The sequence below is a fragment of the Streptomyces sp. ME02-8801-2C genome (genome assembly GCF_033793965.1).
GTDB lineage: Bacteria > Actinomycetota > Actinomycetes > Streptomycetales > Streptomycetaceae > Streptomyces.
Genome location: NZ_JARAXP010000005.1, coordinates 410,246 through 467,916 on the forward strand (window position 1 = coordinate 410,246; position 57,671 = coordinate 467,916).

The following is a 57,671-nucleotide window of genomic DNA, read 5'->3' on the forward strand; positions in this document are numbered from 1 at the left end:
CGAGGCACCCGAGGCACCCGACGACCCTCGCAGCCCCGAGGCCCCGGACGACCCAGACAGACCGGGCGCCCCCAACGACCCCGACGGATCCGAGGAACCCGACGCACCCGAGGAACCCCACGACCCTCGCAGCCCCGAGAGACCCAGCGGACCCAACGCCCCCGATGCCTCCAACGTCCCCGACGTCCCCGACGTCCCCGATGGACCCGACGCCCCCAATGACCCCATCGACCCCGACGGACCCGACGACCCTCGCAGCCCCGAGAGACCCGGCAACCCTGACGACCCCGGCGACCCCGGCGACCCCGACGACCCCGCCGGGCTCACGGCGAAGGCGCTGCCCGGGGTGACGGCGATCCCGTGGGCCGCCGCTGCGGCCGTGAAGGTGTCCGCCCGCCAGGACGTGGGCAGCTCCCACCAGACGTAGTAGGCGTACGGGTCCGATCGCACCGTTCCCCCGGCCGCCGCCAACTCCTCCGCCACCAGCCGCTGTCGACGCGCCGCGTCCCCCCGCTTGGCGGCCACGAGCCGTGCCACGGTCCCGTCCCTCACCCACCGCACCCCGGCCTCCAGCGCGAACCGCCCCGCGTTCCACCCACCCGACCGCACCGCCGCCGCCACGGCCTCCGCCCGGCCCGGCGGTACGACGAGAAAGCCCACGGTGAGTCCGGGCGCGACCCGCTTCGACAACCCGTCGACGACATGGACCAGTTCGGGAACGTACGCGGCGAGCGGGTCTCCCCAGCCGGTCCCCTCCGGATCCGAACCGGCCCTCTCCGGGTCCGCGAGGAACGACCAGATCCGGTCCTCCACCACCGGCAGGCCCAACTCCCGCACCACTCGCGCGAGTTCGACTCTCCTCGCCCGGCCCATCGTCACCGACGTCGGGTTGTGCAGCGTCGGCTGGACGTACAGCGCGGCCAGGGGAGCGGAGCGGTGGGCGGCGGCGAGGGCATCGGGACGCATGCCCTCCTCGTCCATGGCCAGCGGGACGAGGGTGATGCCGAGGCGGCCCGCGATCTCCTTGACCAGCGGATACGTCAGCGCCTCGACGCCGACCCGGCCACCCGGCCGGGCCAGGGAGGCGAGGGCGGCGGCGATCGCCTGCCGGGCGTTGCCCGTGAAGAGGACGCCGTCGGGGTCGGGCCGCCAGCCCGGGGTGGCGAGCAGCCCGGCGACCACCGACCTGGCCTCGGCGGTACCCGTGGCGGGCGCCGGACGCAGCGCCTCGGTGAGCACATCGGGCCGCAGCAGGGGCGCGAGCGCGGGGGCGAGCAGCTCCGACTGGCCCGGCATCGAAGGGTAGTTGAGCTCCAGATTGACCGTCGCGGCCTCACCGCTCACCGTCGGTTCGGCGAGCGCGCGCCCGCCCGGCTCGGAGGGCGCGGCCCGGACGAACGTGCCGCGTCCGACCTCGCCGACGACCAGTCCTCGCCGCACGAGTTCGCCGTACACCCGCCCGGCCGTCGACCCGGCGATCCCGCGCCGCCGGGCGAACGCCCGCTGCGGAGGCAGACGTTCGCCGGGGCGGAGCCGCCCGGTGGCGATGTCGTCGGCTATGCGGTCGGCGAGGCGCCGATAGTCGTCGTCCATATATCCCCCGTACCCGTACCCGTACCCGTACCCGTACCCGTACCCGTACCCCGTTCTCGGACATTGCACCGAGTGCAAAGATCTTATTGCACCGAGGAGTTGAATCGATCTAGGGTCGTTCACATGCCCCCTCGAACACGTAATACCCCTTCTGTCCCCCTTGTTCTTGTGCACGGCCACCCCTTCGACCACACGATGTGGAACCCCCAGATCGAGGCGTTCTCGGCCACCCGCCGGGTCATCGCCCCGGACCTGCGCGGCTACGGCCCCTCCCCGGCCGTCCTCCCCGCGGACCTCGACACCGCCACCCCGCTCTCCCAATTCGCCCAGGACATCGAGGAGCTGCTCGACGAGGCGGAGATCGAGTCGTGCGTGCTCGTCGGGCTGTCGATGGGCGGCCAGATCGTCATGGAGTGCTGCGAACGCTTCCCCGAGCGCGTCCGGGGCGTCGTCCTCGCCGACACCTTCCCCTCCCCCGAGACACCCGAGGGCCACCTCGCCCGCAACGCGATGGCGGACCGGCTGCTCGCCGAGGGCATGCGCGGGTACGCCGACGAGGTGCTGGAGAAGATGGTGGCCCCGTTCGCCGACGCGAACGTCAAGGACCATGTCCACCGCATGATGACGGCCACGAACCCCCGGGGCGCGGCGGCGGCACTCCGGGGCCGTGCCCAGCGCCCCGACTACCGCCCCCTACTGACCCGCCTCACCGTCCCGGCCCTGGTCGTCGTGGGCGCCGACGACGAGTTCACGCCGGTCTCCGACGCCGAGGCCATGCACGCGGCCCTCCCCGACTCCACGCTCCAGGTGATCGAGGGCGCGGCGCACATGCCCAACCTGGAACGCCCGGCGGAGTTCAACAAGGCCCTCGCCGACTTCCTGGAGACGCGGATCGACCCGGCCTCCTGAAGAGGGCATGGCGATAATGGGGCCATGTCCCGCGAGTTCCCCATCGGCCTCACACCTCCCGACTGGCTGGTGCGGAACCTTCGGCCCCAGCCGGCCCCGCCCGTCAACCGGCCGGCCGTGGCCCGCGCCGCCGTCGCCATGTCGCTGCCCCTGGCCGTCGGCCTCGCCACCGGCCACGCCTCCTACGGCGCCCTCGCCTCCATGGGCGCCCTCTCGGGTGTCATCGGGGACACCGCCGACGCGTACCGGATGCGCATCCTCAACATCGCGATCCCCCAGCTCTTCGGCGCGCTCGGCGTCACCCTCGGCTCGCTGGTGTACGGGCAGGGCTGGACCGCCGTCGCCGCCATCACCTGTGTGGCCCTCGTCTCCGGGATGATCTCGACGATCGGCGCGGTGGCCTCCGTGTCCGGGCTGCTGCTGCTCCTCAACTCGGTGATCGGCGCGGGGCTGCCGCTGCCGGGAGCCTGGTGGCTGGCGCCGGCGCTGATGTCCGGGGGCGGGCTGCTCGTCCTCGCGCTGGCCCTGCTCGCCTGGCCACTGCGGTCGGGGGTGCCGGAGCGGGCGGCGGTCGGGCGGACCTACCGCAGGGTCGCCGAACTGCTCGCCGCCTGCGCCACCGACGGCTACGAGGATGCCCGGTACGCCGTCACCCAGTCCCTCAACCAGTCCTACGACCTCGTCCTCGCCCGACGCGCCCGCCATCACGGCCGCAGCCCCGAACTCGTGCGTCTGCTCGCCCAGTTGAACGCCATCACCCCGGTCGTCGAGGCCGCGCCCGCCGCCCACCAGGCCGGACGCCCACTGCCGCCCGAGGTCCCGGAGGCGGTCCTGCACCTCGCCGACGCCGTCGAGACGGGCTACAGCGGTCCCATCGGGCTGAACATCCCCGCCCCGGCCGACCACACCTCCCGGGCCGTCGAACAGTCGCTGCGCCACACCGCCGAGGTGGTCGGCAGCCGCTCCCCCGACCTGCGCACCACCGGTGTCGCCGGCTCCACGGACGACCGGCTCGGCAAGCCGGCCGCCCTGCGCGTACGCGCCGCCGGCGCCGCCCGCGACGTCGTCCTGTCCGGCGGCTCCTGGCGCTACGGCCTGCGCCTCGCCCTGTGCATCGGCCTCGCGCAGGTCCTGGTCTCGACCGTCCCGGTGCCACGGTCGTACTGGGTCGCGCTGACCATCACCTTCGTCCTGAAGCCCGACTTCGGTTCCGTCTTCTCCCGGGCCCTGCTGCGCGCCCTCGGCACGGTCGCGGGGCTGGTCGTCGCGGCGGGGGTGCTCGTCCAGGTGCCGCGCGGCTGGTGGGACGTACCCGTGATCCTGCTGCTCGCCACGCTGATCCCGGCGCTCACCCCGCGCGGGTACGGCTACCAGACGGCCGCCATCACGCCGGTGATCCTCCTTCTCTCCGACGTCCTCAACCACCAGGGCACGGCACTGCTGCTGCCCCGGCTCCTCGACTCCCTCATGGGGTGCGCGATCGCCCTTGTCGCCGGGTACCTCCTGTGGCCGGAGAGCTGGCACACCCGCGTCGGCGACCGGCTCGCCAACGCCGTGTCGGACACCGCCCGTTATGTGGAATCGGCGTTCCGCCCGGACACCGAGGGCGCGGCCCGGGCGCGTATGCGACGACGCCTGTACCGCGATCTGTCCGTCGTCCGTACGGAGTTCCAGCGCGCCCTGACCGAACCGCCGCCCACCGGACGACGGGCGGCGGCCTGGTGGCCCCTGGTCGTCGCGGTGGAACGCATCGTCGACGCGACGACCGCGGCCCGGGTCCACGTCAAGCACGGCGCCGAGCCGCCGTCCGAGGCCGAGATCACTCATATCGCCGCCCAGCTGCGGGAGTTGTCGGACGGCCTGCGCCGGGTCGAGACGCTGTACGCGGTCCGTACGGACCTCAGCGGACCGGCGGACAGCGTCCTGGAGCCGCTCCGGCAGGAGGTCGCGGCGGCGAGGGCGATCACCTCGCCCAAGTGACCGCCCCCGGCGGCGAAGGAACGCGCGGGCCGTCCCTGTGCAGAGGGACGACCCGCGCCTGTGGGGGGTGGGGCTACTGGGGTCAATGGAGTTACTGGAGTTACTGGAGTTACTGGAATCACTGGACTGGAGTTACTGGAGTTACTGGAGTTACTGGGCCTGACTAACGCATGGCCGCCGCGAGACCGTTGGCCCACAGCTGGTTGACGCGGGAGCGCTCGGCCGCGTTCGGGTTGGCGTTGGTGCAGGACGTGCCGGGACCGCCGCCCGACATCAGCTCGCTGCACGGGCCGGAGTAGTGGTCGGGCAGCCCGAGCACATGGCCGGTCTCGTGGGCGGTGATACGGGTCGGGTTGTACTGCCGGCTCTGCGCGAAGTCGATGAAGATGTACCCGCTGCCGTGACCGTCCGTGGAGGCGTACGAGCCCTGCGAGCTGTTGCCCTCGCGGTAGGTGAAGTCGGCGGCGGCCGCGGTGCCCGCCTGGAGCTTCACGTTCGTCACCGAGCTGTTCCAGATCGAGGTGGAGCGGGCTATCTCGGCGCTGAACGAGGGTGCGCGGGACGCGTTGTAGATGACGGTGACCGCGGCGGCCGAGCGCGGGTTCGCGGCGCGCTTCTCGGCGACGGACTTCAGTACGGCCTCGAAGAACGCCTTGTTGGCGGCGGCCTCCTCGGCCGACCCGGCGTACGCGGCCTTCGTGACCTTCGCGGCGGGCGCGGACGTGGGTGCGGGCGTGGGTGCGGGTGCGGCGGACGCGGGAACTGCCGTACCCAGGGCGAGAGTTGCCAGGCTGAGGCCTAACGCCGCAGCCACGACACCGGAGATGGGCTTTCTCATCGATGACTCCTTGGGTGGGGGATGAGTCAGTCGGTCGTACGGTGAGTGTCGGCGTCCGTGCGGCGGCTGTGATGATGGCAAGTCCTGATAGCCCGGCCCTATCACCAGGGGGAACGTCCGGATTTGCACACCTGTGTGCGTCTGTCGGAAGGCGGGGTTCCCGCCTAGGGTGCGATGGCATGGACATGTGCATGCGCATGATTCGCGACGCGGAGCCGGCCGTATGGAGCTAGAGGTGAGGCACCTACGGGCGCTCTGCGCCATAGCCGACACCGGCAGCCTGCATCGGGCGGCCCGCCAACTGGGCGTGGCCCAGCCCTCGTTGAGCACCCAGTTGCGCCGGATCGAACTGGAACTGGGCGGCGAGCTGTTCACCCGCACCCAGGCGGGCTGCCGCCCGACCCCGCTCGGCCGGGTCGTACTGAGCCGGGCCCGTCCCCTGGTCGCGGAGATGCGCTCGCTGGTCACGGAGGCGAGGGCAGCCGCGGTCGAGGGCCCCCAGCTGCGCATCGGCTCGACGGCCAGCCGGGCCCTCTCGGGCTGGCTGCGCCGACTGCGCCGACGCCAGCAGGAACCCACGCTCCGCATGGACGTCTCCGCGAACGCGCTGCTGCGCATGGTCGCCGACGGGCAGCTGGACGTGGCGTTCGTCCACGAGGTCGAAGGGTGCCCGCTCAGGGTCCCCGAGGGCCTGCGCCTGCGCGTACTGGTCGACAGGGAACCCCAGTTCGTGTCCCTGCCCGCCGACCATCCCGCCACCGCGAGACCGGTGGTCCACCTCTCCGAGCTGGCCGACGACCGCTGGATGGTGGACGAGACGGTCGACGGCGAGTACGACGCCGTACTGCGCGTGCTGCGCGCGGCCGGCCTCAACCCCCCTGTCCTGCACGGCGATTACCACACCACGGCCGCGCTGGTGGCGACCGGCGAGGTCGTCACCGTCTGCCAGGCGACCTGCCAGCCACGCCCCGAAATGGCGGTACGCCGCCTGCACGGCGACCCCCTCGGCGTACGCCTCCTACTGGCGGCCCGCACGGAAACGGACCTCGACGGAGTGCACCCGGCACTGGCGGAAGCGTACGAGGAGGTGGCACTACAGGCCCCGGCGTACCGGGAGTGGCTGGCACAGAGGGGTAAGAAACCCTCGGTGCCGGCCCTCCCGTAGGACGGTAGGACGGTAGGACGGTAGGACACCGACCGAGCCGACCGGCTCAGACGCCGATGTCGCACCCGTCCGTACGCCACACCGCGACGACCGCCGGGCGGACGATCCTGCCCGGGCCGTCGGGCCAGGTGCTGGCGGGCTTCTCCACCGTGGCGCCGTCGATCTCGCCCGGGTGCTGCACGGCGACGAGCACCTGGCGCTCGCCGATGACCGGGCCGCAGGTCTCGGCGCCGGTCGGTACCGTCAGGAACTGCTTGAGCTCACCGCGCCTGGCGCCCTTGGTCGCGACGCCGAACAGACCGTCGTGCGAGCCGAGCTGGTTGCCGTCGGTGGAGATCCACAGGTTGCCGTGGCGGTCGAAGGCGACGTTGTCCGGGCAGGAGATCGGGCTGACGTGCTCCTTCGGGAACCCCGCGAAGTAGGTGGCGGGGTCGTTCGGGTCACCGGCCACGAGGAAGAGCGACCAGGCGAACGAGGTGCTCTCGGCCCGGTTCCACCGCTCGGTCAGCTCCAGCACCTGCCCGTGCTTGTTGGCGTTGCGCGGGTTGGCCTCGTCGGCGGCGGCGAGGCCGGCCTTGCCCCGGTTGGTGTTGTTGGTGAGGGCGACATAGACCTTGCCGGTGACCGGGTTGGGCTCGATGTCCTCGGGCCGGTCCATCTTGGTGGCGCCGACCTTGTCACCGGCGAGCCGCGTGAAGACGAACACCTCCTCGGCGGTCATGCCGTCCACGTGCGAGACGGCGCCCTTGGCGGTGGCGGTCGCCAGCGGGATCCACGTACCGCTGCCGTCGAACTCACCGTCGGCGGGCAGCTTCCCGCTCCCGTCGATCTCGATGGCGGGGGAGTCACCGGTCAGCTTGGCGACGTAGAGCGTGCCTTCGTCGAGAAGCGACAGATTGTGCTCCCGAACGGCCCGCGAGTCCCCGTCCCGCATCCGCTTACTACCGACGAACTTGTAGAAGTAGTCGAAGCGCTCGTCGTCACCGGTGTAGACGACGGGACGCCCGTCGGAGGTGAGCCGGATGGTGGCGGCCTCGTGCTTGAAGCGGCCGAGGGCGGTGTGCTTGCGGGGCGTGGAGGAGGGATCGTACGGATCGAACTCGACGACATACCCGAACCGGTGGACCTCGTTGGGCTCCTGCGCGACATCGAACCGCTTGTCGAACCGCTCCCACTTGCGCTCGGTGGCGCCGGTGCCGATGCCGTACCGCTTGTCGGTGTCACGGGAGGCATTGGCGAAGTACTGGTTGAAGTTCTCCTCGCCGTGCAGGGTCGTCCCCCACGGCGTGGTGCCCCCGGAGCAGTTGTTGAGCGTGCCGAGAACCTTCCGCCCGGTCGGGTCGGTGGAGGTCTTGAGAAGATCCGACCCGGCCGCCGGCCCCGTGACCCGGAACTCGGTGGTGGCGGTGACCCGCCGGTTCAGCGGATGGCGGAGGACAGGCGTGAGCTTCCCGGTCCTCCGGTCCCCCTCCACCACGACGGCGGACAGCCCGTGCGCGGCCCAGGCGATCTCGACCTGCTCGCGGGTGGGGTTGGCGGCGTCGTAGCCGCGGAACATCAGGATCTCGTCGGTGTACTCGTGGTTGGCGACCAGGAGCTGCTGGTTCCCGTGCAGGGGGAGCAGGGCGAGGAAGTCGTTGTTGTACCCGAACTGGCCGGCCTGCGCGGCGGCCGTCTGCTTCTCGGGGTCGAAGGCGGGGGCGCCCCGCAGAATGGGCTCGCCCCAGCGGATGACGACGTTCTGGCCATACCCGCCGGGGACGGTCACGGCGTCGGCGGTGTTGGGCGCGACAGGACTGAACCGCAGCCCACGCGGCACGGAGGAGTGGTGCGGGTGGCGCGGGTGGTGCCGAGTGGCCGCTTCGGCACTCTCCGCACCGACGACGTTCGCGACGGTACCGGTCGCGGTGGCCACGGTGACGACGGCGGCGGCACGCATCACGGAACGGCGGCTGAGGGCGCCGGCGATCACATCGCCGACGTATTCGTTGGCGCTGGTGTTGGGAACCTCGTGAAAGCAGGCGTTACCACACCGGAAACGGCAGGTCATCGCGGACCGCCCGCCCGGATGCGATCCGGACGACGATCCGATCAACGGCAGCAGCTTGCGCACTTTACTCTCCCCTGGACGTCCCTATACGTGCCTTTGGTGTCAGCGCGACGCTAGGGGGGTGGGGGTGCGAGGGTGGGGCCGCCGGGTGAACGACGAGTGAACCCGTGGGAGCGGTAAGGGGGTTGTGGGTGCGAGAAGGATGCACGAGGGGTGGGGTGCGAGGTTGGCGGAGTGGCACCCTTGACGACCGTCGGGTTACGTGAAAGACCCTGCCCAAGATCGCCAGTACGGCCCGCTAACCTTACGTGTCCGTCCTGGCCAGGGATTGACGGCTACAACTCACGTGAAGGGTTGCGCACATGGGCATTCTCACTCTCCTGCGGAACGCGTTCGGCAAGTCACGCAAGGGGCGTGACGCCGAGGCGGCGCCCGAAACGCGGGAGGCGGAGTCGACTCCTCAGCCGGAGGCCACCGAGCCGAAGATCCCGGCACCGTCTCCGGAACCGACCCTGACCCAGCCCCCCGCAGCAGCACCCAAGGAGACCCCCTCGGTCGTAGACGACCTGGTCTCAGCAGCCTTCGACAACGTGACGGTCCCCAAGCCGTCAAGGCCGATCGACGAACCGACACCTCCGGCGGAGCCGGCGGCAGAGGCGCCGCCGGTAAGCGCTCCGGCGAAGCCGGCAGACACTCCGGCTGCGCCGGTAGGCGCTGCGGCGGAGCCGGTGACAGAGGCGGAGACGCCGGTTGCCGAGCCGGAGAGGCCTGCGGCCGAATCGGCGGAGCCGGTGGCACAGACGGAGACGCCGGTTGCCGAGCCGGTAGCCGAGGTCGAGGTCGAGGCCCAGGAGGAGACCACGCCGGAGCCGGTGACCACGGCAGAGGTCGAGACCGAGGCCCAGCCGGAGCCGGCGGCCGAGGCGGAGGCCAAGGTCGAGGCGGCGGCCAAGGTCGAGGCGGAAGCCAAGCCCGAGCCGACAGCCGAGGTCGAGGCGGAAGCCAAGCCGGAGGCGGCGGCCGAGGCAGAGGTCGAGACCGAGGCCCAGCCCGAACCGACACCCGAGGCGGAAGCCAAGCCCGAGCCCGCGGCTGAAGCCGAGGCAGAAGCAGAACCCGTGGCCGAGACCACACCGGAGGCCGAACCGCAGCCTGAGGCGGCACCGGAACCGGAGCCGGTTGCCGAGACAGCGCCGGAAGCCGAACCGGTCGCCGAGCAGGCCCCGGAGCCCGAGCCGGAAGCGGAGCCGGTCGCCCAGGCGACCCCGGAACCCGAGCCTGCGGCCGAGGTCTCCCCGGAGCCCGAGCCCGTCACCGAGGAGCCGACCGCGGAACCCGAGGCGGCGGCCGAGGCGACCCCCGAGCCGGAGTCGGAGTCCGCGCCCGAGACTCAGGCTGAGGGCGAAGCCGAAGCCCCGGCCCCGGAACCGGCAGCCGCCGACGCACAGGAAGCCCCACAGGGGCCACCCGCACCGGAGGACGAAGGCGTCACGGGTGGTGCGGGTGGGAAAACAAGCCCGGCCGAAGGCGGAGCCGAGGCCGTACCCCCCACCCTCCTCACCGCGTACAACTCCGCCACCACCACCCTCACCACCCTCAACCTCACCAACACCCCCGCCAAGGTCTACCTCGTCCTGGACCGCTCCGCGTCCATGCGCCCGTACTACAAGGACGGCTCAGCCCAGGCCCTCGGCGAGCAGACCCTCGCCCTCGCCGCCCACCTCGACCCGGAGGCGACCGTCCACGTCGTCTTCTTCTCCACGGAACTGGACGGCACCGGCGAGCTCACCCTCACCGACCACGAGAACAAGATCGACGAACTCCACGCCTCCCTCGGCCGCATGGGCCGTACGAGCTACCACGCGGCCGTGGAGGAGATCGTCACGCACTACGAGAAGTCCGGCACCAAGCTCCCCGCCCTCGTCGTCTTCCAGACGGACGGCGCCCCGGACGCGAAAACCCCCGCGACCCAGTCCCTCACGGACGCCGCAGCGAAGCACCCGGACATCTTCTTCTCGTTCGTCGCGTTCGGCGACCCGGAGAACAAGGCCTTCGACTACCTCCGCAAGCTGAAGACGGACAACACGTCCTTCTTCCACGCGGGCCCGACCCCCCGAGAGCTGACGGACACGGAGCTGTACGAGGGCGTACTGGCGAACTGGCGCCCGTAACACCGCCCATAACAAAAGGGAACCAACGCCCGCCTCCCCCAGCAAAAACGGGAGGCGGGCGCCCCATACCGGTCGGCTACGATTTCAAGGTTCGTAGACGGTCCAGACACACCACCACCGTCACTCCATGTAGCGACTTGGGAGCAGCCCGCAATGGCTCGACACCTCATCACCAGCGCCCTTCCGTACATCAACGGGATCAAGCACCTGGGCAACATGGTGGGGTCCATGCTCCCGGCGGACGTCTACTCCCGCTATCTCCGCCAGCGCGGCCACGACGTCCTCTACATCTGTGCGACGGACGAACACGGCACCCCGGCCGAGCTGGCCGCGAAGGAGCAGGGCATCCCCGTAGCGGAGTTCTGCGCACAGGCGCACGACGCGCAGAAGGCGGTCTACGACGGCTTCGCGCTGGCCTTCGACTACTTCGGGCGGAGTTCCTCCCCGCAGAACCACGAGATCACGCAGGAGATCGCGCGCGAGCTCAAGTCGAACGGGTTCATCGAGGAGCGGGCCATCCGCCAGGTGTACTCGAACGCCGACGGCCGCTTCCTCCCCGACCGCTACATCATCGGCACCTGCCCCCACTGCGGCTACGACAAGGCCCGCGGCGACCAGTGCGAGAACTGCACCCGCGTGCTGGACCCGACCGACCTGATCGAGCCGCGTTCGGCGATCAGCGGGAGCAGCGACCTGGAGGTCCGCGAGACCAAGCATCTCTTCCTCCTCCAGTCCGCGCTGGCCGGCGAGGTCGAGTCCTGGGTCGACGAGCGCGCCGACAACTGGCCGGTCCTCGCCTCCTCCATCGCCCGCAAGTGGCTCACCGAGGGCCTGCACGACCGCGCGATCACCCGTGACCTCGACTGGGGCGTCCCGGTCCCGGCCGACACCTGGCCGGAGCTGGCCGCCGAGGGCAAGGTCTTCTACGTCTGGTTCGACGCCCCGATCGAGTACATCGGCTCGACGAAGGAGTGGGCGGACCAGGACCCGGAGAACCGCGACTGGCGCTCCTGGTGGTGGGAGTCGGACGCGGACGTCCACTACACGCAGTTCATGGGCAAGGACAACGTCCCCTTCCACAGCGTGATGTTCCCGGCGACCCTGCTGGGCACCCGCGCCCCGTGGAAGAAGGTCGACGTCATCAAGGCCTTCAACTGGCTGAACTACTACGGCGGCAAGTTCTCCACCTCCCAGAAGCGCGGTGTCTTCACGCACGACGCGCTGGAGATCCTGCCCGCCGACTACTGGCGTTACTTCATGATCGCCAACGCCCCCGAGTCCGACGACTCCTCCTTCACCTGGGAGCACTTCACCGCCACGGTGAACAAGGACCTGGCGGACACCCTGGGCAACTTCGTCAACCGCGTCCTCTCCTTCTCGAAGAAGCGCTTCGGCGACGAGGTCCCGGCGGGCGCGGCGGCCGGCGAGGCGGAGGCGAAGCTGGGCGGGCAGATCGCCGAGCTCCTCGCGGAGTACGAGAGCCAGATGGAGGCGCTCCAGTTCCGCAAGGCGGCGGCGGCGCTGCGCGCACTCTGGTCGGCGGGCAACTCCTACCTGGAGGAGAAGGCGCCCTGGCTGGAAATCAAGACCGACCAGGACGGCGCGGCCCTGACCCTCCGTACGGCGATGAACCTCATCCACCTCTACTCGGTGGTCTCGGAACCCTTCATCCCGACGACGGCGGCCACGATGCGCGCGGCGTTCGCACTGCCCGCCGACACGACGACATGGGTCACGGCCGACGAGGCGAAGTCCCTGACCGCCGTCCCCGCGGGCACCCCGTTCACGGTCCCGCCGGTCCTGTTCGCGAAGCTGACGGACGACGACCTGGAGGCGTACAAGGAGCGCTTCGGCGGCGCGTCCGAGTAGCCACTTCTGCCGTCCACGGCATCGGCACCGGGCTCGGGAACGCACTCGAGCCCGAGCGCACTGCGGGCGGCACTGACGTACTGCAGCCCCTCCGCAGCGGTCTGCCTCACGAGCGCGTACTCGGCGGGGGTGCGGGCGTCGGCCAGTTGGCCCCGGGCGGTGCGATGCCGCCCGGCGGCCAGCGCCAGCGCCCGCGCGGCGGCTTCGTCGCCCCCCGGCCGAAGACCGGCCAGACTCCCCCCGAGCCGCACCACCCACCGATTGGCCTCGACCTCGGCGTCCAGCCCGGACAGACCGGACGGAACCGTGGACACCCCCGCCCGCCTGCGCAGCAGGGCGAACGAGACGGAACCCACCGCTCCGACGATCAACAGCAGCATGAGCGGAACGGCGATTCCCATGACGTCCTCCGGTCCTCCGGCGAGAGCGAGCGCGACAGTGCCCATGAGGCCATGAGACGCCCCGTCACTGTGCGCCCCCGACGAGAACCCTGTGCCCCACCTGCGAACTTCCGGTGTCCGAGGCCGAAGATCATGTGAACGCGAAACGCCGAGGCGCCCGGGGTGAACGCACCCCGGGCGCCTCCCTGCTCTAGGACAGGACTCCCGTGCCCACCGTGGCCGTCAGCTCCGTCACCAGGTTCTTCGCCGAGGTCTCCAGGCCGGCCGTGAGGGTCGGCTTCCAGTTGACCGTCGTCTTCAGCTTCTTCGAGTTCGCGGCGTTGTACGTGGCGACGAGGTCGGTCACCTTGCCGTTGACGAGGTTGCCGCCGCCGGCGACCGAACCCGTACCGTCACCGCTCAGCAGCTTCGCGACCTTCGCGCCGGCCGGCACGATCCAGGAGTTGTTCTCCGCGACGACCTGGGCCTTCGCGCGGGAGTCGATGCTGTACTTGGCCTCGTACCCGTTGAGGGGCGCCGTCTCGTAGACGTTGTTGTAGATGTGGATCTGGCCGATACGGGCCAGCGGGGCCCGCTGGGTGATGCCCTTCCACACGTTGTGGTGGATGGAGACGCGCAGCTTGCCGACGCTGTCGGTGTCGCTGCTGCCGATCAGCATCGTCTTGTCGTGGTTGGTGAACTGGTTGCGCTCCACGGTCACCAGGTCGGAGCCGTTGGTGATGTCGAGGGCGCCGTCGTGGATCTGGTACTCGCGGCCGAAGTACGTCTTCTCGGCCTTGTCGAAGAACGGCGAGTCGCTGAACGTGTTGTGGTCGGCCCACACATGGGTCGCCCCGCGCAGGGTGACGGAGTCGTACGCGGAGTTCCAGTTGCCGGTGGAACCGTCCTTCGGGTCCCACTGCGGGAAGCAGTCCTCGGTGGCGGAGAAGGCCAGGTTGCGGATGATGACGTTGTCGACGTCCTTCACCTGGAGGCTGCCGCCGGTGATCCCGGCCTTGGTGCCGGGCACGCCCACGATGGTGGTGTTCGCCGGCACCCTGAAGACGATGTTCTTCGACTGCTTCTGCTTCGCGGCGTCCCGGGCCTTCTCCTGCGTGCCGGCGGGCGCCTTCTTGCCGTAGGTGGCCGGGTCGTACGCCTTGAGGTAGGCGGCCAGCGAGTATCCCGTACCGGCGGCGTAGTCGGCGCAGGTCAGCTTCTTGCCGGTGTCGTCCGTGTTGGCGTCGATGGTGCCCTTGATCTTGATGATCTTCGCCGTGGAGTTGGTGGCGCTGCCCAGCGCCTTCACCAGCTGGGCACGGGTGCTGACGGTGAAGACGTGCGCGGAGTCGGCCTTCGCGCCACCGGTCGTACCGGTACCGGAGGCCGCCCAGCCGTCCTTGGCAGGCAGCACCTGGTGGGCCAGGTCGACGACGGGGTTCGCGTTCGCGTTCATGGCCAGTACGGCGGCGCCGAGCCCGGCGGCGGCCACGGCCGCGGTGGAGACGAGAACTGTGCGCCGCTTGCGAAGGGACCGGCGGTGAGAGCGGGATGCCACGGATGAGTCCTTACGTGGTTGTGGATCACGTGTGGTTCGTGAAGCTCCGGTGGGGACGGGGCTTACGGCTCATCAGTTGTCGCTGGGCACAGGAAAGTTGCCGAGTACCAACAGAAATATTTTTCCGTCGCGCGAAGCGTCCGGAATCCGGCACAGACAGGGGAATGGCCCGGAATCACCACCGATTCCGAGCCATCCCTACGCCAGATACTTATGTACTGCCTTACTTCGGCTGCGGCTTCCGCACCGAGATGTGCAGCTCACGAAGCCGCGTCTCCTCCAGCTCCGTCGGCGCGCCCATCATCAGGTCCTGGGCGTTGCCGTTGAGCGGGAAGGCGATCGTCTCGCGGATGTTCGGCTCGTCGGCGAGCAGCATGACGATGCGGTCGACGCCGGGGGCGATGCCACCGTGGGGAGGGGCGCCGAAGCGGAGCGCGCGGAGCATACCGGCGAACTCGCGCTCGACCGTCTCCTCCTCGTAGCCCGCGATCCCGAACGCCTTCAGCATGATGTCGGGCTCGTGGTTACGGATCGCGCCGGAGGACAGCTCGATGCCGTTGCAGACGATGTCGTACTGCCAGGCCAGGATGTCCAGCGGGTCCTGGGTCTCCAGGGCCTCCATGCCGCCCTGGGGCATCGAGAACGGGTTGTGCGAGAAGTCGATCTTGCCGGTGTCCTCGTCCTTCTCGAACATCGGGAAGTCGACGATCCAACAGAACCGGAAGACGTTCTCCTCGAAGTGCCCGGCGCGCTTGGCGGCCTCGACCCGCACCGCGCCCATGATCTTCGAGACCTCGTCGAACTCACCCGCGCCGAAGAACACGGCGTGGCCGGCCGACAGCGACAGCCGCTTGGTCAGCTCGGCGACGTTGTCCTCGGTGAGGAACTTCGCGATCGGCCCGGACAGCGAACCGTCCTCCGTGACCCGCACCCAGGCCAGACCCTTCGCGCCCAGTGTGACGGCGAAGTCGCCGAGCTGGTCGAAGAACTTCCGGGGCTGCGACGACACGTCCGGCACCGGCAGGGCGCGTACGTGCTTGCCGGCGAAGGCCTTGAACTCCGAGCCCTCGAAGACGTCGGTGATGTCGACCAGCTCCAGCTGGGCGCGCAGGTCCGGCTTGTCGGAGCCGTACTTCAGCATCGACTCGCGGAACGGGATGCGCGGGAAGGGCGAGGTGACCTCACGGCCCTTGCCGAACTCGGTGAACAGCTCGGTCATGAGCCGCTCGATCGGCTGGAAGACGTCCTCCTGCTCGACGAAGCTCATCTCGACGTCGAGCTGGTAGAACTCGCCCGGCGAACGGTCCGCGCGCGCGTCCTCGTCACGGAAACAGGGCGCGATCTGGAAGTAGCGGTCGAAGCCGGAGATCATCAGCAGCTGCTTGAACTGCTGCGGGGCCTGCGGCAGCGCGTAGAACTTGCCCGGGTTGAGACGGGACGGCACGACGAAGTCACGGGCGCCCTCCGGCGAGGTGGCCGTGAGGATCGGGGTGGCCATCTCGTTGAAGCCGAGCCCGGTCATCTTGTGACGGATCGCCGAGATGACGGCCGTACGCAGCATGATGTTGCGGTGCATGCGCTCGCGCCGCAGGTCGAGGAAGCGGTACTCCAGGCGCCGCTCCTCGTTGACCCCGTCCTCGGTGTTGATCGTGAAGGGCAGCGGCTGGGCGGCGCCGAGCAGCTCCACCTCGCCGACCTCGACCTCGACCTCACCGGTGGGCAGCTCGGAGTTGATGTTCTCCGCGCCACGCGAGACGACCTTGCCGTCGACACGGACCGTCGACTCTTTGGAGACCTTGTCGAGGGCCTCGTAGGCGGGCGTCCCGGGACGGGCGACGAGCTGCGTGATGCCGTAGTGATCACGCAGGTCGATGAAGAGGATGCCGCCCAGGTCGCGCCGATTGTGCAGCCAGCCGCTCAGCCGGACGTCGCTGCCGACGTCAGAGGCGCGGAGCTCGCCGCAGGTGTGGGACCTGTACCGATGCATCGTCGTTCATCCAGCCTTCGCGGATCGGGGATCGGGGTCTGTGTTTCACGTGAAACACAGACCCAGAGTACCGGCCGCCCCGAGACCGCTTCCCCGCAATTGTTCGCACGCGTAGCCCGTGGAGCTCCCTTCACAGCATGCCCCGTACAGCTTGGGTGGCACGCTGCGATCACCTCTCCATAAAGTAGGTCAATGCGCACTGGTGAGCCCCTGCCCGCCGTGGGGGACGTTCTGGTCGCCCTCGCAACCGGCCTGTGGCATTGGGACACAGCAACGAAACTGGTCACGCTCGACGCCGAGGCGGCCCGCCTGCTCGGCCTGCCCGCCGAGCCGGCCACCCTCACGGAGGCCGCCGCCCGGGCCCGGCTCCACCCGGTCGACTGGAACGAGATCGTCGGCGTCATCCAGCTCGCCGTCGCCGAGGACAGCATCGCCGAGGTCCGGGTCCGGGTCATGGACGAACAGGGCCGGGTGATCCGTACCGCCCGCAGCCGCGCGAAGCCCACCTTCGACCTCGACCGCAAGGCGTACGACGTGACAGGCACCCTGCAGGAGGTCACCGAGCCCCCGCCGGGCACCGCCGCGCGCACCCCCGTCACCGGTGACTGGCGCCGCTCCCGCGAGGCGTTCCTGCTGGACGCGGGCCGGGCACTGGCCGAGGCACGGTCCACGGAGGAGGTGCTGCGGGTCGCGGCCGGTCTGTCGATGCCGGGCTTCTCACCGGACGGCCTCGCCGTCTTCGGCGTCCAGGGCGACCGTCTCACCGTCATCGGCCACCACGGCCAGCGCCCCGGCGACGAGCGGCCCTTCTCCCACATGCCCCTGGAGACCGACTACCCGGCCGCCGAGGTGGTCCGCACCGGCCGGGCCGTCTACCTCTCCTCGCCCGATGCCTACCGCGACCGCTACCCCACCGCCTGGCCGCTCGCCCAGGTGTTCGACCGCCAGTCCTGGGCGTTCCTGCCGCTGACCGTCGCGGGCCGCACCATGGGCGCCTGGATGGCGGGCTTCGCCTACCCCGTCACCTTCACCCCCGACGAACGCTCCGTCCTGACGACGGTCGCCCGCATGCTCGCCCAGGCCCTCTCCCGGGCCGGCGTGGCCGAGTCCGAACGCGAACTGACCGACGGACTGCAACGCTCCATGCTGCCCACCCTCGGCCCCGAGATACCCGGCATGGAGGTCGCCGCCCGCTACATACCGACCGGCGGCGGCCTCCAGGTCGGCGGCGACTGGTACGACATGATCCCGCTGCCCGGTGGCCGACGCTTCGCCCTGGTCATCGGCGACGTCCAGGGCCACGACGTCCGCGCCGCCGGCCTGATGGGCCAGCTCCGCATAGCGCTGCGCGCCTACGCCTCCGAGGGCCACCGCCCCGACGCCGTCCTCTCCCGCGCCTCCCGCTTCCTGCACGGCATCACCCATTCGGCGGACCACACGGGCGGCGGCGACCTGCGCTTCGCGACCTGCCTGTACGTCGAGGTCGACCCGGCGACCGGGGTCCTGGAGATAGCCCGCGCCGGCCATCCCGACCCGGCGATCCGGATGGCGGACGGCACCGTACTGACCCGCCCGACCGCGGGCGGCCTGCCCCTGGGCATCGACCCGGACGCCGACTACCCCACCACCCTCCTCGCCCTCGAACCGGACGAGACCATGCTCCTGTGCACCGACGGCCTGATCGAGACGGGCGGCCACGACCTGGAAACGGGCTGGCAGCGCATCCGCGCGACCCTGGAGGAACACAAGGGAGACATCAAGGGCGACGGCCTGGAGGAACTGGCCGACGCCCTGGTCCAGGCAGTGCACGGCCCCTCCTCCCACCACACCACGGGCACGCTGGCCGACCGCCGCGAGGACGACATAGCGCTGCTGCTCCTGAGCCGGCCGGCCGACCGCGCCACCGACGGCACACTGCCGCCCGCCGCCCGCCCCACGGTCCGCCGCACCATGCTGACGATCGCCCAGGCGGAACCCGAGCGCGTCTCCGTGGCCCGCCGGCAACTCCGCGAACAGCTCCACGACTGGCCCTGCCCCGACCAGGTCGACTCGGCGGTCCTCCTGATCTCCGAGACGGCCACCAACGTCCTGGTCCACACGGACGCCGACGCCCTGGTCGTCGCCGAGGTCACGGGCGACCCCGGCGCGCGCCGCATCCGCGTCGAGGTCACGGACGTCAGCGACGACCTCCCGCACAAACGCCGCCCGGGCGAACTGGCCTCGTCGGGCCGGGGGTTGATGCTGATCGAGATGCTCGCCGACGCATGGGGAGTCGACCCAAGGGGCGAAGGCAAGAGCATCTGGTTCGAGCTGTACGAGAGGGAGCGGGAAGAAGGGGAGCTGGGAGAAACCGCGCCCCCGGACACCGCGAAAAGCGGATGATACGAAGATGGCTGTCACGCGCACCTCACGCAGGACCGCACGCACAACCACCTCCCCGGGGACGACATCCGCTGCCCCTCCCGCCCCCGGCCCCACCGGCCACCCCCTCCTCGGCTCGGCCCTCGACCTCCGCAGGGACCCCCTCGGCACCTTCGTCCGCGCCCAACGGGAGTACGGCGACGTGGTCCGCGTGGCGGCGGGTCCGCCAGGACTCCGTACGGTCATGTACTGCGTCTTCTCCCCCGAGGGCGCCCAGCAGGTCCTGGCCACTCAGGCCACCAACTTCCGCAAGGACAACGTCTTCTACGAGGAGATACGCCAGACCGCCGGCAACGGCCTCCTCACCAGCCAGGACGACGACTACCTCCGCCAACGCCGCCTGATCCAGCCCCTGTTCACCAAAAAACGGGTCGACAGTTACGCCACGGCGATCACCCAGGAGGCCGAGGCGATGGCGGAACGCTGGCGCGACCGCCCCGAGGTGGACGTCGTACAGGAGACCGACCGCCTGGCGCTGCGCACGGTCGCCCGTGTCCTGTTCGGAACGGACGTCGAGGCCGCGGTGGACGTCGTCCGGGCCAACTTCCCCGTCGTCAGCGCGTACATCACAGGCCGGGCCTACTCCCCGCTCAGACTCCCGCGCACCTGGCCCACCCCCTCCAACAGACGCGCGCAGGCGGCGACCCGGGAGGTGTACGAGGTCTGCGACCGGATCATCGCGACGCGCAGGAGCAACGGAACCGGGACCGAGCACGAGGGCGAGGACCTTCTCTCCCTCCTCTCCTGGGCACGGAACGACGAGGACGGCAGCCTCGACGCCACCGAACTCCGCGACCAGGTCCTCGTGTTCCTCCTCGCCGGCCACGAGACGACGGCGACATCACTGACCTTCGCCCTCCACCTCCTGGCCTGCCACCCCGAGGCACAGGCAAGGGCCCACAAGGAAGTCGCCGCGCTCCCACCAGACGAGCCATACACGGCAACGACCATGGACCAACTCCCGTACCTGACCATGGTCTTGAAGGAAACGATGCGCCTGTATCCGGCCGCCCCGCTGATGGGCAGACGGGCGGTGGCGGAAACAGAGATCGACGGCCACATCATCCCGGCGGGCGCGGACGTCCTGATCTCACCCTGGGTCACCCACCGCCACCCGGCCCACTGGGACACCCCCGACCGCTTCGACCCGGACCGCTTCACCCCCGCCCGCGAATCCGCCCGCCACCGCTACGCCTGGCTCCCGTTCGGCGGCGGCCCGCGCGCATGCATCGGCCGCCACTTCTCGATGCTGGAGTCGGTCCTCGCCCTGGCGGTACTCCTGCGCGAGTACAACCTCGAAACACCGGACAAGGACATCCCGGTGACAGCGGCGGTGACCCTGCAGGCGGCGGGGGAGGCACGGGTGAGACTGCGGGCGCGAAGGTGACCCGTCAGCAAGATGAGTGAACATCATTGCTTCGAACACGAGTAGCGCTCCCACCTCCCTACTTTCGCAGACGGAGGTGATGCTCGATGTACGAGCAGAACAACAACCCGCCGTCGAACGACTCGACGGCACAGCGGCAGGACGCGATCGACATCAGTGACTTCGTGTACGCGGCCACAGGGGCGCGGGTACGGAGGCTGACCCTGCCGGACGGGACGCACTGGTTTCCCGCGGCGGACGTACTCAACAAGCTGGGGTACAGGAACCCCAGTAAGACTCTGGCGGACCATGTCCCCACAGAGCACCGAGAGACTCTCGAGAACGTAACTGGAGGGTATGGTCTCAGCGTTCCCGCAGGTCGGGAGTGGCGTCGAGACATGAACCTCGTGGACCTCCAGGGTCTGATCCGGTTGGTCAACGGCTGTACCAAACCGTCGGCACAGCCCTTCAAGGCCTGGGTCTCCGAAGTCATCGCCACCATCCAGCGCGACGGTTCCTACTCCCTGGAACCGGCTCCCCTGCAGCCCGCTCCCACCGGCGCCACCGCCTACGTCATGCCGCAACAGGTGGCCGACGCCCTCGTCGCACTCGAACAGCGCAGCATCCGTACGGACGAGCTACTGCGCCAGATCAACGACAGCCAGAAGGTAATGGTCGACGTACTGCGGGACATCGCCCAGACCCTCCGACGTCCCAACGACCGCACCCGAACCGTCCAGGCACCGGAGTTGACGCCCGAGCAGCTCCTGTCCAACTGGAAGTCCAGGAACCTCACCGTCACCGAGGACGTCCACACGGTGGCCGCCCACCTGGCCCCGGCCCTGCTGCACGGCGGCGCCGACTACAGGGTGGAGGAGATCGCGGTCCACACCGGGCTGACACCCGACCGCGTCAGCAACGCCCTGGAGTTGCTGTCCGAGCACGGGTGTGTGCGACAGGTGGGCCGCGCTCCGGACGGCGCACCGTTCTACGTCCTGCCGTAGCCCACTAGCCCCAAAGAAAGACAGGCCCGAAGTCGCAAAACGTAGTTGCGACTTCGGGCCCGGTCGTACAGTACTGAACTTTTCAGGGTTTACAGACCACCCTCGGACAGAAGTTGACGGAGAAGCCATGAGCGCCGAACTTCCCTCTTGTCAGGAATGGGCGGTAGCTTCCCCCCTCCCGGACCTTCGCACCGCACTCCGCGCGTCTGCCTTCCGGGGCAGTTCCCGTGACGCCGCCGCCACGTGATCGCGTGAGACCCGCCCCTAGGATGACCGTATGACGACGGAGGATGTGACGGCCGAGGGTGCTCCGCAGGCTCCCGACGTGGTGGAGGACGTGTTCGAGGGCATCGCCACAGATGTGGAGGTGGAGTCCGCCGAGGAGGACACGACACAGATCGAGCGACCCTGGAATCCGGAGCAGATCCGGGTGAGCACCAACCAGTTCTCCCTGCGCAACATCCTTGACCAGATCGACGAGGACTCGATCGAGCTGGCGCCGGACTTCCAGCGCCTGAAGGTGTGGCGCCGCGACCAGAAGTCCCTGCTGATCGAGTCGCTCCTGTTGCAGATCCCGTTGCCCGCCTTCTACTTCGCCGAGGACCAGGACGGCAGTTACCGCGTGGTCGACGGCCTTCAGCGGCTGTCCACGTTGCACGCGTTCGTCAGGGGCGGAGCAGCAGGGTTCTCGCTCAGCAAGCTGGAGCACCTGCACGACTTGAAGGATCTACGCTTCACCGACCTGCCGGTGCCGTTCCAACGCCGTATCCACAATACCCAGTTGATCGTCAACGTGATCGACCCGACGACACCGCGCGGGGTCACCTACGAGATCTTCAAACGGATCAACACCGGCGGCACCCCGCTGAACGCCCAGGAGATCCGCCACTGCATGAGCAAGAAGCGCAGCCGCGACATCCTCAAACGCATGACCCACACGGACGCCTTTGAAAAGGCCACCGGGGGACGTCTCACCGACCACATCCGTATGAACGACCGGGAGATGGCCCTGCGCTTTGCGGCCTTCTGGTTGAAGGGAGTGGAGGAGTACCGGAAGCGTCCGGTAATGGAGGACTTCCTGATGGACACCACGGTGATGCTCGACGAGCAGAACTCGGTACCGGACGAGCGGGTGGCAGAACTGGAGTCCGCTTTCGAGCGGGCGATGTCGCACGCCTACCTGGTCTTCGGCGAGCACGCGTTCCGTAAGTGGCCCACGTACGCGGACTGGCGCAGCCCGATCAACCGCGCCCTGTTCGAGACGTGGTCCATCGCCCTGTCCGACCCCTCGTTCACCACGGCCGACCTGCGCGCACGCCGCACGGCGATCCAGAATGCCGCACGCAAGCGCATGACCGTGGATGTCCAGTACCTCAACGCCATCACTTCCTCCACCGCTGACAGACACCGCGTCGACTACCGGTTCAAGGCCTCGCGCGAAGACGTGAGGGCCGGCCTGTGATCGGCACCCTGGAGATCGAACGCTTCAAGTGTTTCTCCTCGGCGTCCTTCGAGATGCGCCCTCTCACCGTCCTGACCGGCGTCAACGGCGGTGGCAAGAGTTCGCTGATCCAGGCGCTCCTGCTGGCCAGGATCGCCGCCACGAGCCCAGACAGTGGCAGTGTCCAGCTGAACGGACCGATGGGACTGGCGCTGGGCGAGGTCCGGGACGTGCTGCACTGGGACGCCACCGACCTGAACACCGTCGTAGTACGGCCGCGTCCCCGGGACGCCGACGCATGGGCGTACGTGTTCGGCGTTCCCGACGATGAGCGGGCACTCCACCTGAACGTCATGGAAAGGCCGTCCTCCGACATCTCCGGAATCGGCGCCCGCCCCCCGGGCTTCACCTACCTCTGCGCCGAACGCCTCGGCCCCCGCGACATGCTGGAGGTCTCCGCCGACGACCCCGACAGCATCGGAGTGGGCGTCAGAGGCGAGTACACGGCCCAGGTTTTGGCCCTGCGGGAGACCCGGTCGGTGAGCCGACGCAGGACGGTCCGCCCCGAACTCCACCACCCCGGCCTCGCCGTGTCCCAGCCCCGCCTTCAGTCCGAGGCCTGGGCCTCGGACATCATCCGCCCGGTGCAGATCACCGCCCAGCTCGCGGTCGGCGTGATGGCAAGCACGATCCGCTTCGCCGAGACCCGGCTCAAGGGCGAGGAGGTCCTCCGCCCCGCCAACACCGGCTTCGGCGTCTCCTACGCCCTGCCGATCATCGTCGCCGGTCTGCTGACCGAACCCGGAGACCTGCTGATCGTCGAGAACCCGGAGGCCCACCTGCACCCGGCGGGGCAGTCGAAGCTGGGCCGGTTCCTGGCCCGGGTCGCGGGCAGCGGAGTACAGGTCGTGGTGGAGACCCACAGCGACCACGTCCTCAACGGGGCCCGCCTGGCCGTGGCCCAGGATCGCTCCATCGACGCGTCGGACATGATCACGCACTACTTCGACCACGACCGGTCCCTGCCCATCGGCATCAACGACAAGGGCGAACTCGACCGGTGGCCCGACGGATTCTTCGACCAGATCGAAACGGACCTGGGACGGCTGGCCCGCGCCCGGCGCGGCAGGTGACGTAGGGCCGGGCGATCCGGATGAAAAAAAGGGGGGTATCCGGTGAACGACCGGGAGGACAGCCACGGTGAGGACGACTACCGCGTCGTCATCGGCGAGGAGTGCTTCGACTGGCGTGCGCTGACCGACACAGAGCGCCGCGACGCCCTCGACGCGCTCGCCGAGGTACTGGAACCGCTGGCCGACGGCCGCAGGACCGCGTTCCTGGAACCGGCGTACGACACCGAATGCCTGCCGTCCGTCACCCTGACCGACGCGCTGTACACGAAGGACGGCGGCCTTCCCCCCGACGAGCGCCGTCTCCTGGGAAGCCTCCTCGACAAGTGCCGAATGGTGGAACCGGAGGAGTCGGACCTGCCCCAGCCCGTCAGGGTCGTGGAGGGGCCATGGCAGGAGCCCTCCTGGGGTGTCACCCACGCCCTGTCCCGCGCGGCGGCCGGCCGGGCGACGACCTGCCTGCTGACCTGGCACGCCCCGGGGCGCGAGGACTGGCCGTCCGGCTGGATCACGGTGGAACGGGAACCGGTGGACAGCCACGACGGGGTCCAGGTGCACCTGCTGCGCGCTCCTGAGGACACTCCCGGTTTCTGGCGCGGTGTCTACACCCACGAGACCCACGAGCCCGTCTCCGCCGACCGCTTCTTCACCCTCACCGAGGACGCCTTCCCCGGCCTGCTCTTCGCCGAATCCCTGAGTCTGAGCCGCTTCAAGGGCTCCTACGCCGAGGTCCTGCCCTGGCTGGTGCAGTTGCTGGGCGCCCTGAGCGACCACTTCGCCCATACCCTCGCCGCATGCTCCGGTGACCAGAACCAGGTGATGGCCAGGTTCTCCGCGATGGACCTCGACATCTCCCCCGAGAGCGCCAACACGAAGAAGAACGCGAAGGCCTGGGCGGAGCGCAACGTCACCTACCGCGGCAGCACCTACCGCTGCGAGTGGCACGGCAAGCGCCTGTGGGACCGGGATCGTGTGCACTTCTCACTCCCGATCCCCGCGTACGACGACCGGGTCCTGGTCGGCGTCTTCAGGGACCATCTGAGCTGACCGGCCCGTACGCTCACACCCTCCACCAGGCCCGCCAAGGCCGGCCCGCCGAAGTCGACCTCGGCCGCCGAGGACTCCTCGCACACGGCGCACTGCATCGCGTACGTCGCGGTTCGGCATCCGTGAAACGTCGGCCCTCCCCGCCTGGCGCAAGTCCAACCACAGCGGCAGCAACAACGGCGACTGCCTGGAGGTGTCCGACGCCCACCCGGCCCACACCCCGGTCCGCGGCAGCAAGAATCCCACCGGCCCGGCTCTCCTCTTCGGCACGGCTACTTGGTCGACCTTCGTCGCGTCCATCCGAATGAACGTCATCCAACCCACCCCGACCACCGTCACCGGCTACGCAGTCCCCCAGCAACTCGCCAACGCCCTCGTCCGTCTCGGAAAACGCCTCGACCGGCAGGAGGACGCCCTGCGTCAGATCGACACCAAGCAGAAGGTGATGGTCGACGTACTGCGGGACATCGCCCAGACCCTCCGACGTCCCAACGACCGCACCCGAACCGTCCAGGCACCGGAGTTGACGCCCGAGCAGCTCCTGTCCAACTGGAAGTCCAGGAACCTCACCGTCACCGAGGACGTCCACACGGTGGCCGCCCACCTGGCCCCGGCCCTGCTGCACGGCGGCGCCGACTACAGGGTGGAGGAGATCGCGGTCCACACCGGGCTGACACCCGACCGCGTCAGCAACGCCCTGGAGTTGCTGTCCGAGCACGGGTGTGTGCGACAGGTGGGCCGCGCTCCGGACGGCGCACCGTTCTACGTCCTGCCGTAGCCCACTAGCCCCAAAGAAAGACAGGCCCGAAGTCGCAAAACGTAGTTGCGACTTCGGGCCTGGTCGTACAGTACTGAACTTTCCAGGGTTTTACAGACCACCCTCGGACATTCCGTGAACCGCCGGGATCGTCCCCAGCCGGCCCTTCTGGAAGTCCTCGAACGCCTGCTCAAGCTCCGCCCTCGTGTTCATCACGAACGGGCCGTAGTGCGCCATCGGCTCACGGATCGGCTGGCCGCCGAGGAGCAGGACCTCCAGGTCCGGGGAGTTCGCGTCCTGCAGTTCGTCCGCGCGGATCGTCAGGGACGAGCCGGCCCCGAACACCGCGGTCTGGCCCTTGTGGACCGGACGCCGGTCCACCCCCACACTGCCGCGCCCCGCGAGAACGTACGCCAGCCCGTTGAAGTCCTCCCGCCACGGCAGGGTGACCTCCGCGCCCGGCGCCAGCGTGGCGTGGACCAGGCTGATCGGGGTGTGCGTGATACCGGGACCCTGGTGACCGTCCAGCTCACCGGCGATGACGCGCAGGAGGGCGCCGCCGTCGTGGGACGTGAGGAGCTGGACCTGACCGCCACGGATGTCCTGGTAGCGCGGGGCCATCATCTTGTCCTTGGCCGGGAGGTTCACCCACAGCTGGATGCCGTGGAAGAGGCCGCCGGACATGACGAGGGACTCCGGGGGCGCCTCGATGTGCAGGAGGCCCGAGCCGGCCGTCATCCACTGGGTGTCGCCGTTGGTGATGGTGCCGCCGCCACCCTGCGAGTCCTGGTGGTCGAAGATCCCGTCCATGATGTAGGTGACGGTCTCGAAGCCGCGGTGGGGATGCCAGGGGGTGCCCTTGGGCTCGCCCGGCGCGTACTCCACCTCACCCATCTGGTCCATCATGATGAACGGGTCGAGGTGACGGTAGGCGATTCCGGCGAACGCTCGGCGCACCGGGAATCCCTCACCCTCGAAACCGCTCGGCGCGGTCGTCACGGTGAGCACGGGACGCGCCACGGCCTCGGCCGGAGCGGCCACACGGGGCAGGATCAGCGTGTTCTCGACGGTCACTGCAGGCATGTCGGGACCTCCTTGTGCGGCCAGTTTAGTTGACTGTTGAACTTTCTGCTACCCCTAACGGCGAAGGCCCGGAGGACATTCCCTCCGGGCCTTCGCCGCCTACTGGTTACGACTAGTTGCTGAAGTACAGGTACTTCCACGCACCGACCGTCGTCGTGTTCACGTTGTCGCCCGAGGAACCGTCGACGTAGACCGACCGCATCCGGGCCCGGATGCCCGACTCACCCGGCGCCGGCAGCTCGACCGCCGACTTGCCGTTCGTGCCGATCCCGAAGTACTGCGACTCGGCGGAGTACCACGTGCCCTCGAAGAAGACCTGCAGGTCGAAGCGCTGCTCGCGGTTCGGGTAGTACGGCATCGAGGTCGTCAGCAGCGGGGAGGTGTTCTTGTGGAACCAGTAGTACGAGGTCGAGCCGATCTTGGCCGTCTTGTAGTGCCGGGACACGGCCGTGGAGATCCGCACCCGCGCGTACGCCGTGACCTTGGCCGACTTGGGCGCGAAGCGGGCGTCACCCTTGTAGACCGCGATGACGGCCGTGTCGCGGGTCATGTCCAGGGTCACCGTGAGGTTCCCCGCGGAGTTGACCCGGGCAGACTTGATCAGCTTCTTCGGCTTGTCGGTGCCGTACGGGTCGGCCCAGATCTCGACCGTACGGTTCTTGTACGTGGAGCCCAGGTGCGCGGTGAAGCGGACGTCGGCGCCGTAGTTGTAGATCTTCTTGTTGTTGTTCAGGGTCAGCGTCGGCGCCGTACGGGACACCGTGACCTTGTCGGAGGCGCTCGCCGCGAGGTGCGCGGCGTCACCCAGGTACGCCACCTTGTAGGTGACGGTGCCACCGGCGGGCGGGGTGTCCGTGAACGAGTAGGTGCCGTTCGACTTCACCGGGACCGGCGGCAGGGTCTTGCCGCTGGGGGACTCCAGGTCGGTCCGGGTGACCTTCAGCTTGACGCCGGCCGGCAGCGCGACCGACGCCGACAGCTTGCCGGTGACCGTGAGCTTCCTGGCCCGGGTTGCCGTCGACGGCGCGTTCACCGTCAGGGTCGGCGCGTTCTTCGTCGGGTCGGTGAGCGCCTTGAGGGTGTAACCGTCGGCGGTCCCGACCAGGGCGAAGACCCGGGAGGCGTCGGGCGCCCAGGCCAGGTCGGCGGTGGCGTACGTGCCGGCCGTGTAGGTGCGCAGCGGCCTCGTCGCGTTCGGCCGGAAGATGGCCACCTTGTTGCCGTTGGCCTGGGCGACCAGGCCGTTGGGGGCGATGTCGGCGCGCTGGCCGGCCGGGTAGGCGCCCGTCTTCTTGAAGGTGCCGTTCGCGTAGGTGTCCCGGTCCGTACCGTCGGCCAGCACCTGTGCGGCGCCGGGGACGATGTCGATGTCACCGAGGCCGTAGTTGAGCTCGTAGCTGGTGTCGTGGTACGCGACCAGCCGGGGCTTCGCTCCGGAGACGTCCAGGACGGCGAGCGTCGAGGAGGAGTCGCCGGTCTCGGCGAGGGCCAGCAGACCGGGCGCCGACGTGCTCGAGTCGAGCAGCGCCTGGCCCCAGATGCCGTGGGTGCCCTCGGGGAGCTGTCCCATCGACACCTGACCGACCGCGGCCGCGGCCCGGTTCGCCAGAGTCCTGGTGGAGGTCTCGGTGGGCGGGTCGAGCGTCGGCTCCGTCGTGGGCTCGGCCGACGGCTCCGTGGACGGCTCCGCGGAGGGGTCCTCGCTCGGGTCGGTGGGGTCCGGCGCGGGCGGTGTCGTCGGCGGTTCGGACGGCGGCGCCGTCGGATCCGGCGTCGGCTCGGTCGGTTCGGGAGCCGGGTCGGTCGGTTCCGGAGCCGGGTCCTCGGTCACCGTCGGGTCGATGGAGCCCAGGTTGCCGTCCCACTGGTCGCCGTAGCTGAACCAGAGCTTGCCGCCGGCGAAGGCGAGGTGGCGCGGGCCGGTGTCGGTGGGAATGTCGTAGCGGGCCTTGGCGTCGAGGGTGGCCGGGTCGAGGGCCACGATCTGTCCCCGCGTGGGCAGGGACGCGTACAGGGTGCGGCCGTCGTCGGACAGCGCCAGGTCGGCGACCGGGCCGAGACCGTTGGCGGTGTCGACGACGGTCCCCGAGTAGTTCGTCGCGAGTACACGGCCGAGGCCGCTGTCACCGACGAACACCCGCTTCAAAGTCCCGTCCGCCACGATCCCCCCGGGCGAGCGGACGTTGGCGACGGCCGCCGAGGCCGTGCCGGTGGCGACGACACTGAGCGCCGCCGAGCTGAAGAGGACGGCGAGTGCCGTCGCGGTCGAAGTGCTGCGCATGCGCACAGTAATGAACCCCCACAGAAGAACCCGGCACCGCCGGGAGCTGAGAGCGCCGCGCGACACCCAGAAGCGACCGCCTGAGCGGTAACCAGTGGGGCGCGGCTGCCAGAAGGAACCCTATGGCATGCCTGTGACAAACGCAGTGGAGATTTTCGAACAGGTGGGGGAAATGTGGAGAGAGTGGAGAGAAGCGACCGTCCGTCAGCCGTACATCCTGCGCATCGCGAACTCCACCATCTGCTCGACCGCCTTCGCGTCGAACACCATGCGGTGCTCGCCCTCCATGTCCACGACGAAGCCGTAGCCGGTGGGCAGCAGGTCGATGACCTCGGCGCCGGTGATCACGAAGTACTTGGACTCCTTGCCGGCGTAGCGGCGCAGCTCCTTCAGCGAGGTGAACATCGGGATCACGGGCTGCTGGGTGTTGTGCAGCGCGAGGAAGCCGGGATTGTCGCCGCGCGGGCAGTACACCTTCGACGTGGCGAAGACCTGCTGGAAGTCCTCGGCCGACATCGAGCCCGTCGTGAAGGCGCGCACCGCGTCCGCGAGGGACGGCGGGGACGGCTCGGGGTACAGCGGCGGCTGCTGGCCGTACCCGCCCGGCATCTGCTGCTGCGGCTGGGCGTACTGCTGCTGCGCTCCAGCGTTCTGGTCATAGCCGTACATGGCCGCAAGAGTACCGAGAGCGCGGTGGCCCCGGGGCGGGCCGGTGCCACAGACCGCCCCATCGGGAGCTCACAGGCCCGGTCCCGGTTTCCCACAGGTGGCACTCATATCGTCGGCCTCGACAAAGAAACCGTCGGGCAGCGGCAAAAGCCGGGCAATAACCGGCAGGTACGGGCCGGCGACGCGGACAGAGGGAGACGGACGACCATGAGCGGACACGGACACCACGACCACGGCAACCACGCGCATCACGGGCACCACGGGGCCGACGAGGACCACGAGCACGACAGGGGTCTGTCCTACGACCTCCCTGTCCTCGCCCGCCGCCGGATGATCCGGCTGCTCGCCGGCGCGAGCCTGGTGCCGCTTGCGGCCTGCACCACCGACGACGCCCCCACGTCCTCCTCCGCCACAGCCGGAACCTCCTCGTCCGCATCCTCGAGTTCGTCCTCGTCCTCGTCCGCCGAGTGCGCGACCATCCCGGACGAGACCGCCGGCCCCTACCCGGCCGACGGCTCGAACGGGGTGAACGTGCTCAAGGAGAGCGGGGTCGTGCGGAGCGACATCAGGTCCAGCTTCGGGAACTCCGCGGGCGGTACGGCCGAGGGGGTGCCGCTGACCGTCACGCTCACCGTCGTCGACGCGGCCTCCGGCTGCGGGACCCCCAAGACGGGCGCCGCCGTCTACCTGTGGCACTGCGACCGCGCGGGCGACTACTCCCTCTATACGGAGGGAGTCACCGACGAGAACTACCTCCGGGGCGTCCAGGAGACGGACGACAAGGGCCAGGTCACCTTCACCAGCATCTTCCCTGGCTGCTACAAGGGCCGCTGGCCGCACATCCACTTCGAGGTCTACGGCAGCCTTGCGGACGCGACCGCGGCCACGTCGACAACGAACACCTCGCAGCTCGCGTTCCCGAAGGACGTCTGCGACACGGTGTACGCGACGGACGGCTACGGCGACAGCGTGGGGAACCTCGCCGAGCTCTCCCTCGACACCGACATGATCTTCAGGGACGGCTACGACCACCAGCTGGCCGCCACGGAGGGCAGCGCGGACAAGGGCTACACGGCCACCCTCACCGTCCCGGTCTAGACCATTCGGCACCAACCATCGACCCCGGGGGCGTTACGCGTCACACATGACCTGATTGGGGTTGCGCCTTATTACCGACGGGTAGCATCATCGTGGAAGGTAGCTACTAGTTGGTATGTGAATTAGGCGCGAGGAGCCAGTGCCTCGCCGATCTCTCTACGGAGCCGTCGCCATGGGGCACTACAAGTCGAATCTCCGCGACATCGAGTTCAACCTCTTCGAGGTCCTCGGGCGCGACAAGCTGTACGGCACGGGTCCGTTCGCGGAGATGGACGCGGACACCGCCAGGAGCATCCTCGAGGAGATGACGCGCCTCGCGGAGAACGAGCTGGCGGAGTCCTTCGCCGACGGCGACCGCACCCCGCCGGTCTTCGACCCCACGACGAACACCGCGCCCGTCCCGGCGTCCTTCAAGAAGAGCTACAAGGCCTTCATGGAGTCGGAGTACTGGCGCCTCGGCCTGCCCGAGGAGATCGGCGGCACCACCGCGCCGCGCTCCCTGATCTGGTCCTACGCGGAGCTGCTGCTCGGCGCGAACCCGGCCGTGTGGATGTACGCCTCCGGTCCTGCGTTCGCCGGCATCCTCTTCGACGAGGGCAACGACGTACAGAAGAAGATCGCCCAGATCGCGGTCGACCGGACCTGGGGCTCCACCATGGTCCTCACCGAGCCGGACGCCGGCTCGGACGTGGGCGCCGGCCGCACCAAGGCGGTCCAGCAGGAGGACGGCTCCTGGCACATCGAGGGTGTGAAGCGGTTCATCACCTCGGGTGAGCACGACATGGAGGAGAACATCCTCCACTACGTCCTCGCGCGCCCTGAGGGCCACGGCCCCGGCACCAAGGGCCTGTCCCTCTTCCTCGTACCGAAGTTCCTCTTCGACTTCGAGACGGGCGAGCTCGGCGAGCGCAACGGCGTGTACGCGACGAACGTCGAGCACAAGATGGGCCTCAAGGCCTCCAACACCTGCGAGATGACCTTCGGCGACCGCCACCCGGCCAAGGGCTGGCTGATCGGCGACAAGCACGACGGCATCCGCCAGATGTTCCGGATCATCGAGTTCGCCCGCATGATGGTCGGCACGAAGGCCATCTCGACGCTATCGACCGGCTACCTCAACGCCCTCGAGTACGCCAAGGAGCGCGTCCAGGGTCCGGATCTGGCCAACTTCATGGACAAGACGGCGCCCAAGGTCACCATCACGCACCACCCGGACGTCCGCCGCTCGCTGATCACGCAGAAGGCGTACGCCGAGGGCATGCGCGCCCTGGTGCTCTACACGGCCTCCGTGCAGGACGAGATCCAGGTCAAGGAGGCGGCCGGCGAGGACACCGCCGCCCTGGAGGCCCTGAACGACCTGCTCCTGCCGATCGTCAAGGGCTACGGCTCCGAGAAGGGCTACGAGCAGCTCGCCCAGTCGCTCCAGACCTTCGGCGGCTCCGGGTTCCTGCAGGAGTACCCGATCGAGCAGTACATCCGCGACGCCAAGATCGACACCCTGTACGAGGGCACGACCGCGATCCAGGGCCAGGACTTCTTCTTCCGGAAGATCGTCCGCAACCAGGGCGCGGCCCTCAACTCCCTCGCCGAGGAGATCAAGAAGTTCCTGGCGCCGGGCACGGGCGGCGAGGACCTGGCGGTGGCGCGCGAGCACCTCGCCAAGGCGGCCGTCGAGCTGGAGGCGATCGTCGGCCTGATGCTGACGGACCTCGCGGCGACCGAGCAGGACGTCAAGAACATCTACAAGGTGGGCCTCAACACCACCCGCCTGCTGATGGCCTCGGGTGACGTCGTCGTCGGCTACCTGCTCCTCAAGGGTGCCGCCGTGGCCGCCGAGAAGCTGGCGACCGCGTCCGCGAAGGACGTCCCGTTCTACTCGGGCAAGATCGCGGCGGCGAAGTTCTTCGCGGCCAACGTCCTGCCGGGCGTCACCGGCGCCCGCAAGCTGGCGGCCGGCGTCGACCTCGACGTGATGGACCTGGACGAGGCGGCCTTCTGAGCCACCGGTCGGTCACAGGCCAGTGACCGCACAAGTACGGCGGTCCGTACCCGGGTCCACTCTCGGGGGCGGGCCGCCGTCGTCGGTCTCCCGGCTGAACCAGGACACATCCCCACGGTCCGTCCGCTGTCCGAAACCTGACTCCCGAGCCAGTTGTCCCGCCTTCACACCCCCGTTACGAGAGCCCGCTCGCCATCCCAGGGAGCGGGCGCCGTTACGTCGTTAAGGTGAACCCCATGAGCGCACCCCACCGCTTCGACCGCGGCCTCACCGACGACCTGATGTCCTTCCTGGCGGCGAGTCCGTCGCCGTACCACGCCGTGGCGAACACCGCCCAGCGGCTGGAGAAGGCCGGCTTCCGCCAGGTCGCCGAGACGGACGCCTGGGACGCGGAGACCGCCGCGTCCTCCACCGCGGTCAGCGGCGGCAAGTACGTGCTGCGTGGCGGCGCGATCGTGGCCTGGTACGTCCCCGAGGGCGCCGCGCCGCACACCCCCTTCCGGATCGTCGGCGCCCACACCGACTCCCCCAACCTGCGCGTCAAGCCGGTGCCGGACCTCGGCGGACACGGCTGGCGCCAGGTCGCCGTGGAGATCTACGGCGGACCGCTGCTCAACTCCTGGCTCGACCGCGACCTGGGCCTGGCCGGCCGCCTCACCCTGCGGGACGGCACCTCGCGCCTGGTGAACATCGACCGGCCCCTGCTGCGAGTCCCCCAGCTCGCCATCCACCTCGACCGCGCGGTGAACACCGACGGGCTGAAGCTCGACAAGCAGCGCAACATGCAGCCGATCTGGGGCATGTCGGACGACGTCCGAGAGGGCGACCTGATCGCCTACCTCGAACAGGAGTCCGGACTCGCGCCGGGCGAGGTCACCGGCTGGGACCTGATGACCCACTCCGTCGAACCGCCCGCGTACCTGGGCCGCGACCGGGAGCTGGTCGCAGGACCGCGCATGGACAACCTGCTGTCAGTACACGCCGCCACAGCCGCCCTGGCAGCCGTGTCCGCGAGCTCCGCCGAACTCCCGTACATCCCGGTCCTCGCGGCCTTCGACCACGAGGAGAACGGCTCGCAGAGCGACACGGGCGCGGACGGCCCGCTGCTCGGCGGCGTGCTGGAGCGTTCGGTGTTCGCGCGGGGCGGATCGTACGAGGACCGGGCAAGGGCGTTCGCGGGCACCGTGTGCCTCTCCTCCGACACGGGCCACGCCGTCCACCCCAACTACGCGGAGCGCCACGACCCGACGCACCACCCGCGTGTCAACGGCGGCCCGATCCTCAAGGTCAACGTCAACAACCGCTATGCCACGGACGGTTCGGGCCGCGCGATCTGGGCCGCTGCCTGTGACAGGGCCGGCGTCCCGTTCCAGAACTTCGTCTCCAACAACTCCATGCCCTGCGGCACGACGATCGGTCCGATCACCGCCGCGAGGCACGGCATCAAGACGGTCGACATCGGTGTGGCGATCCTGTCGATGCACAGCGCGCGGGAGTTGTGCGGCGCCGACGACCCGCACCTGCTCGCCAACGCCCTGGTGGCTTTCCTGGAAGGGTAGTCACGCCGCCGCGCATACCTGTCCCAGGGCCGGGCACCCGAATGCCACCGGAACAACCGGATCCACCGGACCGACCGGCAACGACCGGACCCGGACAGGGAGGCAACACTCATGAGCCTCGGCGGATGCATCATCCTCATCGCCGTGGGAGCCATCCTCACGTTCGCGACCGACTGGGAGATGGAGGGGGTCAACCTCGACCTGGTCGGGGTCATCCTGATGATCGTCGGGCTGATCGGCGCCCTGGCGTTCCGCAGCGTGGCCAGGCGCAGGCGGGTCCTGATCCCGCCCTCGACGACGGTGATCGACGACGACCGGCACCACGGCTGAGCCAGCTCAACTCTGCTGAACCATGCGCCCATCGGCGTACCCGTGGCGCCCCGGCGGCGTCGGGGACGCGGTGGCGGGGAAGCGGTGAGGACATGAGATTCCTCGTACGCGACCGGCTGCTCGGCATCGGCGACGACTACTGGATCGAGGACCGGCACGGCACCAAGGTGTACCTGGTCGACGGCAAGGCGATGCGGCTGCGGGACACCTTCGAGCTGAAGGACACCGAGGGCCGGGTCCTGATCGACATCCACCGCAAGATGTTCGCCCTGCGGGACACGATGGTGATCGAACGGGACGGCGCCCCGCTGGCGACGATCAGACGCAAACGCCTGTCCCTGCTGCGCAACCACTACCGGGTGACGCTGGTGGACGGCACGGAACTGGACGTCAGCGGCAAGATCCTGGACCGGGAGTTCGCGGTCGAGTACGACGGCGAACTCCTGGCCCAGATCTCCCGCCGCTGGCTGCACATCCGCGAAACCTACGGAGTGGACGTGGTCCGCGAGGACGCGGACCCGGCACTACTGATCGCGGTGACGATCTGCGTGATCCACCTGGCAGAGAAGGAACGCGCGGACACCTGAGGCCACGTCACTTCACCCCGGCCCGCACCCTCAGCCCGTCCGGCGTTTGAGGACAAGGCCCGTTCAGGGCCGTAGGGGGTCTGGGGGCGCAGCCCCCAGGAACGGGATGGGACGGGTAGGGGCGGCGGGGGCGAAAAACCCCACGTCACCGCAGCCGCGTCGGCACCGCAACCCCCAACACCCGGTCCTTCAACGCCGGAAACTGCTCCCGAGTCTCCCCGACCTTCCCCGGCTCGAACTCCACCCGGAGAACCTCCTCACCCCCACCGGCCTCCCCCAACACGTCACCCCACGGATCAACCACGATCGAGTGACCGGCCTGCGGAACCCCCGCATGGGTCCCAGCCGTTCCACAAGCAAGGACGAACGCCTGGTTCTCGACCGCCCGCGCCTGCGCCAGCAACGTCCAGTGGGCCCGCCGCCGCTCCGGCCACCCCGCCGAGACCACAAGCGTCTCGGCACCCGCGTCGACGAGACCACGGAAGAGCTCGGGGAAACGGAGGTCGTAGCAGGTGGCGATGCCAACAGTCGTCTCGGGGAGGGAAACGGTGACCAGTTCGGCGCCCGCGCCCATCAGCACGGCCTCACCCTTGTCGAAGCCGAACCGATGAATCTTGCGGTAGGCGGCGGCCAGCTCACCGGCGGGGGAGAAGACGAGGGAGGTGTTGTACAGCGGTCCTTCGGGGTCCCGCTCCGGAATCGAGCCGGCATGCAGCCACACGCCCGCGTCGCTCGCCGCCTTGGCCATCGCCTCGTACGTCGGCCCGTCCAGCGGCTCGGCCTCCGTCGCGAACAGCTCGTAGGCGAAGGCCCCTGTCGTCCACAGCTCGGGCAGTACGACGAGGTCGGCGCCGGACTCTTCCCGCACCAGCGAGGCCACACGCCTTCGGCGCGATTCGACCGATTCGCCCTCTTCTACACCGATCTGGATGAGCGAGGCGCGCACACTACCACCGTCCTGACATTCGAGCCGTTCACACGGGCCTACGATCGTCACACGAAAGCACTGCCGGGGTGCCTCACAGCAGCGTAACTTAACGTTCCAAGACACCCGCCGACAGCCGTCCCGCCCGCGCCTTCGTACCGCCGACAACGCCGTCGACACCCGCCGTCATCCGCCGTCACCACTGCCCGCGTACCGACCGCCCGAGGGGTCCCGTTCCGTGAGTCTGCATCCCACTCTCCAGCCCTACGCCGACGCCTGGACCCACTCCATCGAAGCGATATCCGAGCTGGTGTCACCGCTCGTGGAGAGCGAGTGGAACCGCAGGACGCCATGCCCTGGCTGGTCGGTCCGTGACGTGGTCTCCCATGTCATCGGCATGGAGACGGAGATGCTCGGCGACCCGCGTCCCATCCACACCCTCCCGCGCGACCTCTACCACGTCACCAACGAGCAGCAGCGCTACACGGAGATGCAGGTCGACGTACGGCGGCACCACACGGCCCCCGAGATGACGTCCGAGCTGGAGTACACGGTCATCCGCCGCAACCGCCAGCTGCGCAACGAGTCACGGGAACCGGGCGCGATGATCCGGGGCCTGCACGGCCAGGAGACCGCCCTCGTGGACGCCATGCGCAACCGCGCGTTCGACGTGTGGGTGCACGAGCAGGACCTGCGCACCGCCCTCGGCCGGCCCGGCAACCTCGACTCGCCCGGCGCGCACGTCGCGCGGGACGTGCTGCTGGCCCGGCTGCCGAAGGTCGTCGCCAAGGACGCGGGGGCCCCGCGCAGTTCGGCGGTCGTGTTCGACGTGCACGGTCCGATCGAGTTCCTGCGCACGATCCGCGTCGACATCAACGGCCGCGGCACCCTGGAAACGGCCCCGGCCCTGGGCCCCGCCGCCAGCTTCGCCCTTGACTGGGAGACCTACTTCCGCCTGGCCTGCGGCAGGGTGACCCCGGAGGCCGTGGCCGACCGCATCAAGGCGGAGGGCGACCCGAGCCTGACGCGGGCGATCCTGAGCCACTTCGCGGTCACGCCCTGAGACGGTCACATTCCAGCGCCGACCGGCACCCTCAGCCCGTCCGGCGTTTGAGGACGAGGCCCCTTCAGGGCCGATAGCGGGGGCCTGGGGGCGGCAGCCCCCAGAGACGCCCACACCAACACCCCGCACCTACACAGGAACGTGCACCGTCGACACCCTGCTAACAACCAACCGCTCACGTTCCCGCCGCGCCGCCCGCTTCCGCAACCGCAGGATCTGGCTGACGCCGACCCCCTGCAACAGGAACACGAACGAGAACGCGGCGGTGTAGTTGCCGCCGGTCGCGTCCAGTAGCACACCGACCGCGAACAGCGTGGTCATCGAGGCGACGAAACCGCCCATGTTGGTGATCCCGGACGCCGTCCCCTGACGCTCGGGCGGATTGGCCGGCCGGGCGAAATCGAACCCGAGCATCGACGCGGGCCCGCAGGCCCCGAGCACCGCGCACAGCACCACCAGCAGCCACATCGGGGCGTGTTCGGTTCCGGCCACCGCCGGGTAGGCGAGCGTCACCGCCCACATCACCGCCGTGGCCCCCACCGTGCCCAGTGCCAGCGGCAGCCGCGCGGTGTGGTGCCGGGCGACGATCTGGCCGTACACCAGTCCGATGACCATGTTGGAGAGCACGACGAGCGTCAGCAGCTCTCCCGCAGTCGCCCGCGTGAGCCCCTGGGCCTCGACGAGGAACGGCAGGCCCCACAGCAGCAGGAACACCATCGCCGGGAACTGGGTGGTGAAGTGCACCCACAGCCCGAGTCGCGTCCCGGGCTCACGCCACGAGGCGGCGATCTGCCGACGTACGTACGTGGCTCCCTGGTGCGGGAACGGCTCCGGCTCGTGCCCCTCCGGGTGATCCCGGAGGAAGGCGACCAGCAGAACCAGCACCACCACGCCCGCGACCGCGCTGCCCGCGAAGGCCGCCGTCCATCCGACGCCGTGCAGCAGCCGCGCGATGACGAGCGTCGAGACGAGGTTGCCGGCCATCCCGGCCAGCCCCGCCAACTGCGCGATCATCGGCCCGCGCCGCGCCGGGAACCACCGGGACCCCAGCCGCAGCACGCTGATGAACGTCATCGCGTCGCCGCACCCGAGCAGCGCGCGGGAGGCGAGAGCGGTGCCGAACGACGGGGAGAACGCGAACCCCAGCTGCCCGGCGGTGAACAGCACCACCCCGATGGTCAGCACCTTCTTCGTGCCGAGCCGGTCGACGAGGAGCCCCACCGGGATCTGCATGCCCGAGTACACGAGGAGCTGGAGGATCGAGAAGGTGGACAGGGCGGACGCGTTGACATGGAAGCGGTCGGCGGCGTCGAGCCCCGCCACCCCCAGGGACGTACGGAAGATGACGGCGACGAAGTAGACGCAGACGCCGACGGACCAGACCAGGACGGCACGGCGCCCGCCGGGAGGGTCACCGGGCAGCGAACCGGCACCGGCGGCGGCAAGAGGCCTGGAGCTCATCGCACATCGCCCCGCGCCAGGTTGGAGAACCAGCTGACATGCCGGTGCACGATCGCGACCGCCGCCTCCGGATCGCCCGAGCGCAGCGCGTCGAGGATCTCCCGGTGCTCGGTGAGCGTCTTGGTGATGCGGTCGGGGTGCGCGTGCATGAACGCGACGCCCATCCTCAGCTGCCGGTCGCGCAGTTGGTCGTACAGCCGGGAGAGGATCTCGTTGCCCCCGCTGCGGACGATCTCGGCGTGGAAGCAGCGGTCGGTCACGGCCGCGCCCGCGAGGTCTCCAGCGGCCGCCTGTTCGCGCTGCCGTTCGAGGAGTTCCGTGAGCCGGGCGATGAGCTGCGGCGAGGCGGGCACGGCCTTGCGGATGGCGTGCTCCTCGACCAGTTGCCGGGTCTCGACGACGTCCGCGATCTCCTGCGCGGAGACGGGCAGGACCAGCGCGCCCTTCTTCGGGTAGAGCTTGATCAGCCCCTCGGCCTCCAGCCGCAGCAGCGCCTCGCGCACCGGTGTGCGCGACACCCCGACGGCCTCGGCGAGTTCGCCTTCGGTGAGCAGGGTCCCGCCTTCGTAACGGCGGTCCAGGACACCCTCTTTGACGTGTGCGTAGACGCGGTCGGCGGCGGGAGGTTGCTTCACGTGCTGGACGGCCGGGCTGCTCATGGCGACAGCATAGATACATCACGTACCCATAAGGGCGCCCGTCCGCCATATGGACCGATCCCGTGAACCGATCCCCGTTCGAGGCGTGACGTCGCCGCACGGACAGCGGTTCAACTTCCTGAAGGGTCGCGGGAACCACGCAGAGCCGTACGGCGTCCCTCGGAAAGGGAAAATCGGGGAACCCGCCTCAGTACGCGCACAACCAACTGTGCTAGTTACGAGTCACACGAGAGCGGCGGTACGCCGACTCGGCTCGGCCAGTTCGGCCGCTCTCCAGTGGCATTCGGACGATTCATACGTAATCGGGGTATTGAAGTTGATAACCGGCATCCAGGGCATCCGCTTTCGCAGAGCCGCAGCCGTCGTGGTCACCACCGGCGCCGTGCTCGCGACCGGAGCGCTCACCGCGGCGCCCGCACAAGCCGCTGTGGCCGTTCCGACGATCGTCGCCAAGGGCGGCTATCTGATGAACAACGCCAACGGCTCGACCCTGTACGGCAAGGCCGCTGACACCAAACTGTCCACCGGTTCCACCACGAAGATCATGACCGCGAAGGTCGTGCTGGCGCAGCCGAACCTGAACCTCAACGCCAAGGTGAAGATCCAGAAGGCGTACAGCGACTACATCGTCGCCAACAACGCCTCGTCGGCCCGGCTGATCGTCGGCGACATGGTCACCGTCCGCCAGCTGCTGTACGGGCTGATGCTGCCGTCGGGCTGCGACGCGGCGTACGCGCTGGCGGACAAGTTCGGCACCGGCTCGACGCGTGCCCTCCGGGTGAAGTCGTTCATCGGCAAGATGAACGCCACTGCCAGGAGCCTCGGCATGACGAACACCAAGTTCGACAGCTTCGACGGCATCGGCAACGGGTCGAACTACTCGACCCCGCGCGACCTGACGAAGCTCGCCAGCAACGCCATGAAGACCGGCGCCTTCCGCGCGATCGTGCGGACGCAGAACTTCAAGGAGAAGGTCACCACGGCCAACGGCGGCACCCGCTGGATGGCGTGGGAGAACACCAACAAGCCGCTGATGACCAGCTACGCGGGCACCATCGGCATCAAGACCGGCTCCGGCCCGCAGGCCAAGTACTGCCTGGTCTTCGCCGCGACCCGCAACGGCAAGACGGTCATCGGCACGGTCCTCGCCTCCTCGTCGATCGCCAACCGTACGGCGGACGCGAAGAAGCTGATGAACTACGGCTTCGCGCGCCTGGGCTGACACCCGGCACGCACGCATGCATGACAGAGGGGGCCCACCACGGTGGGCCCCCTTCGTCATGCCGTTGCCTCGCGCGCCTACGCCCAGGTGATGAGCTTCTTCGGCTGTTCCAGGATCGCCGCCACGTCCGCCAGCACCTTGGACCCCAACTCCCCGTCCACCAGCCGGTGGTCGAAGGAGAGCGCCAGGGTCGTCACCTGGCGGGGCTTGACCTTGCCCTTGTGGACCCACGGCTGCAGCCTGATCGCGCCGACCGCGAGGATCGCGGACTCGCCGGGCGGCAGGATCGGCGTGCCCGTGTCGACGCCGAAGACGCCGACGTTCGTGATCGTCACCGTGCCGCCCTGCATGGCCGCCGGCGACGTCCTGCCGTCCCGGGCCGTGGACACCAAATCGCCGAGCGCCTCCGCCAGTTGCGGAAGCGTCTTGTCGTGGGCGTCCTTGATGTTCGGGACGATCAGACCGCGCGGCGTGGCCGCCGCGATACCCAGGTTGACGTAGTGCTTGAGCACGATCTCCTGGTTCGCCTCGTCCCAGGACGCGTTGACGTCCGGATGGCGCTTGATGGCGACCAGGAAGGCCTTGGCGATCAGCAGCAGCGGGTTCACCCGCAGACCCTGCATCCCGTACGACTCGGGGGCCTTCTTGAGCTCCTCGACCAGCTTCAGCGTGCGCGTCACGTCCACCGTCACGAACTCGGTGACATGCGGCGCGGTGAACGCCGAACCGACCATCGCCGTCGCGGTCGCCTTCCGTACGCCCCTGACCGGGACGCGTGTCTCCCGCGTGCCGTCGTACGTGGCCACCGGCGCGGGTACGGCGGGAGCCGCGGCCGGTGTGGTGGGCACCGGCTCGGGTGCCGCCGGGGCCACCGCCGCGTGCACGTCCTCGCGCGTGATGACGCCGTCGGGGCCCGACGGGGTCACCGTCGCGAGGTCGACGCCGAGATCCTTGGCGAGCTTGCGCACCGGCGGCTTCGCCAGCGGACGGGCGGAGGCGACCGCGGCCCCGCCGGCGAGAGCCGTGAGGTCACTGTGGCCGTTCAGCTCCTGCTGGACCGCGGCGGCGACCTCACGGACCGGGACCTCGGCGCCCTTGCGGGGCCGACGCTTGGTCGAGGAGGCGGCCACGCCGTAGCCGACGAGGACCGGCTGGCGGGCCTGCGGCTTCTCCTCCCCGGCTGCGGCCGGTGCGGAGGCCGGCGCCGGAACCGTCGCCTTCGCGGCCTGTGCCGGAGCCGTGTCACCGGCGCCGCCGGTGACGTCCACCGCGATGATCGACGTACCCACGTCGACCGTCGTGCCCTCGGGGAAGTGCAGTGAGCGCACGACCCCGTCGTACGGGATGGGCAGTTCGACGGCCGCCTTGGCGGTCTCGACCTCGCACACCACCTGTCCGTCGGTGACGGTGTCGCCCGGCTGGACGTACCACTTGAGGATCTCGGCCTCGGTGAGTCCCTCGCCCACGTCGGGCATGGTGAACTCGCGAACGGACGCGTCAGTCATCGTCGTCACGTCCCTCTCCTCAGTACGCCAGCGAGCGGTCGACGGCGTCGAGCACCCGGTCCAGGCTCGGTAGGTACTCCTCCTCGAGGCGCGCCGGCGGGTACGGGGCGTGGTAGCCGCCGACCCTGAGCACCGGGGCCTCCAGGTGGTAGAAGCAGCGCTCCGTGATCCGGGCGGCGATCTCCGCGCCCGAGCCGAAGAACACCGGTGCCTCGTGCACCACGACCAGACGGCGGGTCTTCTCGACCGAGGCCTGCACGGAGTCGAAGTCGAGCGGGGAGACCGACCGGAGGTCGAGGACCTCCAGGGACCTGCCCTCCTCGGCCGCCGCGTTCGCGACCTCCAGGCACAGCTTCACCATCGGGCCGTAGGCGGCGAGGGTGAGATCGGTGCCCGCCCGGACCACCTGGGCCTTGTGGAGCGGGCCGGGAATGGCCTCGACATCGACCTCGGCCTTGTCCCAGTAGCGCCGCTTCGGCTCGAAGAAGATCACCGGGTCGTCGCTCTGAATGGCCTGCTGCATCATCCAGTAGGCGTCCGAGGCGTTGGCCGGGGACACCACCTTGAGGCCCGCCACATGCGCGAAGAGCGCCTCCGGGGACTCCGAGTGGTGCTCGACCGCGCCGATGCCCCCGCCGTACGGGATGCGGATGACGACCGGGAGCTTGATCTTGCCCAACGCGCGTGCGTGCATCTTCGCGAGCTGCGTGACGATCTGGTCGTACGCCGGGAAGACGAAGCCGTCGAACTGGATCTCCACCACGGGGCGGTAGCCACGCAGGGCGAGGCCGATGGCCGTGCCGACGATGCCCGACTCGGCGAGCGGGGTGTCGATGACCCGGTCTTCGCCGAAGTCCTTCTGCAGCCCGTCGGTGACCCGGAAGACACCGCCCAGCTTGCCGACGTCCTCACCCATGATCAGGACCTTGGGGTCCGTCTCCAGAGCCTTGCGCAGCGACTCGTTGATCGCCTTGGCCAGGGCCATGCTCTTCGACGTCACGGTTTTCTCCGCCATGGTCATGCCCCCTCCACATCTGCGAACGACGCCTGGTAGGCGGCGAACTGGGCCCTTTCCTCGTCCACGAGCGCGTGCCCGTCGGCGTAGGTGTGCTCGAACATCGCGAAGTGGTCCGGGTCCGGCATGGCACGGACCACTTCGCGTACTCGCCTGCCCAACGACTCGCTCTCGGCCTCCAGTTCCGCGAAAAATCCCTCGTCCGCGTGGTTTGAGGCCTCGAGGTAGGTGCGCAGGCGCGCGATCGGGTCCTTTGCCGCCCAGGCCGCCCGCTCGTCGTCATGGCGGTAGCGGCTCGCGTCGTCGGAGGTGGTGTGGTCGCCCATGCGGTAGGTGTAGGCCTCGACCAGCGTCGGCCCCTCGCCGTTGCGGGCCCGCTCCAGGGCCCACTTCGTCACCGCGAGGACGGCCAGCACGTCGTTGCCGTCCACGCGTACGCCCGGGAAGCCGTAGCCCTGCGCGCGCTGGTAGAGCGGGACGCGGGTCTGGCGCTCGGTCGGCTCGGAGATGGCCCACTGGTTGTTCTGGCAGAAGAACACCACGGGGGCGTTGTAGACCGAGGCGAAGGTGAAGGACTCGGCGACGTCGCCCTGGCTGGAGGCGCCGTCCCCGAAGTAGGCGATGACCGCCGAGTCGGCGCCGTCCTTGGCCACGCCCATCGCGTAGCCGGTGGCGTGCAGGGTCTGCGAGCCGATGACGATCGTGTAGAGGTGGAAGTTGTTGGTGTTGGGGTCCCAGCCACCGTGGTTGACCCCGCGGAACATGCCGAGCAGGTTGGTCGGGTCGATGTCCCGGCACCAGGCGACGCCGTGCTCACGGTAGGTCGGAAAGACGTAGTCGTCGGGCCGGGTGGCGCGGCCGGAGCCGATCTGGGCGGCCTCCTGGCCGAGCAGCGAGGCCCACAGACCCAGCTCGCCCTGGCGCTGGAGGGCGGTGGCCTCGGCGTCGAAGCGGCGGGTCAGCACCATGTCCCGGTACAGGCCGCGCAGGTCGTCGGAGGTGAGGGTGGCGACGTACGGGTCGTAGGCGGCGTTCTTGACGCGCCTGCCCGCGGGGGTCAGCAGCTGGACGAGGTCCGGGTCGGCGACCGCCCCGGCCGTCTTCGCGGGTTTCGCCGCCGGCTTCTTGGCGACGGCGCGTTTACCGGTACCGGTAGCAGTACCGGTACCAGTGCGGGTGCGGCTGGTGGTGGTGCGCTTCGCGGCCGTGGCCCTGGTCGGGGCGGCAGGGGCAGTGGCGGGCTGCGCGGCCGTGGCTGATGCGTCGGCGGCCGGTGCGTCGGCGCTCTGCGCGGTGGTGCGGGTGGTACCGGTCTTGCTTCCGGCGCTGCGTCGCGGTTTGCGCGCGGCAGTGCTCTCCACGGTCACGTGTACTCCTCCGTCGGTCCGGCCCCGGGGTTGCCGGGTAACCAGTGCGGTCACCTGTTCCCGAGACCCGTGCACGGGGTGGGTGCCACTCGGCCGGGAACAGGCGTGACAGGTGCCCCGGCGAGCGTCCCGCAAAGCTCACGTTACCCAGTGCGCCATATTTCTATGAAACCCCCCTGACCTGCGTTTTTGCTTGGAAATCCAAGTAAATTGAGCAAGTGGGGAAGGGGCCCTGGTCACAGCCTTGCAGGGGGCCGGAACAACGGCACGTTATCCCGCGCACCCGGCCCACGGGAAGAGCCGGTATGTGAGACTGTCCCCGTGCCCGAAGACGGAAAAATCACCGTATTTCTCCTCGATGACCATGAAGTCGTCCGCCGGGGAGTCCACGAACTGCTCTCGGTCGAGGACGACATCGAGGTGGTCGGCGAGGCCGGCACGGCGGCCGAGGCCCTGGCACGGATTCCGGCCACCCGCCCGGACGTGGCCGTCCTGGACGTACGGCTCCCGGACGGCAGCGGTGTCGAGGTGTGCCGCGAGATCCGCTCCCAGGACACGGGTGTCAAGTGCCTGATGCTGACCTCGTTCGCCGACGACGAGGCCCTCTTCGACGCGATCATGGCGGGCGCCTCCGGGTACGTCCTGAAGGCCATCCGCGGACATGAACTACTGGCGGCCGTACGGGACGTGGCCGCGGGCAGATCGCTGCTCGACCCGGTCGCGACCGCCCGGGTCCTGGAGCGGCTGCGGAGCGGCGGCGGCGCCGACACGGGCGCGCAGGGTGACGAGCGGCTCGCCAACCTCAGCGAACAGGAGCGTCGGATCCTCGATCTGATCGGCGAGGGACTCACCAACCGGGCGATCGGCGAGCGGCTGCATCTGGCCGAGAAGACGATCAAGAACTATGTGTCCGGCCTGCTGTCGAAGCTGGGTATGCAGAGGCGCGCACAGGCGGCGGCGTACGTCGCCCGGATGCAGGGGGAGCGCCGGGGGCAGCCGGGGCCGGGGGACAGCAGGGACAGCAGGGACAGCGGGGGCAGCGGGGGCAGCGGGGGCAGCGGCGGGGGGTTTTGAGGGGTGAATCCCCGAATCGGGACTTAGGGCCTTTCTTCTCGGGGCGAGCGCCCCTGGTGTGCCCCTCCGCGCGGTGCGCACTGTGGGTACATGCCGACCGACGAACAGCGCGCCGCCGATCTCCTCGGCCGCGTCGAACACGGCCGGGTCGCGACCAGCATGCGCGCACTGCCCTGCCTGGCGTCCGCCCGGCACATCGTCGTGGACGGACGGCTCCTGCTGCGGCTGCACGGGGGCCACGGGTATCACAGGGCGTGCGTGGGCGGTGTGGTCGCGTACGGCGCGGATGTTCCGTCCGCCCGGAGTCGCGGATCGTGGTCCGTGCAGATCGTCGGGGAGTGCGCCGCCGTCGAACCGACCGCCGCCGAGCTCGACCGGTTCGGGCCCGCGCCCCGTTCTGTGGACGGCGTTCCCTTCGATCCCGTCTATCTGAAAATCGAACCCCAGTTCGTCACAGTGCACTCCGTGATCGAACCCGACCGCCCGTGACTGTACGCGGTCACCTGTGACTGCCTGTGACAAGCGCCCCGCGCGCACGCCCGGCTCGTGCCCTACCATCTGGCGCGTGCCGCGCTCATCTGTACCACCTTTTGCGTCCCACGCGCCCCCTCTGGGCGCCCTTCTCCGCCAGTACTCCGCCGGGTCCGCGCTGACCTGCCACCCCGTCGAACAGGGCCTGTTGAACCGCGGATACCGGCTCGCCACCACCCGCGGCGACTACTTCCTGAAGCACCACTTCGACCCCGAGACCGCCGACCCCGCCGCGATCGCCCGCCAGCACCGGGCAACCCAGCGCCTCGCGGATCTCGGCGTCCCGGTGGCCCCACCGCTGCCCGGCCGCGACGGCCGTACGGTCGCCGTCGTCGGCGGCCACGCCTACGCCCTGCACCCCTGGATCGACGGCCGCCACCGCCACGGCGGCCAGCTCACGACCGTCCAGTGCGACCGGCTGGGCGCGTTGCTGGGCGTGGTCCACGCAAGCCTGGAACGGGTGATGCCGAGGCGGGGCCGGGCACTGGGCGAGCAGGGCGAGGGCGGGGCCTGGGCTGGGGTTGGGCCTGTGAACGGGGCTGGGGCTGGTCCTGGGAACGGAACTTGGGCTGGGGCCGGTCCCAGGAACGCAGCTTGGGCTGCAGTTGGCCCGGGGAACGGGGCTTGGGCTAGCGCTGGGGCTGGGGCTGGGCCAAGGAACGCAGCTTGGGCTGCAACTGGCCCGGGGAACGAGGCTTGGGCTGGAGCCGAGCCCGGAAACGGGGCCTGGGCCGGAACCGGGCCCAGGAACGGGGCTTGGGCTGCAGCCGAGCCCGGAAACGGCACTCGGGCCGGAACCGGGCCCGCGAACGCAGCTTGGGCCGGAACCGGGGCTGAGAACGGAGTCTGGGCCGGAACCGGGGCTGAGAACGGAGTCTGGGCCGGAACCGGGCCCGCGAACGCAGCCTCGGCCGGAACCGGACCTGGAAACGGGGCCAAGCCCGGGAACGGCTCTTGGGCCGGATGCGAGGACGAGGCCGCAGGACAGGCCCTGCCCGGCCCGAGGGCAGCGACCGCCGGTCTGCCCCAGCCCCCGGAACGGGGCGGCGTCGCCGAGGTCGCCCCGCGACGAGACGCCGGCCGAGGGGGAGTGGCGAGCCGCCCTGGCAGAGTCGCCCACCACCGCTCCACCGCCCGCAGGATCGGCTCCGCCGACGGCCGGAACCGAGGCGTCACCCATGCCGAACCTGCCGAAGATGCCTTCGGTACGGCCCACGCCCCCGGTACGCCCGTCGAGCCCCCGTCCACAGCCGACAGGCACCGTTTACGCCACCCCCACAGCCCCGACCGCCCCCGCGACCCCGCCGAAACGCACCGCCCGACCGGTCCCGACCACTCCTACCGCTCCGACCACTCCGCAGACCCCGCCGACACCCAACCCTCCCCCTCCGCCGACCCCAGCGACACCTTCGCCCTCATCGACGATCTCCTGGCCCACGTCCGCCGCCACCGCCCCACCGACGCCTTCGACGAGCTGGCCCGCCACCGTCTCCTGGAACGGCGGGCACTGTTGGAGCGGCACGCGGACCGGCGGCCCCCGCCGGGCGGCTCGGTGGGCTGGGTGCACGGGGACTTCCACCCGTTCAACGTGCTCTACAAGGGAGACTCCCCGGCGGCGATCGTCGACTGGGACCGGCTCGGTGTGCGCCCCCGCGCGGAGGAGGCCGTACGCGCCGCCGCGATCTTCTTCGTGCAGCCCGCGGGCACGCTCGACCTGCCCAAGATCCGGGCCTACGCGCGCGCGTACCGGCGTACGGCGGGAGCCACGCCCTCCGAGCTCGCCGCCGCCGTGCACCGGGTGTGGTGGGAGCGGCTGAACGACTTCTGGATGCTCCGCTGGCACTACGAGCGGGGCGACACCCGCGCCGACTCCCAGTTCCCGGCCGCCTCCGCGCTCGCGGTGTGGTGGACGCGCGAGTACGACACGGTGTGCGAGGCGTTCGTGGCCTGACGCCACCCAGGGCGGTTTCGGCTGCCCGTAACCTCCGGACCCGTCAAAGCACAACGCGCGCGTGGAGCCCTCTTCGGGCCGCACGCGCGCGTGGAGGCTGGTTTCCGTCAACCGACCGGGGGTTCGTGCACCCGGAGGGATGGTCGGCGGCTCAGGGGGTGGTGCCTCCGCCGCCCTCCGTCGTACCGCCGTCCGCCTCGCCGCCACCGTCGGCGCCGGCACTGTCACCCGTCGGATCCGACGACGGCGTCGGATCCGACGACGGCGCCGACGCGGTTTCCGAGGGCACCGGGGTCGACGCCACGTCCGACGGTGTGCTCGACGGCTGAGTCGAGGGGGTCGGGGACGTGGTGAAGGACGGTGTGGACGACGGCGTCCACTGGGAGGATCCCGAGCCCGAACCAGTGCCGTCGTCCGTGGTGGTGTTCGACGGCTCCTCGGAGGGCTCCTCGCTCGGAGTAGGCGTGGGGTTCTCGCTCGTCGCGGACGGCGAGGCGGACGGCGTCTTCGTGGTGTCCGACTTCTCGCCGGTGCCCTTGCCGCCCTGGAGGGCGAGGGCGACGCCCGCCGCGACGGCGATCACGGCGAAGAACGCCAGTATCCACAGCTTGCCCCGGCCGCTTCCCCGGTTGCCGTGGCCCTCGAAGCCGCCGTCGTCCCCGCCGCCGTATCCGGTGGGCAGGATCTGCTGGGGGATCTGGGTGGTGCCGGACTGGTCGCCGGGGTGGTTCATCACCGCGGTACCGGCGAAACCCGCCGAGGGGGTGTGCCGGCCGTCGTGCATGTCGACGGGCCCGGTGTTCCAGGTGCCGGTGTGGCTGCCCTGGTCGTACAGCATCTGCAGGCCGTACTGGATCAGCCCGCGCATCTCCTCGGCGGTCTGGAAGCGGTCGTCCGGCTCCTTGGCGAGGGAACGCATGACGAGCCCGTCGAGTTCCGGCGGCGCGCCGTCCGAGACCTGGGACGGCGGCACCGGGATGTCCTGGACGTGCTGGTAGACCACGGACAGCGGGGTCTCGCCGGTGAACGGGGGCCGCAGCGCGAGGAGTTCGTACAGCAGACAGCCGGTGGCGTACAGGTCGGAGCGGTGGTCGACGGCCTTGCCGAGGGCCTGCTCCGGCGAGAGGTACTGGGGCGTGCCCATGACCATGCCGGTCTGCGTCATCGTCGTCGACGCGCCGTGCAGCGCGCGGGCGATACCGAAGTCCATCACCTTGACGGCGCCACCGTGCGTGATGATCACGTTGGCGGGCTTGATGTCGCGGTGCACGATGCCGTGCTGGTGCGAATAGGCAAGCGCTTCCAGCACCCCGGAGACGATGATCAGGGCCTGCTCGGGCCCCGGCGCCTCGGCGTTGATGAGGAGGTCACGAATCGTGCGCCCCTCGACGATCTCCATCACGATGTACGGGACGGACTGGCCGCCCACGAAGTCCTCGCCCGAGTCGTACACGGCGACGATCGCGTGGTGGTTGAGCCCGGCCACGGACTGCGCCTCGCGCGTGAAGCGGGCCTTGGAGATGGGGTCCTCGGCGAGGTCGGCGCGGAGCAGTTTGACCGCGACGGTCCGTCCGAGACGCACGTCCTCGGCGGCGAACACCTCCGCCATGCCGCCCCGGCCGAGTCTGTGGGTGAGCCGGTACCGGCCGTCCCCGACAAGTCCGCCGTTGCCCCACAACTCAGGCGCGTCTGACATACCGCCGCCCGCCGCCTCGGGGTCGGACGGGCCCTGAGCGCGCTGCTGTGCCATCAGTCCTCGCCGTCGTTTCTGCCCGCGGTGCGCGCGGTGTTGTTACGGTCTCCGTCGGCCACGCTACAGCCTCCACGCAAGCCTCCGGTCCGGGAGGCGGTCCGGGAGGAGCTCCGCGAGGAGCCCTGGAACGGGTCCCGGGCGGACCGGCCATCAAACCCGTTGCGGGTATCGTCGTGCAAATTCCGCACCCGGCCCGCGCAACCCCTGTAACGCTTCCGCGACGCTTCCTTCCCGTACGGTCACGGAACGGGCACCGAACTTGACGTGCCAGTGGCCTCCGGCAGACTTGGCCCGGAATCAGCCAATCGATCACGTGCGGCTGCGGAGAAGCCCCGGGGGACGCTGACACATGAGCCAGGACGGCGCACACGGCCGGTACGCGGGGCAGTCGCTCGCCGGCGGGCGCTACCAGTTGCGCGACCTCCTCGGCGAGGGCGGCATGGCCTCGGTGCACCTCGCCTACGACTCGGTCCTGGACCGACAGGTCGCGATCAAGACACTGCACACGGAACTGGGCCGTGAACAGGCGTTCCGCGAGCGCTTCCGCCGCGAGGCCCAGGCCGTGGCCAAGCTCACGCACACGAACATCGTCTCGGTCTTCGACACCGGCGAGGACGACGTGGCGGGGACGACGACCCCGTACATCGTCATGGAGTACGTGGAGGGGCAGCCGCTCGGCTCCGTTCTGGACGCGGACGTACGGCAGTTCGGGGCGATGCCCGCCGACAAGGCGCTGAAGATCACCGCGGACGTGCTGGCGGCGCTGGAGATCAGCCACGAGATGGGCCTGGTCCACCGGGACATCAAGCCGGGCAACGTGATGACGACCAAACGCGGCGTCGTCAAGGTCATGGACTTCGGCATCGCCCGCGCCATGCAGTCGGGCGTCACCTCGATGACCCAGACCGGCATGGTCGTCGGCACCCCGCAGTACCTCTCCCCCGAACAGGCGCTCGGCCGGGGCGTGGACGCCCGCTCCGATCTCTACTCGGTCGGCATCATGCTGTTCCAGCTGGTCACCGGACGGCTGCCGTTCAACGCCGACTCAGCCCTTGCGATCGCGTACGCGCACGTCCAGGAGCAGCCTGTCGCCCCCTCCTCGGTCAACCGCGCGCTGCCGCCGGCGGTGGACGCGCTGGTCGCCCGTGCCCTGAAGAAGAACCCGAACGAGCGTTTCCCGAGCGCCGTCGCCATGCGCGACGAGTGCCTGCGCGTCGCCGCTTCCCTCCAACCGGCCGCCCCGAACATCGTGCCGGGCGCCCCCTCGGCGAGCGGCGCGGGCGTGGCCTCCGCGGTGTTCCCCCCGGTCGACCAGGCAACTCCGCCGACACCGGGCCCCGTTCAGACCCCGTACCAGCCGACCCCGCACCCGCAGTCGCATCCGCAGCACGCGAATCCGTACGCCGCCACCCCGCCCCCGGCGTACGCGACCCCGCAGACACCGGCTCCAGCTCCGACTCCGGTTCCGGCGTACGGCTATCCGCAGCAGGCCGCGTACCAGGCGCCCGGCGCGTACGCCGCGCAGCACACGCCCCCGGTCGGCGGCTCCGGAGGCGGACGGAAGAGCAACACGCCGGTGATCGTGGGTTCGATCGTCGTCTCGCTCGTCGCCATCAGCGGGCTGCTCCTCGCCCTGAAGTTCGGCGGAAACAGCACCGACAACGGGGGCGGCAGCGTCCCGAGCGCCTCGGCCTCGCAGACCTCGGGGTCGCAAGCGGGTACGGATACGGGATCGGGGGCGGATTCCGGGTACAAGGGGCCGGACCCGGCGAAGACGATCGACGCGGAGGAATGCTCGGAGGCGCCGGAGTCGTACACCGACCCGGACAAGATCCGGCTGCCCGACTTCCGCTTCAAGAACCTGGCCTCGGTCAAGTCCTGTTTCCAGGCGGCGGGCTGGCGGATGAAGGTCACCCGGGTCGCGGAGAACACGTTCGGCAAGGACATGATCACGGACCAGTTCCCCTCCGCGGGCACGGACGCCGACCCGGAGGACATGCCGGTGATCGAGCTGAACGTGTCGACGGGCTACCCGTCCTGATCGGACGGTTGTTCATGGAGCGGGGCCCGGCAGCCGGTCGGTCGGCGGCCGGGCCCCGCTCCATGAGATCAGGGGACGGCTAGAGGTACGGGCCGCCCGTACGTCCGCCCGTGCGCGGGTCCTCGTCGCCCTCGTGGCCGCCGACTCCCGGCGGCAGCGCGCGGCGCATCTGCTCCAACTGGGCCCGCGCGGCCATCTGCTGGGCGAACAGGGCGGTCTGGATCCCGTGGAAGAGGCCTTCCAGCCAGCCCACCAACTGGGCCTGCGCGATCCGCAGTTCGGCGTCACTGGGGATCGCCTCGTCGGTGAACGGCAGGGACAGCCGCTCCAGCTCGTCGACCAGCTCGGGCGCCAGACCGTCCTCCAGCTCCTTCACCGAGCTGGCGTGGATCTCCTTGAGCCGGACCCGGCTCGCCTCGTCGAGAGGAGCCGCGCGCACCTCCTCCAGCAACTGCTTGATCATGCTGCCGATCCTCATGACCTTGGCGGGCTGCTCCACCATGTCCGTCACCGGGATCTCTCGGGAGTCGTCGTCACCGCCACCACCGAGAGCCATCCCGTCCTGGCCAACGACCAGGATCTGGGGGTTCTCCGGCGACCTTTCGTTCCTCGGCATCTCCATGCGGACATTCTCTCGCACCGGACGGTGACGGTGGCCGGTGGGTCCGGCCGACCCCCCGCCCGACGTGCCGGACGGGCGACCGCGTGTGAGGCTGGTCCCGTCGAACCCCGGTGACGGGTGACCGTCGACCGGCGACTCCGCGGCGGGAGGAGGCCACCGACATGACTCCATGGCTCCGCACCCTGCGTACCTGCGGCACCCTGCTGGCCCTGGCGGCACCCACGCTCGCCGCCCACCCCCACGGCACGACAACCCCGTACGACGCCACCCGGGCCGTCCGGCCCGCCCCCGACGTCTCCCGGGCCGGCAGCCTGGCGGGCGAGGGACGGGAGCGTCCCGGGCGGCGGGAGTCCGCGCCGCCCGACGAGGCGACGGACGGCGCGGCCGAGCCCGTCCCGGCGCCGACCTCCGTCCCGGACGAGCCGGGAGACTCCGCCGCCCTGCCCGGCGCGGTCTCCGGGCCGGTGCTGCGGATACTGCCGCTCGGCAGCGGTCTGGTCCTCATCGGTCTCGGCCTGGGCCTCGCCTTCCTGGCGCTGCGCCTGCGCGCCCGTAGGACGTGACCCCGGGGGCGTCGTCCTACGGGACCACCAGCAGCACCTTCCCCACGTGCGTGCTCTCCTCCACCAGCCGGTGCGCCGCCGCCGCGTCACTCATCGGGAACTCGCGGTCGACGACCGGCCGAACCTGACCGGCCTCGATCAGCGGCCACACGTGTTCGCGTACGGCGGCCACGATCGCCGCCTTCTCGGCCGACGGGCGGGCGCGCAGCGAGGTCGCGGTGACCGCGGCCCGCTTGGTGAGGAGCGCGCCGATGTTCAGTTCGGCCTTGACGCCGCCCTGCATACCGATGATCGCGAGCCGCCCGTTGACGGCGAGGGCACGGATGTTGCGGTCCAGGTACTTGGCGCCCATGTTGTCGAGGATGACGTCGGCGCCGGTCCCGCCGGTGGCCTGCCCGAGCTCCTCGACGAAGTCCTGCTCCCGGTAGTTGACGAGGATGTCGGCGCCCAGCTCGGCGCACTGGTCGAGCTTCTCCTTCGTCCCCGCAGTCACCGCGACCCTGGCACCGACCGCCTTGGCGAGCTGGATGGCCATGGTGCCGATGCCGCTGGAGCCGCCGTGCACGAGGAGGGTCTCGCCGGGGCGGAGGTGGGAGATCATGAAGACGTTCGACCAGACCGTGCAGGCCACCTCGGGCAGCGCCGCCGCCCGCTTCAGGTCGATGCCCCGGGGAACGGGCAGCAGCTGGCCGGCCGGCACGGCGACCTTCTGGGCGTAGCCGCCGCCCGCGAGCAGCGCGCACACCTCGTCGCCGACGGACCAGCCGGAGACTCCGGGCCCGATCCCGGCGATCCGGCCGGCGCATTCGAGGCCGGGGTACGGGGAGGCGCCGGGCGGTGGGTTGTAGAAGCCCTGGCGTTGCAGGAGATCGGCGCGGTTGACGGCGCCGGCCACCACCTCGACCAGCACCTCGCCCTCGCCGGGAACGGGATCGGGGACCTCGGCCCACACCAGCGCCTCGGGCCCTCCGGGTTCGGGAATCGTGATCGCACGCATGAGTGGACGCTACTCCCCGCCCCGGGGAAATCGGGGTGCGGTACCGGTCCGGGGGAGAGACCGTGGAGAAACGTGCGGCCGCGCGAGCGATGAGTTCTCGGCCGGCCGGCGGTCTCCCTCTGCGTCACCCCGTACGCGCAAGGACTCCGGAAGGACCCGAGACATGAGCCCACAGGCAGCCAGGGCGGGCCGGGCGGCCGAGGTGCCCGACCTCGCGATCGAGACCGCGGGTCTGGTGAAGACCTTCGGTGACACCCGGGCCGTCGACGGCGTCGACCTCGCCGTGCCCACCGGCACGGTCTACGGGGTCCTCGGTCCGAACGGCGCAGGCAAGACGACCACCGTGAAGATGCTGGCCACCCTGCTCAGGCCGGACGGCGGCGAGGCACACGTCTTCGGCCACGACGTGGTGCGCGAGGCGGACACGGTACGCGGCAGGGTCAGCCTCACCGGCCAGTACGCGTCCGTGGACGAGGACCTCACCGGCACCGAGAACCTCGTGCTGCTCGGCCGGCTCCTCGGCCATCACAAGCGGACCTCCCGCGAGCGCGCGGCCCAGCTGCTGGAGGCCTTCGGGCTCACGGACGCGGCGGCGAAGCAGGTCAAGCACTACTCCGGGGGTATGCGGCGGCGGATCGACATCGCCGCGTCCATCCTCAACACTCCCGACCTGCTCTTTCTCGACGAACCGACGACCGGACTCGACCCGCGCAGCCGCAACCAGGTGTGGGACATCGTGCGCGCGGTGGTCGCGCAGGGCACGACGGTGCTGCTGACCACGCAATATCTGGACGAGGCCGACCAGCTGGCGTCCCGGATCGCCGTGATCGACCGGGGCAAGGTGATCGCGGAGGGCACGAAGGGCGAGCTGAAGGCGTCCGTCGGCGCCGGGTCCGTCCATCTGCGGCTGCGCGACCAGGCCCAGCGGCCACAGGCGGAGGAGGTGCTGCGGCGGACCCTCGACGCGTCCGTGCAGCGCGAGCCCGATCCGGTGGCGCTGACGGCCCGGGTCGGTACGTCGGTCGGCGACAGCGCGGCCGAGCAGGCGGCCCGCGCCCTCGCCGAACTGGCCCGGCTCGGCATCACCGTCGACAACTTCTCCTTGGGCCAGCCCAGCCTGGACGAGGTCTTCCTCGCCCTCACCGGCCACGACACCCAGGCCGACTCCACGACCGGCCCCACCACCGGCTCCACGGCAGACTCCACCGAAGGCGAGGCGGCGGCATGAGCACCGCGACCACGACCACCGAGAACAGGGAACTCGCCCCCGTCAGCGCCGAGTCGCTCGCCGCGCTGCTCGTCGCCAAGGACCGGCCGCCGCGCCCCAGCGCGCTCTCGGCGTCCCTGACCTTCGGCTGGCGCGCGATCCTCAAGATCAAGCACGTCCCGGAGCAGCTCTTCGACGTGACCGCGTTCCCGATCATGATGGTGCTGATGTACACGTACCTGTTCGGGGGCGCGCTGGCGGGCTCCCCGCGCGAGTACATCCAGTTCCTGCTGCCGGGCATCCTGGTGATGTCGGTCGTGATGATCACGATGTACACGGGTGTCTCGGTCAACACGGACATCGAGAAGGGCGTCTTCGACCGCTTCCGTACGCTGCCGATCTGGCGGCCCGCGGTGATGGTCGGCTATCTCCTCGGCGACGCCCTGCGCTACGCCATGGCGTCCGTGGTGATGCTGACGGTCGGCGTCATCCTGGGCTACCGCCCCGACGGCGGAGTGGTCGGCGTGGTCGCCGGCATCGCCCTGCTCCTCGTCTTCTCCTTCGCCTTCTCGTGGATCTGGACGATGTTCGGGCTGCTGCTGCGCACGGAGAAGTCGGTGATGGGCGTCAGCATGATGGTGATCTTCCCGCTGACCTTCCTGTCGAACGTCTTCGTCGACCCGAGCACCATGCCCGGCTGGCTCCAGGCCTTCGTCAACAACAGCCCGATCACCCATGTGTCGTCGGCGGTACGGGAGCTGATGGCCGGTGAATGGCCGACCGCCGAGATCGCCTGGTCATTGGGGTGGGCGGGCGCGCTGGTGCTGGTCTTCGGCCCCGTCACGATGCGGCTCTACAACCGCAAGTGACCAGGCGGCGGACGATCAGTTGTCGCGGATCGGACGGACGTCGGGCGCCACATGCCCGCCCGGCGTCGCCCGCACGATGGTGATGAGCCGGTCGGCCACCTGAAGCTCCCCGATGGACGGATCGTCGTACCCCAGCACCCGATGCCCGCGTACGACGCTCACCACCAGGTCGTCCGTCTCGCGCGGCCCCTTGCCCACCTCGGCCTTTATGACCGGCCGTTCGACGATGTCGAGCCCGCTGCCCTGCTGGATGAGGTCCTCCATGACCATGCCGGCGGCCGGGCTGAGCACCGACAGACCGAGCAGTCGCCCGGCCGCGCTCGCACTCGTGATGACGGCATCGGCGCCGGACTGCTTCAGCAGCGGCGCGTTCTCCTCCTCGCGCACGGCGACCACGATCTTCGCCGTGCGGTTGAGCTGCCGGGCCGTCAGCGTGACCAGGACGGCCGTGTCGTCGCGCTGGGTGGCGATGATGATCTGCCGCGCCTTCTGCAGTTCGGCCCGCAGCAGTACGTCGCTGCGCGTCGCGTCGCCGACCACTCCCGCGTACCCCTCGGCGGTGGCGGCGTCCACGGCCTTGGCACTGGGGTCGACGACCACGACCTGTTCCTTCTTCAGTCCGGTGACACAGACGGTCTGCACGGCCGACCGCCCCTTGGTCCCGAACCCGATGACAACGGTGTGCTCTCGCAAGGCCGCCCTCCAGCGGTTCTGGCGCCACTCCTCCCGTGTGCGTTCCGTGAGGACTTCGAGAGTCGTGCCGACCAGGATGATCAGGAAGAGCACGCGCAGCGGTGTGATGACGAAGATGTTGGTGAACCGGGCGGCGTCGCTGACGGGCGCGATATCGCCGTATCCGGTGGTGGAGAGGGTGACGGTGGCGTAGTAGAAGGCGTCGAGGAGGCTGACGGAGCCGTCGGCGTTGTCGTTGTAGCCGTCGTGGTCGAGATAGACGATGAAGGCTGTCCCGACCAGCACCAGCAGGGCCATGGCGACGCGTTTGCCGACCTGCCGGATCGGCCGTTCCACCACGGTCCGGGGGAGTTTCACCCGATGGGTCACCAGATGCTCGTCCGCCTGGCGGGCGATGGCGTCATGGCCCGGCAGTTTCACGTGAAACATCCTCCATGGGCGCCCCGACGGGCGCCGTTGCGATCCGAATGTTTCACGTGAAACACACCCCGGCTTCGGTGGCTGCCGACCAGGGCAGGTCAAGCAGTTCGAGTTCTTGACCGGCGCGGGCTCCGCCGGGCGGGACGACCGCGAGGGCCTCGGCCGCCGCGATACCGCGCAGCATGGCCGGCCCGTTGTAGTGCAGGGGCACGGCGCGGTCGCCACGCAGGACGACGGGAACGAGCCGGGTGTCGTGCGGGTGCCCGTGCACCTCGTCCTTGAGCGGCAGCGTGTACGGCTCCGGCGCCGCCCGTCCCGCGAGGGTCCGCAGCAGGGGCTCGGCGAGGGTGAGCAGCCCGGACACGGCGGCCAGCGGGTTGCCGGGCAACCCCACGAGGTGCTGGTTCTCCTTCAGCCGGGCCAGCAGCATGGGGTGCCCGGGGCGCACCTGGACACCACTC

The 57,671-nt window shown here is 69.8% G+C and carries 44 protein-coding genes and 2 pseudogenes (1 of these 46 cut by a window edge); 27 read left to right on the forward strand and 19 right to left on the reverse strand.

Features of this window, described 5'->3' with window-relative positions; translation table 11 throughout:
* Positions 1-318: 318 nt before the first annotated feature.
* A pseudogene (locus tag PV396_RS19075) lies at positions 319-1,593 on the reverse strand (PLP-dependent aminotransferase family protein); the annotation flags it as partial.
* A gap of 123 nt (positions 1,594-1,716) precedes the next feature.
* On the opposite strand from PV396_RS19075, the gene PV396_RS19080 reads away from it, so the two are divergent.
* Both PV396_RS19080 and PV396_RS19085 read left to right on the forward strand, forming a co-directional pair.
* Positions 1,717-2,502, forward strand: coding sequence for an alpha/beta hydrolase (locus PV396_RS19080; protein WP_319206012.1), 786 nt, complete (start codon positions 1,717-1,719; stop codon positions 2,500-2,502).
* A gap of 24 nt (positions 2,503-2,526) precedes the next feature.
* On the forward strand, positions 2,527-4,482 hold the full coding sequence (locus tag PV396_RS19085) for an FUSC family protein (protein WP_319206014.1): 1,956 nt from the start codon (positions 2,527-2,529) through the stop codon (positions 4,480-4,482).
* Between the two features lie 163 nt (positions 4,483-4,645).
* On the opposite strand, the gene snpA is transcribed toward PV396_RS19085, so the two are convergent.
* Positions 4,646-5,320, reverse strand: coding sequence for a snapalysin (gene snpA, locus PV396_RS19090; protein WP_319206016.1), 675 nt, complete (start codon positions 5,318-5,320; stop codon positions 4,646-4,648).
* Positions 5,321-5,543: 223 nt separating this feature from the next.
* On the opposite strand from snpA, the gene PV396_RS19095 reads away from it, so the two are divergent.
* Complete coding sequence (locus PV396_RS19095; protein WP_319206018.1) at positions 5,544-6,485, forward strand: LysR family transcriptional regulator; 942 nt, start codon at positions 5,544-5,546, stop codon at positions 6,483-6,485.
* A gap of 46 nt (positions 6,486-6,531) precedes the next feature.
* On the opposite strand, the gene PV396_RS19100 is transcribed toward PV396_RS19095, so the two are convergent.
* Positions 6,532-8,598 carry a PhoX family protein gene (locus tag PV396_RS19100; RefSeq protein WP_319206020.1) on the reverse strand — a complete coding sequence of 689 codons (2,067 nt, stop codon included), beginning with the start codon at positions 8,596-8,598 and terminating at the stop codon, positions 6,532-6,534.
* Positions 8,599-8,897: 299 nt separating this feature from the next.
* Here PV396_RS19100 and PV396_RS19105 point away from each other — a divergent pair, with 299 nt between their 5' ends.
* Together PV396_RS19105 and metG are read left to right on the forward strand one after the other, a co-directional pair.
* The gene (locus PV396_RS19105; RefSeq protein ID WP_319206022.1) at positions 8,898-10,706 is read left to right on the forward strand and encodes a VWA domain-containing protein; all 1,809 of its coding nucleotides are present in this window, start codon (positions 8,898-8,900) and stop codon (positions 10,704-10,706) included.
* Positions 10,707-10,859: 153 nt separating this feature from the next.
* Complete coding sequence (gene metG, locus PV396_RS19110) at positions 10,860-12,575, forward strand: methionine--tRNA ligase (RefSeq protein WP_319206024.1); 1,716 nt, start codon at positions 10,860-10,862, stop codon at positions 12,573-12,575.
* Between the two features lie 591 nt (positions 12,576-13,166).
* On the opposite strand, the gene PV396_RS19115 is transcribed toward metG, so the two are convergent.
* Both PV396_RS19115 and aspS read right to left on the reverse strand, forming a co-directional pair.
* Entirely contained in the window at positions 13,167-14,513 is a 1,347-nt protein-coding gene (locus PV396_RS19115; RefSeq protein ID WP_319206026.1) for a polysaccharide lyase family 1 protein, read from the reverse strand.
* Positions 14,514-14,736: 223 nt separating this feature from the next.
* Positions 14,737-16,500, reverse strand: a complete 1,764-nt coding sequence (gene aspS / locus PV396_RS19120) for an aspartate--tRNA ligase (RefSeq protein ID WP_319206028.1) — start codon at positions 16,498-16,500, stop codon at positions 14,737-14,739.
* Positions 16,501-16,692: 192 nt separating this feature from the next.
* Here aspS and PV396_RS19125 point away from each other — a divergent pair, with 192 nt between their 5' ends.
* The 7 genes from PV396_RS19125 to PV396_RS19155 all read left to right on the forward strand — a co-directional run bounded on the left by PV396_RS19125 (position 16,693) and on the right by PV396_RS19155 (position 25,687).
* Positions 16,693-18,882, forward strand: coding sequence for a SpoIIE family protein phosphatase (locus PV396_RS19125; protein ID WP_319206030.1), 2,190 nt, complete (start codon positions 16,693-16,695; stop codon positions 18,880-18,882).
* A 7-nt stretch (positions 18,883-18,889) separates the two neighbouring features.
* Positions 18,890-20,308 carry a cytochrome P450 gene (locus PV396_RS19130; RefSeq protein ID WP_319206032.1) on the forward strand — a complete coding sequence of 473 codons (1,419 nt, stop codon included), beginning with the start codon at positions 18,890-18,892 and terminating at the stop codon, positions 20,306-20,308.
* Between the two features lie 86 nt (positions 20,309-20,394).
* Positions 20,395-21,291, forward strand: a complete 897-nt coding sequence (locus tag PV396_RS19135; RefSeq protein WP_319206034.1) for a Bro-N domain-containing protein — start codon at positions 20,395-20,397, stop codon at positions 21,289-21,291.
* Positions 21,292-21,568: 277 nt separating this feature from the next.
* Positions 21,569-22,753, forward strand: a complete 1,185-nt coding sequence (locus tag PV396_RS19140; RefSeq protein ID WP_319206036.1) for a DUF262 domain-containing protein — start codon at positions 21,569-21,571, stop codon at positions 22,751-22,753.
* The gene (locus PV396_RS19145) at positions 22,750-23,865 is read left to right on the forward strand and encodes a DUF3696 domain-containing protein (RefSeq protein ID WP_319206038.1); all 1,116 of its coding nucleotides are present in this window, start codon (positions 22,750-22,752) and stop codon (positions 23,863-23,865) included. The genes PV396_RS19140 and PV396_RS19145 overlap by 4 nt, the downstream gene beginning before the upstream one ends.
* A 42-nt stretch (positions 23,866-23,907) precedes the next feature.
* Positions 23,908-24,909, forward strand: coding sequence for a hypothetical protein (locus PV396_RS19150; RefSeq protein WP_319206040.1), 1,002 nt, complete (start codon positions 23,908-23,910; stop codon positions 24,907-24,909).
* Positions 24,910-25,027: 118 nt separating this feature from the next.
* Entirely contained in the window at positions 25,028-25,687 is a 660-nt protein-coding gene (locus tag PV396_RS19155) for a DUF397 domain-containing protein (protein ID WP_319206364.1), read from the forward strand.
* Between the two features lie 90 nt (positions 25,688-25,777).
* On the opposite strand, the gene PV396_RS19160 is transcribed toward PV396_RS19155, so the two are convergent.
* The 3 genes from PV396_RS19160 to PV396_RS19170 form a co-directional block, all read right to left on the reverse strand.
* Positions 25,778-26,749 carry a pirin family protein gene (locus PV396_RS19160; protein WP_319206042.1) on the reverse strand — a complete coding sequence of 324 codons (972 nt, stop codon included), beginning with the start codon at positions 26,747-26,749 and terminating at the stop codon, positions 25,778-25,780.
* Positions 26,750-26,861: 112 nt separating this feature from the next.
* Positions 26,862-29,030, reverse strand: a complete 2,169-nt coding sequence (locus PV396_RS19165) for an Ig-like domain repeat protein (protein WP_319206044.1) — start codon at positions 29,028-29,030, stop codon at positions 26,862-26,864.
* Positions 29,031-29,234: 204 nt separating this feature from the next.
* Complete coding sequence (locus tag PV396_RS19170) at positions 29,235-29,699, reverse strand: SseB family protein (RefSeq protein ID WP_235476750.1); 465 nt, start codon at positions 29,697-29,699, stop codon at positions 29,235-29,237.
* 207 nt (positions 29,700-29,906) lie between these two features.
* Here PV396_RS19170 and PV396_RS19175 point away from each other — a divergent pair, with 207 nt between their 5' ends.
* The 5 genes from PV396_RS19175 to PV396_RS19195 all read left to right on the forward strand — a co-directional run bounded on the left by PV396_RS19175 (position 29,907) and on the right by PV396_RS19195 (position 35,272).
* Positions 29,907-30,797 carry an intradiol ring-cleavage dioxygenase gene (locus tag PV396_RS19175; RefSeq protein ID WP_319206046.1) on the forward strand — a complete coding sequence of 297 codons (891 nt, stop codon included), beginning with the start codon at positions 29,907-29,909 and terminating at the stop codon, positions 30,795-30,797.
* A 172-nt stretch (positions 30,798-30,969) separates the two neighbouring features.
* On the forward strand, positions 30,970-32,796 hold the full coding sequence (locus PV396_RS19180) for an acyl-CoA dehydrogenase (RefSeq protein WP_319206366.1): 1,827 nt from the start codon (positions 30,970-30,972) through the stop codon (positions 32,794-32,796).
* Between the two features lie 236 nt (positions 32,797-33,032).
* Positions 33,033-34,355 carry a M18 family aminopeptidase gene (locus PV396_RS19185; RefSeq protein WP_319206048.1) on the forward strand — a complete coding sequence of 441 codons (1,323 nt, stop codon included), beginning with the start codon at positions 33,033-33,035 and terminating at the stop codon, positions 34,353-34,355.
* A gap of 111 nt (positions 34,356-34,466) precedes the next feature.
* Positions 34,467-34,685, forward strand: coding sequence for a DUF6458 family protein (locus PV396_RS19190; protein WP_319206050.1), 219 nt, complete (start codon positions 34,467-34,469; stop codon positions 34,683-34,685).
* 92 nt (positions 34,686-34,777) lie between these two features.
* Complete coding sequence (locus PV396_RS19195) at positions 34,778-35,272, forward strand: LURP-one-related/scramblase family protein (RefSeq protein ID WP_319206052.1); 495 nt, start codon at positions 34,778-34,780, stop codon at positions 35,270-35,272.
* A gap of 145 nt (positions 35,273-35,417) precedes the next feature.
* On the opposite strand, the gene PV396_RS19200 is transcribed toward PV396_RS19195, so the two are convergent.
* Positions 35,418-36,218: a carbon-nitrogen family hydrolase gene (locus PV396_RS19200; RefSeq protein WP_319206054.1), complete on the reverse strand. Its 801-nt coding sequence runs from the start codon at positions 36,216-36,218 to the stop codon at positions 35,418-35,420.
* Between the two features lie 217 nt (positions 36,219-36,435).
* Between PV396_RS19200 and PV396_RS19205 the strand changes: the two genes are divergently transcribed.
* Entirely contained in the window at positions 36,436-37,260 is an 825-nt protein-coding gene (locus PV396_RS19205; RefSeq protein WP_319206056.1) for a maleylpyruvate isomerase family mycothiol-dependent enzyme, read from the forward strand.
* 129 nt (positions 37,261-37,389) lie between these two features.
* Here PV396_RS19205 and PV396_RS19210 read toward each other — a convergent pair whose 3' ends face one another.
* Together PV396_RS19210 and PV396_RS19215 are read right to left on the reverse strand one after the other, a co-directional pair.
* Positions 37,390-38,721, reverse strand: coding sequence for an MFS transporter (locus tag PV396_RS19210; protein ID WP_319206058.1), 1,332 nt, complete (start codon positions 38,719-38,721; stop codon positions 37,390-37,392).
* The gene (locus PV396_RS19215) at positions 38,718-39,380 is read right to left on the reverse strand and encodes a GntR family transcriptional regulator (protein ID WP_319206060.1); all 663 of its coding nucleotides are present in this window, start codon (positions 39,378-39,380) and stop codon (positions 38,718-38,720) included. The genes PV396_RS19210 and PV396_RS19215 overlap by 4 nt, the downstream gene beginning before the upstream one ends.
* A 316-nt stretch (positions 39,381-39,696) precedes the next feature.
* Between PV396_RS19215 and PV396_RS19220 the strand changes: the two genes are divergently transcribed.
* Positions 39,697-40,602, forward strand: coding sequence for a D-alanyl-D-alanine carboxypeptidase (locus tag PV396_RS19220; RefSeq protein WP_319206367.1), 906 nt, complete (start codon positions 39,697-39,699; stop codon positions 40,600-40,602).
* A gap of 77 nt (positions 40,603-40,679) precedes the next feature.
* Here PV396_RS19220 and PV396_RS19225 read toward each other — a convergent pair whose 3' ends face one another.
* From PV396_RS19225 to pdhA, 3 genes are read right to left on the reverse strand one after another with little or no spacing between them, the layout of a single operon-like run.
* On the reverse strand, positions 40,680-42,116 hold the full coding sequence (locus PV396_RS19225) for a dihydrolipoamide acetyltransferase family protein (RefSeq protein ID WP_319206062.1): 1,437 nt from the start codon (positions 42,114-42,116) through the stop codon (positions 40,680-40,682).
* A gap of 10 nt (positions 42,117-42,126) precedes the next feature.
* A complete protein-coding gene (locus PV396_RS19230; protein WP_319206064.1) occupies positions 42,127-43,122 on the reverse strand; it encodes an alpha-ketoacid dehydrogenase subunit beta in 996 nt (331 codons plus the stop codon).
* A 2-nt stretch (positions 43,123-43,124) separates the two neighbouring features.
* A complete protein-coding gene (pdhA, locus tag PV396_RS19235) occupies positions 43,125-44,489 on the reverse strand; it encodes a pyruvate dehydrogenase (acetyl-transferring) E1 component subunit alpha (protein WP_319206066.1) in 1,365 nt (454 codons plus the stop codon).
* 321 nt (positions 44,490-44,810) lie between these two features.
* Between pdhA and PV396_RS19240 the strand changes: the two genes are divergently transcribed.
* The 4 genes and pseudogenes from PV396_RS19240 (at position 44,811) to PV396_RS19255 (ending at position 48,045) form a co-directional block, all read left to right on the forward strand.
* Entirely contained in the window at positions 44,811-45,563 is a 753-nt protein-coding gene (locus PV396_RS19240; RefSeq protein ID WP_319206068.1) for a response regulator transcription factor, read from the forward strand.
* A gap of 90 nt (positions 45,564-45,653) precedes the next feature.
* Positions 45,654-46,052 carry a pyridoxamine 5'-phosphate oxidase family protein gene (locus PV396_RS19245; RefSeq protein WP_319206070.1) on the forward strand — a complete coding sequence of 133 codons (399 nt, stop codon included), beginning with the start codon at positions 45,654-45,656 and terminating at the stop codon, positions 46,050-46,052.
* A 76-nt stretch (positions 46,053-46,128) separates the two neighbouring features.
* A pseudogene (locus PV396_RS19250) lies at positions 46,129-46,575 on the forward strand (phosphotransferase); the annotation flags it as partial.
* 510 nt (positions 46,576-47,085) lie between these two features.
* Positions 47,086-48,045, forward strand: a complete 960-nt coding sequence (locus PV396_RS19255; RefSeq protein ID WP_416071441.1) for a phosphotransferase — start codon at positions 47,086-47,088, stop codon at positions 48,043-48,045.
* Positions 48,046-48,196: 151 nt separating this feature from the next.
* Here the strand turns inward: PV396_RS19255 and PV396_RS19260 are convergent, their stop codons facing one another.
* The gene (locus PV396_RS19260; RefSeq protein ID WP_319206371.1) at positions 48,197-49,798 is read right to left on the reverse strand and encodes a protein kinase domain-containing protein; all 1,602 of its coding nucleotides are present in this window, start codon (positions 49,796-49,798) and stop codon (positions 48,197-48,199) included.
* A gap of 349 nt (positions 49,799-50,147) precedes the next feature.
* Between PV396_RS19260 and PV396_RS19265 the strand changes: the two genes are divergently transcribed.
* Positions 50,148-51,839 carry a protein kinase domain-containing protein gene (locus PV396_RS19265; protein WP_319206072.1) on the forward strand — a complete coding sequence of 564 codons (1,692 nt, stop codon included), beginning with the start codon at positions 50,148-50,150 and terminating at the stop codon, positions 51,837-51,839.
* A gap of 79 nt (positions 51,840-51,918) precedes the next feature.
* On the opposite strand, the gene PV396_RS19270 is transcribed toward PV396_RS19265, so the two are convergent.
* Entirely contained in the window at positions 51,919-52,461 is a 543-nt protein-coding gene (locus PV396_RS19270) for a bacterial proteasome activator family protein (protein WP_006381368.1), read from the reverse strand.
* 161 nt (positions 52,462-52,622) lie between these two features.
* Between PV396_RS19270 and PV396_RS19275 the strand changes: the two genes are divergently transcribed.
* Positions 52,623-53,024 carry a hypothetical protein gene (locus PV396_RS19275; RefSeq protein ID WP_319206074.1) on the forward strand — a complete coding sequence of 134 codons (402 nt, stop codon included), beginning with the start codon at positions 52,623-52,625 and terminating at the stop codon, positions 53,022-53,024.
* Between the two features lie 16 nt (positions 53,025-53,040).
* Here the strand turns inward: PV396_RS19275 and PV396_RS19280 are convergent, their stop codons facing one another.
* Positions 53,041-54,021: an NAD(P)H-quinone oxidoreductase gene (locus PV396_RS19280; RefSeq protein WP_319206076.1), complete on the reverse strand. Its 981-nt coding sequence runs from the start codon at positions 54,019-54,021 to the stop codon at positions 53,041-53,043.
* Positions 54,022-54,184: 163 nt separating this feature from the next.
* Between PV396_RS19280 and PV396_RS19285 the strand changes: the two genes are divergently transcribed.
* Positions 54,185-55,249, forward strand: a complete 1,065-nt coding sequence (locus tag PV396_RS19285; RefSeq protein ID WP_319206078.1) for an ATP-binding cassette domain-containing protein — start codon at positions 54,185-54,187, stop codon at positions 55,247-55,249.
* Entirely contained in the window at positions 55,246-56,097 is an 852-nt protein-coding gene (locus PV396_RS19290; RefSeq protein ID WP_319206079.1) for an ABC transporter permease, read from the forward strand. Before PV396_RS19285 ends, PV396_RS19290 begins: the two co-directional genes overlap by 4 nt.
* 15 nt (positions 56,098-56,112) lie before the next feature.
* On the opposite strand, the gene PV396_RS19295 is transcribed toward PV396_RS19290, so the two are convergent.
* Complete coding sequence (locus tag PV396_RS19295) at positions 56,113-57,219, reverse strand: potassium channel family protein (protein WP_319206082.1); 1,107 nt, start codon at positions 57,217-57,219, stop codon at positions 56,113-56,115.
* 43 nt (positions 57,220-57,262) lie between these two features.
* A protein-coding gene (locus PV396_RS19300) for a molybdopterin molybdotransferase MoeA (RefSeq protein WP_319206083.1) crosses the window boundary here: on the reverse strand, positions 57,263-57,671 show its 3' end. 1,025 nt of this gene lie beyond the right edge of the window; the window shows 409 of its 1,434 coding nt (coding positions 1,026-1,434); its start codon lies off the right edge, out of view — the gene reads right to left on this strand; the stop codon is at positions 57,263-57,265.

What these genes read in the sequence shown, in the direction of transcription:
- PV396_RS19080 (WP_319206012.1), top strand. Translation starts at nt 1,717, where the DNA reads ATGCCCCCTCGAACACGTAATACCCCTTCTGTCCCCCTTGTTCTTGTG.
- PV396_RS19085 (WP_319206014.1), top strand. Translation starts at nt 2,527, where the DNA reads ATGTCCCGCGAGTTCCCCATCGGCCTCACACCTCCCGACTGGCTGGTG.
- snpA (WP_319206016.1), bottom strand. Translation starts at nt 5,320, where the DNA reads ATGAGAAAGCCCATCTCCGGTGTCGTGGCTGCGGCGTTAGGCCTCAGC.
- PV396_RS19095 (WP_319206018.1), top strand. Translation starts at nt 5,544, where the DNA reads ATGGAGCTAGAGGTGAGGCACCTACGGGCGCTCTGCGCCATAGCCGAC.
- PV396_RS19105 (WP_319206022.1), top strand. Translation starts at nt 8,898, where the DNA reads ATGGGCATTCTCACTCTCCTGCGGAACGCGTTCGGCAAGTCACGCAAG.
- metG (WP_319206024.1), top strand. Translation starts at nt 10,860, where the DNA reads ATGGCTCGACACCTCATCACCAGCGCCCTTCCGTACATCAACGGGATC.
- aspS (WP_319206028.1), bottom strand. Translation starts at nt 16,500, where the DNA reads ATGCATCGGTACAGGTCCCACACCTGCGGCGAGCTCCGCGCCTCTGAC.
- PV396_RS19125 (WP_319206030.1), top strand. Translation starts at nt 16,693, where the DNA reads ATGCGCACTGGTGAGCCCCTGCCCGCCGTGGGGGACGTTCTGGTCGCC.
- PV396_RS19130 (WP_319206032.1), top strand. Translation starts at nt 18,890, where the DNA reads ATGGCTGTCACGCGCACCTCACGCAGGACCGCACGCACAACCACCTCC.
- PV396_RS19135 (WP_319206034.1), top strand. Translation starts at nt 20,395, where the DNA reads ATGTACGAGCAGAACAACAACCCGCCGTCGAACGACTCGACGGCACAG.
- PV396_RS19140 (WP_319206036.1), top strand. Translation starts at nt 21,569, where the DNA reads ATGACGACGGAGGATGTGACGGCCGAGGGTGCTCCGCAGGCTCCCGAC.
- PV396_RS19160 (WP_319206042.1), bottom strand. Translation starts at nt 26,749, where the DNA reads ATGCCTGCAGTGACCGTCGAGAACACGCTGATCCTGCCCCGTGTGGCC.
- PV396_RS19165 (WP_319206044.1), bottom strand. Translation starts at nt 29,030, where the DNA reads ATGCGCAGCACTTCGACCGCGACGGCACTCGCCGTCCTCTTCAGCTCG.
- PV396_RS19170 (WP_235476750.1), bottom strand. Translation starts at nt 29,699, where the DNA reads ATGTACGGCTATGACCAGAACGCTGGAGCGCAGCAGCAGTACGCCCAG.
- PV396_RS19175 (WP_319206046.1), top strand. Translation starts at nt 29,907, where the DNA reads ATGAGCGGACACGGACACCACGACCACGGCAACCACGCGCATCACGGG.
- PV396_RS19180 (WP_319206366.1), top strand. Translation starts at nt 30,970, where the DNA reads ATGGGGCACTACAAGTCGAATCTCCGCGACATCGAGTTCAACCTCTTC.
- PV396_RS19185 (WP_319206048.1), top strand. Translation starts at nt 33,033, where the DNA reads ATGAGCGCACCCCACCGCTTCGACCGCGGCCTCACCGACGACCTGATG.
- PV396_RS19190 (WP_319206050.1), top strand. Translation starts at nt 34,467, where the DNA reads ATGAGCCTCGGCGGATGCATCATCCTCATCGCCGTGGGAGCCATCCTC.
- PV396_RS19195 (WP_319206052.1), top strand. Translation starts at nt 34,778, where the DNA reads ATGAGATTCCTCGTACGCGACCGGCTGCTCGGCATCGGCGACGACTAC.
- PV396_RS19210 (WP_319206058.1), bottom strand. Translation starts at nt 38,721, where the DNA reads ATGAGCTCCAGGCCTCTTGCCGCCGCCGGTGCCGGTTCGCTGCCCGGT.
- PV396_RS19215 (WP_319206060.1), bottom strand. Translation starts at nt 39,380, where the DNA reads ATGAGCAGCCCGGCCGTCCAGCACGTGAAGCAACCTCCCGCCGCCGAC.
- PV396_RS19230 (WP_319206064.1), bottom strand. Translation starts at nt 43,122, where the DNA reads ATGGCGGAGAAAACCGTGACGTCGAAGAGCATGGCCCTGGCCAAGGCG.
- PV396_RS19245 (WP_319206070.1), top strand. Translation starts at nt 45,654, where the DNA reads ATGCCGACCGACGAACAGCGCGCCGCCGATCTCCTCGGCCGCGTCGAA.
- PV396_RS19265 (WP_319206072.1), top strand. Translation starts at nt 50,148, where the DNA reads ATGAGCCAGGACGGCGCACACGGCCGGTACGCGGGGCAGTCGCTCGCC.
- PV396_RS19270 (WP_006381368.1), bottom strand. Translation starts at nt 52,461, where the DNA reads ATGGAGATGCCGAGGAACGAAAGGTCGCCGGAGAACCCCCAGATCCTG.
- PV396_RS19275 (WP_319206074.1), top strand. Translation starts at nt 52,623, where the DNA reads ATGACTCCATGGCTCCGCACCCTGCGTACCTGCGGCACCCTGCTGGCC.
- PV396_RS19280 (WP_319206076.1), bottom strand. Translation starts at nt 54,021, where the DNA reads ATGCGTGCGATCACGATTCCCGAACCCGGAGGGCCCGAGGCGCTGGTG.
- PV396_RS19285 (WP_319206078.1), top strand. Translation starts at nt 54,185, where the DNA reads ATGAGCCCACAGGCAGCCAGGGCGGGCCGGGCGGCCGAGGTGCCCGAC.
- PV396_RS19290 (WP_319206079.1), top strand. Translation starts at nt 55,246, where the DNA reads ATGAGCACCGCGACCACGACCACCGAGAACAGGGAACTCGCCCCCGTC.
- PV396_RS19295 (WP_319206082.1), bottom strand. Translation starts at nt 57,219, where the DNA reads ATGTTTCACGTGAAACTGCCGGGCCATGACGCCATCGCCCGCCAGGCG.